Annotated in this window: 50 protein-coding genes (1 of these 50 running past the window's edge); 17 read left to right on the top strand and 33 right to left on the bottom strand. The window is 61.2% G+C overall.

Annotation, left to right across the window (positions count from 1 at the left end; translation table 11 throughout):
• The 3 genes from KBY85_RS06615 to KBY85_RS06605 all read right to left on the bottom strand — a co-directional run.
• On the bottom strand, positions 1-1,645 hold the 5' portion of the coding sequence (locus KBY85_RS06615) for a DUF4114 domain-containing protein (RefSeq protein ID WP_254960736.1). It extends 1,040 nt beyond the left edge of the window; only the first 1,645 of its 2,685 coding nucleotides appear in the window; it begins with the start codon at positions 1,643-1,645; its stop codon lies beyond the left edge, outside the window.
• Positions 1,646-1,752: 107 nt separating this feature from the next.
• Entirely contained in the window at positions 1,753-9,978 is an 8,226-nt protein-coding gene (locus tag KBY85_RS06610) for a choice-of-anchor I domain-containing protein (RefSeq protein ID WP_396121819.1), read from the bottom strand.
• A 213-nt stretch (positions 9,979-10,191) separates the two neighbouring features.
• Positions 10,192-10,350 carry a hypothetical protein gene (locus KBY85_RS06605; protein WP_254960732.1) on the bottom strand — a complete coding sequence of 53 codons (159 nt, stop codon included), beginning with the start codon at positions 10,348-10,350 and terminating at the stop codon, positions 10,192-10,194.
• An 80-nt stretch (positions 10,351-10,430) separates the two neighbouring features.
• Here KBY85_RS06605 and KBY85_RS06600 point away from each other — a divergent pair, with 80 nt between their 5' ends.
• A complete protein-coding gene (locus KBY85_RS06600) occupies positions 10,431-10,808 on the top strand; it encodes a hypothetical protein (protein ID WP_254960731.1) in 378 nt (125 codons plus the stop codon).
• Between the two features lie 179 nt (positions 10,809-10,987).
• Positions 10,988-11,581, top strand: a complete 594-nt coding sequence (locus tag KBY85_RS06595; protein ID WP_254960729.1) for a TerB family tellurite resistance protein — start codon at positions 10,988-10,990, stop codon at positions 11,579-11,581.
• Here the strand turns inward: KBY85_RS06595 and ligA are convergent.
• Together ligA and KBY85_RS06585 are read right to left on the bottom strand one after the other, a co-directional pair.
• On the bottom strand, positions 11,578-13,620 hold the full coding sequence (gene ligA, locus KBY85_RS06590) for an NAD-dependent DNA ligase LigA (RefSeq protein WP_254960728.1): 2,043 nt from the start codon (positions 13,618-13,620) through the stop codon (positions 11,578-11,580). The two genes, KBY85_RS06595 and ligA, sit on opposite strands and share 4 nt — an antisense overlap.
• A 10-nt stretch (positions 13,621-13,630) precedes the next feature.
• Positions 13,631-14,053, bottom strand: a complete 423-nt coding sequence (locus KBY85_RS06585) for a hypothetical protein (protein ID WP_254942972.1) — start codon at positions 14,051-14,053, stop codon at positions 13,631-13,633.
• A 111-nt stretch (positions 14,054-14,164) separates the two neighbouring features.
• On the opposite strand from KBY85_RS06585, the gene KBY85_RS06580 reads away from it, so the two are divergent.
• From KBY85_RS06580 to KBY85_RS06570, 3 genes are all read left to right on the top strand, one after another.
• On the top strand, positions 14,165-14,710 hold the full coding sequence (locus KBY85_RS06580; protein ID WP_254960726.1) for a SprT family zinc-dependent metalloprotease: 546 nt from the start codon (positions 14,165-14,167) through the stop codon (positions 14,708-14,710).
• Between the two features lie 140 nt (positions 14,711-14,850).
• Positions 14,851-15,345, top strand: a complete 495-nt coding sequence (locus KBY85_RS06575; RefSeq protein ID WP_254960724.1) for a hypothetical protein — start codon at positions 14,851-14,853, stop codon at positions 15,343-15,345.
• A gap of 49 nt (positions 15,346-15,394) precedes the next feature.
• Positions 15,395-15,916 (top strand): DUF1269 domain-containing protein, encoded by a 522-nt coding sequence (locus KBY85_RS06570; RefSeq protein WP_254960723.1) that lies wholly within the window; start codon positions 15,395-15,397, stop codon positions 15,914-15,916.
• Here KBY85_RS06570 and KBY85_RS06565 read toward each other — a convergent pair.
• Positions 15,856-16,332, bottom strand: coding sequence for a hypothetical protein (locus KBY85_RS06565; protein WP_254960722.1), 477 nt, complete (start codon positions 16,330-16,332; stop codon positions 15,856-15,858). The genes KBY85_RS06570 and KBY85_RS06565 overlap by 61 nt on opposite strands.
• 84 nt (positions 16,333-16,416) lie before the next feature.
• The gene (locus KBY85_RS06560) at positions 16,417-17,007 is read right to left on the bottom strand and encodes a chorismate lyase (protein WP_396121820.1); all 591 of its coding nucleotides are present in this window, start codon (positions 17,005-17,007) and stop codon (positions 16,417-16,419) included.
• A 99-nt stretch (positions 17,008-17,106) separates the two neighbouring features.
• Between KBY85_RS06560 and KBY85_RS06555 the strand changes: the two genes are divergently transcribed.
• A complete protein-coding gene (locus tag KBY85_RS06555) occupies positions 17,107-18,174 on the top strand; it encodes a glycosyltransferase family 4 protein (RefSeq protein WP_254960721.1) in 1,068 nt (355 codons plus the stop codon).
• On the opposite strand, the gene KBY85_RS06550 is transcribed toward KBY85_RS06555, so the two are convergent.
• The 7 genes from KBY85_RS06550 to KBY85_RS06520 form a co-directional block, all read right to left on the bottom strand.
• On the bottom strand, positions 18,153-19,031 hold the full coding sequence (locus KBY85_RS06550; RefSeq protein WP_254960719.1) for a glycosyltransferase family 2 protein: 879 nt from the start codon (positions 19,029-19,031) through the stop codon (positions 18,153-18,155). The two genes, KBY85_RS06555 and KBY85_RS06550, sit on opposite strands and share 22 nt — an antisense overlap.
• Before the next feature lie 17 nt (positions 19,032-19,048).
• A complete protein-coding gene (locus KBY85_RS06545) occupies positions 19,049-19,915 on the bottom strand; it encodes a hypothetical protein (RefSeq protein ID WP_254960717.1) in 867 nt (288 codons plus the stop codon).
• Between the two features lie 10 nt (positions 19,916-19,925).
• Complete coding sequence (gene mnmG, locus KBY85_RS06540) at positions 19,926-21,896, bottom strand: tRNA uridine-5-carboxymethylaminomethyl(34) synthesis enzyme MnmG (RefSeq protein WP_254960716.1); 1,971 nt, start codon at positions 21,894-21,896, stop codon at positions 19,926-19,928.
• A gap of 29 nt (positions 21,897-21,925) precedes the next feature.
• Entirely contained in the window at positions 21,926-22,675 is a 750-nt protein-coding gene (locus KBY85_RS06535) for a hypothetical protein (RefSeq protein ID WP_254960714.1), read from the bottom strand.
• Positions 22,676-22,708: 33 nt separating this feature from the next.
• The gene (gene dnaB, locus KBY85_RS06530) at positions 22,709-24,103 is read right to left on the bottom strand and encodes a replicative DNA helicase (protein ID WP_254960712.1); all 1,395 of its coding nucleotides are present in this window, start codon (positions 24,101-24,103) and stop codon (positions 22,709-22,711) included.
• A gap of 132 nt (positions 24,104-24,235) precedes the next feature.
• On the bottom strand, positions 24,236-24,694 hold the full coding sequence (gene rplI / locus KBY85_RS06525) for a 50S ribosomal protein L9 (protein WP_254960710.1): 459 nt from the start codon (positions 24,692-24,694) through the stop codon (positions 24,236-24,238).
• Between the two features lie 64 nt (positions 24,695-24,758).
• A complete protein-coding gene (locus KBY85_RS06520) occupies positions 24,759-25,730 on the bottom strand; it encodes a fatty acid desaturase (protein WP_254960708.1) in 972 nt (323 codons plus the stop codon).
• 55 nt (positions 25,731-25,785) lie between these two features.
• Between KBY85_RS06520 and KBY85_RS06515 the strand changes: the two genes are divergently transcribed.
• Positions 25,786-26,595 carry a hypothetical protein gene (locus KBY85_RS06515; protein WP_254960706.1) on the top strand — a complete coding sequence of 270 codons (810 nt, stop codon included), beginning with the start codon at positions 25,786-25,788 and terminating at the stop codon, positions 26,593-26,595.
• Here KBY85_RS06515 and KBY85_RS06510 read toward each other — a convergent pair.
• The gene (locus KBY85_RS06510; protein ID WP_254960741.1) at positions 26,580-27,485 is read right to left on the bottom strand and encodes a fatty acid desaturase; all 906 of its coding nucleotides are present in this window, start codon (positions 27,483-27,485) and stop codon (positions 26,580-26,582) included. The genes KBY85_RS06515 and KBY85_RS06510 overlap by 16 nt on opposite strands.
• Positions 27,486-27,615: 130 nt before the next feature.
• Here KBY85_RS06510 and KBY85_RS06505 point away from each other — a divergent pair, with 130 nt between their 5' ends.
• The 4 genes from KBY85_RS06505 (at position 27,616) to KBY85_RS06490 (ending at position 32,540) form a co-directional block, all read left to right on the top strand.
• Positions 27,616-28,884 carry an aminotransferase class I/II-fold pyridoxal phosphate-dependent enzyme gene (locus KBY85_RS06505; protein WP_254960704.1) on the top strand — a complete coding sequence of 423 codons (1,269 nt, stop codon included), beginning with the start codon at positions 27,616-27,618 and terminating at the stop codon, positions 28,882-28,884.
• Positions 28,885-28,951: 67 nt separating this feature from the next.
• Positions 28,952-29,341 carry a glycine cleavage system protein GcvH gene (gene gcvH, locus KBY85_RS06500; protein WP_254960702.1) on the top strand — a complete coding sequence of 130 codons (390 nt, stop codon included), beginning with the start codon at positions 28,952-28,954 and terminating at the stop codon, positions 29,339-29,341.
• Positions 29,341-32,265 (top strand): aminomethyl-transferring glycine dehydrogenase, encoded by a 2,925-nt coding sequence (gene gcvP, locus KBY85_RS06495; RefSeq protein WP_254960701.1) that lies wholly within the window; start codon positions 29,341-29,343, stop codon positions 32,263-32,265. The genes gcvH and gcvP overlap by 1 nt, the downstream gene beginning before the upstream one ends.
• Before the next feature lie 80 nt (positions 32,266-32,345).
• Positions 32,346-32,540, top strand: a complete 195-nt coding sequence (locus KBY85_RS06490; RefSeq protein WP_254960700.1) for a hypothetical protein — start codon at positions 32,346-32,348, stop codon at positions 32,538-32,540.
• A gap of 26 nt (positions 32,541-32,566) precedes the next feature.
• Here KBY85_RS06490 and KBY85_RS06485 read toward each other — a convergent pair whose 3' ends face one another.
• From KBY85_RS06485 to KBY85_RS06395, 18 genes are all read right to left on the bottom strand, one after another.
• The gene (locus KBY85_RS06485) at positions 32,567-32,782 is read right to left on the bottom strand and encodes a hypothetical protein (RefSeq protein WP_254960699.1); all 216 of its coding nucleotides are present in this window, start codon (positions 32,780-32,782) and stop codon (positions 32,567-32,569) included.
• Positions 32,783-33,006: 224 nt separating this feature from the next.
• Positions 33,007-33,720 (bottom strand): rubrerythrin family protein, encoded by a 714-nt coding sequence (locus tag KBY85_RS15855; protein WP_261359527.1) that lies wholly within the window; start codon positions 33,718-33,720, stop codon positions 33,007-33,009.
• A gap of 129 nt (positions 33,721-33,849) precedes the next feature.
• Complete coding sequence (locus tag KBY85_RS06470) at positions 33,850-35,655, bottom strand: diflavin flavoprotein (RefSeq protein ID WP_254960696.1); 1,806 nt, start codon at positions 35,653-35,655, stop codon at positions 33,850-33,852.
• A gap of 341 nt (positions 35,656-35,996) precedes the next feature.
• A complete protein-coding gene (locus KBY85_RS06465) occupies positions 35,997-36,197 on the bottom strand; it encodes a hypothetical protein (protein ID WP_254960694.1) in 201 nt (66 codons plus the stop codon).
• Positions 36,194-36,394: a hypothetical protein gene (locus KBY85_RS06460; protein WP_254960692.1), complete on the bottom strand. Its 201-nt coding sequence runs from the start codon at positions 36,392-36,394 to the stop codon at positions 36,194-36,196. The genes KBY85_RS06465 and KBY85_RS06460 overlap by 4 nt, the downstream gene beginning before the upstream one ends.
• Before the next feature lie 286 nt (positions 36,395-36,680).
• A complete protein-coding gene (locus KBY85_RS06455) occupies positions 36,681-37,400 on the bottom strand; it encodes a hypothetical protein (RefSeq protein WP_254960691.1) in 720 nt (239 codons plus the stop codon).
• Positions 37,401-37,989: 589 nt separating this feature from the next.
• Complete coding sequence (locus KBY85_RS06450) at positions 37,990-38,451, bottom strand: hypothetical protein (protein WP_254960690.1); 462 nt, start codon at positions 38,449-38,451, stop codon at positions 37,990-37,992.
• Positions 38,452-39,033 (bottom strand): hypothetical protein, encoded by a 582-nt coding sequence (locus tag KBY85_RS06445; RefSeq protein WP_254960688.1) that lies wholly within the window; start codon positions 39,031-39,033, stop codon positions 38,452-38,454.
• A 556-nt stretch (positions 39,034-39,589) separates the two neighbouring features.
• Positions 39,590-41,062 carry a site-specific integrase gene (locus tag KBY85_RS06440; protein WP_254960687.1) on the bottom strand — a complete coding sequence of 491 codons (1,473 nt, stop codon included), beginning with the start codon at positions 41,060-41,062 and terminating at the stop codon, positions 39,590-39,592.
• Positions 41,063-41,212: 150 nt separating this feature from the next.
• Complete coding sequence (locus tag KBY85_RS06435) at positions 41,213-42,964, bottom strand: diflavin flavoprotein (protein ID WP_254960686.1); 1,752 nt, start codon at positions 42,962-42,964, stop codon at positions 41,213-41,215.
• A gap of 110 nt (positions 42,965-43,074) precedes the next feature.
• On the bottom strand, positions 43,075-43,488 hold the full coding sequence (locus KBY85_RS06430; RefSeq protein WP_254932530.1) for an Hsp20/alpha crystallin family protein: 414 nt from the start codon (positions 43,486-43,488) through the stop codon (positions 43,075-43,077).
• Positions 43,489-43,570: 82 nt separating this feature from the next.
• Entirely contained in the window at positions 43,571-44,035 is a 465-nt protein-coding gene (locus KBY85_RS06425; RefSeq protein ID WP_254960685.1) for a hypothetical protein, read from the bottom strand.
• A 31-nt stretch (positions 44,036-44,066) separates the two neighbouring features.
• Positions 44,067-44,573, bottom strand: coding sequence for an MEKHLA domain-containing protein (locus KBY85_RS06420; protein ID WP_254932532.1), 507 nt, complete (start codon positions 44,571-44,573; stop codon positions 44,067-44,069).
• Positions 44,563-45,468: an SWIM zinc finger family protein gene (locus KBY85_RS06415; RefSeq protein WP_254960684.1), complete on the bottom strand. Its 906-nt coding sequence runs from the start codon at positions 45,466-45,468 to the stop codon at positions 44,563-44,565. Before KBY85_RS06415 ends, KBY85_RS06420 begins: the two co-directional genes overlap by 11 nt.
• Positions 45,465-45,788, bottom strand: coding sequence for a nucleotidyltransferase family protein (locus KBY85_RS06410; protein ID WP_254929308.1), 324 nt, complete (start codon positions 45,786-45,788; stop codon positions 45,465-45,467). The genes KBY85_RS06415 and KBY85_RS06410 overlap by 4 nt, the downstream gene beginning before the upstream one ends.
• Entirely contained in the window at positions 45,785-46,210 is a 426-nt protein-coding gene (locus KBY85_RS06405; protein ID WP_254960683.1) for a nucleotidyltransferase substrate binding protein, read from the bottom strand. The genes KBY85_RS06410 and KBY85_RS06405 overlap by 4 nt, the downstream gene beginning before the upstream one ends.
• Positions 46,211-46,214: 4 nt before the next feature.
• Entirely contained in the window at positions 46,215-49,334 is a 3,120-nt protein-coding gene (locus KBY85_RS06400) for a DEAD/DEAH box helicase (RefSeq protein ID WP_254960682.1), read from the bottom strand.
• 10 nt (positions 49,335-49,344) lie between these two features.
• Entirely contained in the window at positions 49,345-49,749 is a 405-nt protein-coding gene (locus KBY85_RS06395; protein WP_254960681.1) for a hypothetical protein, read from the bottom strand.
• A gap of 580 nt (positions 49,750-50,329) precedes the next feature.
• Between KBY85_RS06395 and KBY85_RS06390 the strand changes: the two genes are divergently transcribed.
• From KBY85_RS06390 to KBY85_RS06365, 6 genes are all read left to right on the top strand, one after another.
• Entirely contained in the window at positions 50,330-51,466 is a 1,137-nt protein-coding gene (locus KBY85_RS06390) for a hypothetical protein (protein WP_254960680.1), read from the top strand.
• Between the two features lie 187 nt (positions 51,467-51,653).
• Positions 51,654-53,000: a hypothetical protein gene (locus KBY85_RS06385; RefSeq protein ID WP_254960678.1), complete on the top strand. Its 1,347-nt coding sequence runs from the start codon at positions 51,654-51,656 to the stop codon at positions 52,998-53,000.
• Positions 53,001-53,079: 79 nt separating this feature from the next.
• Positions 53,080-55,764, top strand: coding sequence for an alanine--tRNA ligase (gene alaS / locus KBY85_RS06380; protein ID WP_254960676.1), 2,685 nt, complete (start codon positions 53,080-53,082; stop codon positions 55,762-55,764).
• Positions 55,765-55,843: 79 nt separating this feature from the next.
• Positions 55,844-56,506, top strand: a complete 663-nt coding sequence (locus tag KBY85_RS06375) for an SIMPL domain-containing protein (RefSeq protein WP_254960675.1) — start codon at positions 55,844-55,846, stop codon at positions 56,504-56,506.
• Between the two features lie 81 nt (positions 56,507-56,587).
• The gene (locus KBY85_RS06370; RefSeq protein ID WP_254960674.1) at positions 56,588-56,944 is read left to right on the top strand and encodes a DUF3307 domain-containing protein; all 357 of its coding nucleotides are present in this window, start codon (positions 56,588-56,590) and stop codon (positions 56,942-56,944) included.
• Positions 56,945-56,984: 40 nt separating this feature from the next.
• On the top strand, positions 56,985-57,671 hold a 687-nt coding region (locus tag KBY85_RS06365; RefSeq protein ID WP_254960672.1), incomplete at its 3' end, for a GAF domain-containing protein.

The raw sequence follows: 57,671 nt of genomic DNA, 5'->3' as shown, positions 1-57,671 counted from the left end.
CGCCGTCAATGAGGCTGAGTGCCAAGGAATCAGCGGTGCCGTCGTTGTTGAAGTCGAGGAAACGTGCGCCGGCGCCGGTGATCGGGTCGTAGGTGAGGGGCGAGATGGCTCCAGCGCTGTTGACGGCGTAAAAGAGGAGCTTGCGATCCGCTCGCCGGGCACCGGAGGGATTGGTGAGCTGGGGCAGGAGGTCTGCCGCCGCCAGTTCGAGAAGGGCATTGACGGAGGCACTGGTGCCTCGATCGACCCTTAGCTGGAAATCAAGCCCTGTTCCATTGCGAGTGATCCCGAGCTCAGCCAGCGAGGTGAGGCCAGAAGCGTTGATGCCGAGGTTGCTGATGACCGAGAGGTTGGTGCCTGCAACGAGATCGGCGTTGTTGATGCTGACCGTGATCGGTCTGACATCGCCGTTGGGAAGGGTGACCGAAACGATGGTGCTGACGGTATTGATTCCGGGCACCTCATTGATATCGGTGATGGCCAGCGAGTAATTAGCACTGAGGGGAGTGCTACCAGCCAGTGCCGGATCGACGACACGGACCGTGAGGGCGTATGAGGTTTTGGCCTCGAAGTTCAGAGCAATGCCGGCCTTGAGGAACAGGGCGGCGCCGACCACCTCGAAGCTGGCGGCATCGGGGCCGGAGAGGCTGATCACATTGGTGCCGAGGTTGTCATCGGCGATGACGATGTCAGCGACCTTGATGCGGCTGGCGGTGCTGGTGTTTTCGGCCAGGGATGGGGTGATGTTGGCCAGACTCAGCGCGGTGGGCGCAACGTTGATCAGGATCAGCTGGGGAGAGAACACCGCGGCGGCTTTGCCGTCACTGAAGGCCAGTTGCAGGTCGATGCTGGCCAGCTGCTCTGCGGTGAGATCAAGCGGAGCGGTGGCCCTGAGGGTGGTACCCGAGGTGGTGATCCATTCGGGGCCCTTTACTTTCAGCAGCTGCAGAGTCTCGCCATCAAGATCGGTGCCATAGATACTGAGATCACTGGTGATCTCAGTCCCACTCCCGAGCTCGAGGATGACGGGTCCGGCTTTCAGCTCCGGTGCGGAGTTGATTGACACATTGAGACCTCGCAGCAGCGCTTTCACTTCGGCCCACTCGCCTGAGGGGGCCACCCCGTCGATCAGCAGTTCGTCGATACCTGGCTCGTAGTCAAGAATCTGTAGGGAGCCGGTACTGCCTGGATTAGACGAATCGATCAGGAAGTTGTCGCGCTCACGGTCCACCAAGGCCGTGAAGGGGGAGAGGCCGAAGGTCCCGGCGCCGGATAAGAGTTGACCGCCGATGATCCGATCATTAACCGGGCGCAGGAACAGCAGGTCGGCGCCGATCCCTCCTACCAGCCCGTTCTCGCCTTGGCTGTCGGTGTTGAAGAGCGTGTCGTCGCCGCCAGAGCCATCGATCAGTGAACCGACCCCGGCGAAGATACGGTCGCCAGCGTCCGAACCCAGAACCGCTACATCGGCCAGCTGAACGCCGGCCCGAGGCAGGGTTCCGAAATCGGCAGGGTCGAGCAGGGTCTGGTCGCCGGCGGTGTCGACCGCCAGGCCGAACACCAGATCCAGTTCGCTCCAGTCAGGCTGCCAGGTGATCTTCGGCGTTGATGCGGGCTCGTTGTTGCCGCTCGAAGAGACTGCCATGGTCCTGAGTATTCAACGGTCGGATGGGCAAATAAATGCTTCGTTATCTCCTGAGTGGAGACAAAAAAGCCGGTCCCCTCAGCTGAGGGGACCAATTGCGGGTGCGATCAGGCCAGACCAGCGAAGTTGGTCTGGTTGTTGAGGCTGGCGGCGCTCACGTTGGTGAAGTGGCCAACGGCTGTGCCAGTAACACTCAAGAGAGTGTCGGTACCCACCTGGGTGAAGCTGAGGTCAGCGAAGGCAACTCCCCGCAAGCCCACCAAGTCTTCACCGGCCTTGAAGTCCATCACGAACTGCTTAGCACCAGGCTTATCACCAGGTGCGCTAATCAGCCAGAACTGGTCGGAGCCAGCACCACCGTTGAGGTAGTTGGTGCCGGCACCATCAAGGATGTCGAACTTGTCGTTGCCTTCGCCGCCAAGGGCGCGGTTGCCCATGGTGCCGATGACGAAGTCGTCGTCGCCGCCATTGCCGCTGAGGCGGTTGCCATTGCCGCCGGTGGCCCAGATCTGATCAGCGTCGCCGCCGCCGGTGATCACATCGCGGCTACCGGCGTAGATGATGTCGGCGCCGGAGCCAGTGAAGATTGTGTTTGCAGAACCAGCAAGGATTTCAATGTCCACGCTGTCTGCGCCGGCGCCGGTGAACAGCACATCTCCTTTGCCGTCGAAGCCCTGAAGCTTGATGGCATCGGAACTGAATGTGTCATCGGCTCCGGTTGTACCGAGCTTCACATCAATCACCTCATCCGTGCGCACCGCCAGGTTCTGCAGCCGCAGATCCTGAGCCGCGGCTGTTTCGGGTTGGTTGTAAGCCTTGCTGGCCGTGGCGTGATTTGCCTTCAGATACTCAGCCAGGGCATCCTGTTCGGTGCCATCGCCACTGAATTTCGCTGCACCGGTGAGGGCTGCGGTGGGATTGAAGAGGTCAACGCGGTTGGCAGCAGCATCGGTGGGGAATGGATAGCTGTCGCCACCGCTAGCAAGGAAGTTGAGCGTCACCATCCGGAACGTGCGGGTTGCATCACCCACTAGGGCGCCGGCTCGAACCACCACATCCAGGTCATTGCCCTGGCTGTCCTGAACGGCCAGGTTGAGGATGCGGCTGCCGGCCGGCTTGGTGAGATCGAAGCTGAAGGCCAGGCCGCCCACCTGGGGGAAGCGTCCCTGGTTGGGGTACAGGGCAATGCCGTGCTCGAGCAATTCCTTGAGCTTGCTGGCGCTCACGGTCACCAGGGAGAGGCTGTTGTTGAACCGCAGCGAGTTCTCGATATCGAGGGTGGACACACCGCCCTCAGGCTTATTGGCTGAGGGATTGGGGAGGGTGGGTTCCTTGGCCCCGCTCACCACATCGACCGAGCCGATCTGGGAGCGGATGCCGCCACCGTTCTTGAGGGAGATCACAACCGATCGGTCGATGCTCTGCGCGTAGGAGAGGTTGGCGTCAGCGGTGAGATCACCGAGGTTGGTTTCCTCTGAGCGCACGAAGGCCCGCTCACCTTCGAGGTAGACATCGGAATAGCCCCACACCTCGCCATCTTTACTGGCGATCACGGCCTGTACGGCATCGGTGAGATCTTGCACGTTCTCGGCCTTGGTGCCGTCCGCAAAGGCGGTGGTGGCAAGCTCGGCTTCGGTCACGTTCCAGGCCTTTGCCACATTGGCGGCGGTGGCGGCATACGCACCGCTCACCAGAGGATCAATGCTGGAAGGGATGATGCGGCCCTGAGCATCGAAATCCACCACCAATCGGCCGAGATAGGTGTACTCGTTATCGGTATTCACGATCAGCGTCTTGCCGCCATCAGCACCGGTTGCAACTAGCGGATAGGTGTCGGCGAAGTTGCCAGCATGGCCAGGGAAGGCGACAGCCTGATCGTTGCTGTCTCCTAGGCGCGTGTTGGAGCCCCCAGCCAGGATGATGTCCACACCGCGCAGCAGCGGAGCCAGGGCCTTCTCGTTGCCGAGCTGCTGTAGGTGGGCCATCAGGATCACCTTGTTGACCCCTTGGGAGATCAGGTCGTCGATCACCGGCTGCAGCTGGCTGGCCAGCAGGGCCATGTCGTCGATCTCTGAGCCATCGCCGTTGAAACCCTTCACTTCCACCCCACCGGTGGAGCTGATCTTTTCGAGGATCTGGGTGGTGGCAGCCACCAGGCCGATCTTCTCGCCGTTTTTGGTAACCACGGCCGAGGGCACGATCTTGCCCTTCTGGGCAGAGGCTTCCTCAAGACCCGCCGTGGCGGTGGTGTTGGTGAACCGCGGGTTCAGATCCGCATCGCCGCTGAAATCGAGGTTGGCTGACATGTAGGGGAATTGGGCCCCCACCCAGCCTGAGCCTGGTGTGAAGCTGTCCCGGAATACCCGCGAGCCCAGGTCAAACTCATGGTTGCCGATCGTGGAAGCTTCCACACCGATCAGGTTGTGGATGGCGATGTCCACCGCAGCGATTGGAAGGTTGCCGGTGATGGTGGAGCCGGTTACGGCATTGAGCTCATCGCGCACGCTGATGTCTGTGCCGCCGTTCAGGAAGGGGCCTGGGATGAAGTTGTCGCCACCGGCCAGGATCAGGGTGTTGGCATAGGTGTTGTCAAATCCATCAACAAGGCCTGCGAGGTAAGGCGCCGTCTGGGACGCCAGCAGGCCGGCTTCCCCATCGGCGAGGTGCAGAAGTTGCAGGCGATAGGGGATCGGGAAGTCCACCACCGACACCACATCGTTGCCCTCACTGGAGGCAATCACGCTGCGGGCGGCGTTGGTGGCGGTGGTGAGGAAGGTGATCCCCTCAATCCGCTGGGCACCGGGGAAGATCATCGGATCCACGGCCACTGCGGCATAGGGATTCGAAACATCAAAGATCGCCGCCATGCTGGTCGTGGTGCGCTCCAGGGCCACGAAGGCGTAGGTGCTGCCGTTGATGGTGAACACCTCCACCATTTCGGGCTCGACACCCTTGGCATCTTCACGATCGTTGACCGGATAGAGACCACGAGCATTGGCGAGATCCTCGAGGGCAACTCCCGAATCCCAGGCAACATTTCCTTTGGAATCGAAGATTCTCAGGGAGCGGGAACCGGTCACATAGGCCTGGTCGATGATGCCGTCGCGATCGAGATCGCCGGTGTTGGTGAGGATGTTGAGCCTTTGGGCATTGGCAGCAACCAGACCCGCTTTCTGTTCGGTGGTTGCGCTAGCTGCCGCGGTAAGAAGGGCTGAAACGCGGCTGGTTTCGTCGGGATTGAGAAAATCGTTCCTGTCGTCGCCTTCGCCAGCGGCGAGAATGAAATTTTCACCGTTGTAGACGATGGTGGCTAGGCCATCGGGCATTACAAGGCCGTAGACATCGCGGTTCGTGGCAGGGGTATATCCTCCATTCGCATTGTCTTCGGTATCCACTGCTGGATTGCTGAAGCTCACCACAGTGAAGGCGTTGCCGTTAGCTCCTTCGGTGCCGAAGTCGTTGTCGTAGTTGATGACGACCGAGCCGTCGTCGCGCAGGGTGAGGCCTTCGGGTTTGTCGTAGGCCAGGCTTCCACCCACCGAAGGCAGGTTGAACAACTCCACTTTGTTCACCAGCGTTATGCCGGCGGCTGCCAGGCGGTCAGCGCTGGAGGCGGAATAGACGCCATTCACCAAGGTAAGGCTGTTGTCGAGCAGCTCTGGGCTGGCTACGCCAATGGCGTCAGCCCATGTGGCTGTGCCGGCGGGTGAAGCCTTAGCGGTCACCATGACGCTGAGCTCGCCGATTTCCACCTGGCTGGTGGGAGTGGTGACTGCTTTGTGGATCTGATCAGCGATCAGGAAGTAGCTGTACTTGGTGGTGTCGTAACCGCTGACGCCAGTGAGGAAGGAGGAGATATCAACGATGCCGGAAGACTCTTCGTCCTGGGTGATCGCTCCAGCGCCTGTGAACAGAGCCGGATTGTGCTGGGCCAGCTCGACCAGGGTGTCGGTGGAAGGGTTGTAACGCCAGATCTTGGCGAGGCGTGCATTATTGCCGGGGTCTTCCTGCAGCAGGATCGAGCCGTCATCGGCCACGGTCATGTTGTCGAGCATGACCTGGCCTTCGCTGCCGTTGAGCAGCATCTTCACGGTGCCGCCCAGCTCAGGATTGGCGGGATTGGTGAACTCCAGGGCCCAGAGGCGGCTGGCGCTTGTGCTGGTGGCGGTGGTGACGAAGTAGAAGGATTTGCCGTCTTTGCTCCAGGCGCCATCTTCTGGCCGCAGCCAGTTGGTGACACCAGCAGCAATGCTTTCGGTGTTGAGCTCGGCGCCGGTCTTGGCCTTCACATCGCCGAGGTTGACGAGTTCAAAGGTGCCGACGCCGCTGCCATTCAGGCCGAGACCGGTGGCATTGGGGCTGGCCAGGTCGCCCACCTCGGTGTTGGTGGTGCCAGTGGAGTTGACGCGGACGCCGTAGGTAATGCCACCGGCGAGGCCGGCCTGCTGGACGGCGTTGCCAGTGGTGGCCTTGTTGCCGACGTAGACGTAGACCTGGCCGTTGGTGCTGGTGTCATCGAGGCTGACGACGACGGTTTTGTCCTGGGCAATGGGGTTGGCAACAACGTTCTCGAACGAGAGGTTGCCGAGGCTTGCCACCTCATACACCTTGCCAGCATCAGTGCCGTCGAGCACGTGGGCAAAAGCACGGCCTTCAGCTCCGGCCTCTTCGCCGGAGAGGAAGATGCGACCGGCGTAGCCGTTGGTGCCGTTGCGGAAGGCGGTGGCTGCGGCTAGGTCTGCTGAGCAGAAGCGGTTAAACGCGGTGGTGGTGCCACTGGTCCAGGTGGTGCCGTCGGCGCTGGCGAGGAAGAGATCGTTTGCAGAGGCGAGGAAGTCCTTGCCGCTGATCACGGCAAGGGTGGCTTTGTCGATCGTGAGATCCGACACATAGGCGCCCTTGGAGCCATGGGCCCGCACATCGCCGGCGGTTTCGCGAAGTTCATGGGTCACCAGCACCCGCAGGGTGCCATCACCGTTGTCGGTAACGCCAATGCCATCGGGGATGCCGTTGAAGCGATAGCCGTTGTTGCCCTGTTCGCCGGCATCAATGACTTCGCGGAATACGGCGCGACCTTCTGTACCAACCAGGAACGTTTGCGTTGGCAGGGCCGTTTCTGGAACGATCTGCTGCTTGGCATCGGCCTTGGCAGTGGCCATGACGCTGAGCTCGCCGATTTCCACCTGGCTGGTGGGAGTGGTGACTGCTTTGTGGATCTGATCAGCGATCAGGAAGTAGCTGTACTTGGTGGTGTCGTAACCGCTGACGCCAGTGAGGAAGGAGGAGATATCAACGATGCCGGAAGACTCTTCGTCCTGGGTGATCGCTCCAGCGCCTGTGAACAGAGCCGGATTGTGCTGGGCCAGCTCGACCAGGGTGTCGGTGGAAGGGTTGTAACGCCAGATCTTGGCGAGGCGTGCATTATTGCCGGGGTCTTCCTGCAGCAGGATCGAGCCGTCATCGGCCACGGTCATGTTGTCGAGCATGACCTGGCCTTCGCTGCCGTTGAGCAGCATCTTCACGGTGCCGCCCAGCTCAGGATTGGCGGGATTGGTGAACTCCAGGGCCCAGAGGCGGCTGGCGCTTGTGCTGGTGGCGGTGGTGACGAAGTAGAAGGATTTGCCGTCTTTGCTCCAGGCGCCATCTTCTGGCCGCAGCCAGTTGGTGACACCAGCAGCAATGCTTTCGGTGTTGAGCTCGGCGCCGGTCTTGGCCTTCACATCGCCGAGGTTGACGAGTTCAAAGGTGCCGACGCCGCTGCCATTCAGGCCGAGACCGGTGGCATTGGGGCTGGCCAGGTCGCCCACCTCGGTGTTGGTGGTGCCAGTGGAGTTGACGCGGACGCCGTAGGTAATGCCACCGGCGAGGCCGGCCTGCTGGACGGCGTTGCCAGTGGTGGCCTTGTTGCCGACGTAGACGTAGACCTGGCCGTTGGTGCTGGTGTCATCGAGGCTGACGACGACGGTTTTGTCCTGGGCAATGGGGTTGGCAACAACGTTCTCGAACGAGAGGTTGCCGAGGCTTGCCACCTCATACACCTTGCCAGCATCAGTGCCGTCGAGCACGTGGGCAAAAGCACGGCCTTCAGCTCCGGCCTCTTCGCCGGAGAGGAAGATGCGACCGGCGTAGCCGTTGGTGCCGTTGCGGAAGGCGGTGGCTGCGGCTAGGTCTGCTGAGCAGAAGCGGTTAAACGCGGTGGTGGTGCCACTGGTCCAGGTGGTGCCGTCGGCGCTGGCGAGGAAGAGATCGTTTGCAGAGGCGAGGAAGTCCTTGCCGCTGATCACGGCAAGGGTGGCTTTGTCGATCGTGAGATCCGACACATAGGCGCCCTTGGAGCCATGGGCCCGCACATCGCCGGCGGTTTCGCGAAGTTCATGGGTCACCAGCACCCGCAGGGTGCCATCACCGTTGTCGGTAACGCCAATGCCATCGGGGATGCCGTTGAAGCGATAGCCGTTGTTGCCCTGTTCGCCGGCATCAATGACTTCGCGGAATACGGCGCGGCCTTCCGTTCCGACCATGAACGTCTGGGAGGGAAGGGCGGCCTCGCTCACCTGGCTGCCGAGGGTGAGGGGCAGGGTATTGGTGGCACCGCGCAGATCCACCTCGTACACGCTCTTGAAGCCGTTCAGGGCGCGGCTGCTGTCGCGCTCCATCACCAGGAACACGTTGCGGACAGCGTCGTAGGTAACGTCGCCAATCTTGTCCTGACCGGGGCGGCCGCTCAGCAGGTAGAGATGCTCCTTGACCGGGGTGCCGGTGGCGGGATCGATCGCCAGGATGCGGGTGAGTTGCGAAGGACTGCGCTCGGCTGCAACACCATCGTTATTGCTGTCGATATCGAAGGGGCTCTGCATGAACGCATACAGCAGGCCGTCCTTGCTGTTGAAGGCCATGCCTTCGATGCCGCGGTTGCTCCAGCGGTTGCCATAGATGGCGGGCAGGCTGTCGATTGTTTCAGCGCCGATCACACTGCCGTGCTGAGCCTGAAGCAGAGCTTTCTGGCCGGAGGGGATATAGCGCTGGATCAGATTGCCCGTACTGAAATCAAAGATGCCAATTTGGCCGCGGTATTCATCGCCGACGGCGAAAACCTTCCGCGATACCCCACCGAAGCTGGCGGTGAAGATTGAGACGGTTTCCGAATCGATGCCGAAGGCGTCGTAGGCGAGGTTCTGGTTGGCCGTATCGATGGGGATATCGTCCTTGCCCTGCAGCTGCGGCAGGCCGGTCAGCGGAGTGCCGTCGGCACGTTTGAGGCCGATCTTGCCCAGCTCGCTCACGGCGCCAGTGGCGCGATCCATGCCCAGCTTGTAGATGGTGGGCTGGAAGTCGGGATCGAGAAACTGTCGTTTGCCGGCAACCAGCGCCCCGTTTGGGCCACGGTCCGTCACCGAGTAATAGATGTCGAGCGTTGCGGTGCCGACCGTTTCGGTGCCAGCAAAGAACAGGCCGGAGAGCCCGCCAGCCTGAGCGCCGCTGGGGAGGTTTTCGTTCCCCGGTGCGTAGGAGAGGGTATAGGAGTAATTCTTGGCGCTAGCAGTGCCGCGATCCCAATCTTGGATGCCTGCCGAGAAGATCGAAGTGATCTTTGGCGTTGCCGTGCTGATGTCTAGGACGGCGATCCCATTGTTTTCCTGCAGCGACACATATGCCGTTTTGCCATCGGCCGCGATCGCGATCGCTTCGGGCTCGATGTCTTGGGCCAGCGTGGTGGTGACCCCCGCTTTCCCCGTGATGCGGATGCCGCGGTTGATCAGTTCAGCCTTGCGGTTGTTCCAGGCACTGAAGTCGATCGTCTGTACATTCACCTGGGCCGGAGCCGCAGGAACTGCCAGCAGATAGGCCGCGGTATCGATCACGGAGATCGAACCGACCGGATCGATGGTGTATGCGGTATTGGGCTCACCCTCATTGGTGACCAGCAGCTTGCGGCCGTCGGCACTGAACTTCACTTGGTCGGGCAGGGCGCCCACGGTGAGGGTGCTGAGCAGGGTCGGAAGCGAGGGATTGGTCAGGTCGTAGAACTGAACAAAGCCAGGATCTGTCTTGACTACGTTCTGGACAGCAACGGCGAGCAGATTGCCGAAAACCGCCACACTCTGGAAGGTTTCACCAACGACGTCGGAGGTGCCGCGAGCCACAGCTACAGGGCTGGCCGGATTGCGCAGATCGCTGACTACAAGGGCACCAGATCCGCCACCCACTGTGTATAGGTAGCCAGACTTAGAGCTGTAAGCGGAGATTTCCGCATTCGCTCCAAAGCTTGCGAGAGAGAGAACACCCTCAACTGCAACTGCCGCCGGGTCAAGAAGATTGAAGACTAGTGCCACGCTGAGTTGAATCAGATTCCACAACCTTGCCAACCTTTGACCCCGCAGGGAGTTAAGGGGTGGTTATCAGTTTGTTTATTAGGGGCCTGAAGTTTGGCGCCATACCTCATCTCGTATTGGGCAATACATGCGCTGAGTCTTTGCATCCGCTTTAGGCGTAGGGCTTTAAGCAAGCCTTTACCTTCTTGGCTATCTCTTAACTCCGGGGCGAGTTCACGTTGTTAGCCGCCAATCCCGCACCGCTGCGATCAACACAAACCAAGCCAGCCGCAGCTTTGCCAGCGTCCCTTGACGTGCAGCCAGCTCGGCGTATTTGGCGCGGCCGCACTCCGTTTTGATCCAGCGGTAGGCCTGCGGCTGGGGATGTTCCATGGGTCCATCTTGCCGGGCGTGCCCCTTACGGGAGCTGTGGATCGCTTGGTCGCCTTAAGTGGGTAGAGCACTCACAGTTGATGGAACCCCCGCAACCCAGCGCCTGGGATTGGCTGGCTATCGATCGAGCCCCCCAGCCCCCGGATCTAAGTCAGAGCGGCTCGCCGGAGGTCCTCACTGCCTATCTAGTGGGGGTGGAGGAGCGCATGCAGCGCCTTGCCCTGATCGTTGAGGCGATGAGGCAATGCTTGGCGGCTGGAGGACTGCTGAGCGAAGCCCAGCTGCTGGAGAAGGTGACCGAGCTTGATTTGCGCGATGGGGTTGCCGACGGGCGCAATGTGGCGCCTGTGCAGCAGGTATGCGGCAAGTGCGGTTGCCGCCAAACGGGCCAGCACCGCTTTTGCGTTCGCTGTGGCGGCGATGCGTTGCGGCCCGCCGAAGCGATTTCTGATCCCTAATCTTTGCCGATAACCTTTTCCTGCTTGGGGCTAGGGCCATCGACTTGCTTTTGTGGCTACAGGGTGCTCGGAGTTCACTCCGCCGGCCCCGAGGCGGGCAACCCCCAGCTGAGAAAACTTTTGCTGCGCCAACTTCATTCGATTTAGGGCAATGGCAGCCGGATCGACCGATCAACCTTTTGCTGGAGGTTGATCACCTGCAGGTGGATGGCACAACTTTGAGGGGCGAGATCCGCGTTAAGCGCTATCGCCTCAGCAAGCAGGGAGATCAGGCAATTCTCGGCGCCCACTGTCAGCTACTGAAGCGATTCCTGGAGTTCAATAGCCAGTCTCTGCAGGGCTGTCTGGATTTGGAGAGTGGCCAGCGGATCGATGATCTGCCCGCCTTTCTTGAGGCCAGCCATGCTGCTAGTCAGCAGGGACAGCTTGAGCGCCTCTATCAAAGCCACCAAGATGAATTGGCTGTTCTTTTATATGTGGGGCGTGCCGATGGGGTTTTGCAGCGGCGCGAAAAGGAATTAATTGCCCACTACCTGGCGGGCCGATTTACAGGTGGAGCCTTGCAAGTTGATGAGATCGCCCATGATCTGGCCTGGAAGCCTGTGCCAAATCGCGATGATTTCAGGCTGGCAATACAACGGCTTGCGTTGCTGGAAGCTTCGCTAAAAAGTCAGATCGTGCAGTTATGCAGGCAGCTCATTGAGGTGAAGGAAACCCTCGATGGCGATGAGGAGGGATCCATGGCTGAGGTGATCGCTTTGCTCCAGCCTTAACCAGATCCAGCCTTAAGCAGCTCCAGCAGTCCAGCTTCATCCAGCACCGCCACCCCCAAGCTCTCGGCCTTGCTTAGTTTGCTACCCGCTTCCTCGCCGGCCACTACGAAGCTGGTTTTCTTGCTCACCGAGCCGCTCACCTTGCCGCCGGCCGCCTCGATCAGGGCCTGGGCGGCGCTGCGGCTCATAGTTGGCAGGCTGCCTGTGAGCACAAAAGTCTGCCCGGTTAGGGACGTTTCGGAAATAGCTCCAGGCTCCTCGGGCCCGGCTGCCAGCGGGAAGCCCAGCTGCTCCAGCGCCCGCAGCAGCAGCTGGTTTGCAGGAGTGGCAAACCACTGCTGCAGCGATTGGGCTATTTCACCGCCAATGCCGAACACGGCGGTGATCGACTCGGGTGTGCTGGCCGTGGCGGTTGCCAGATCAGCAGCACTAGGGAAGGCCTTGGCCAGGGCTTTGGCGTTGACCTCGCCCACGTGGTGGATGCCCAGGCCGTAGAGCTGGCGGTGCCACGCTTGCTGTTTGGATGCCGCCAGGGCAGCCACCAGGTTGTCGGCGCTCTTGGTTCCCATCCGCTCCAGGCTGGCCAGCAGGGCCGCATCGAGGCCATAGAGGTCGGCGATTGAGCCCACCAGACCCCGATCCACCAGCTGCTCGATCAGCTTGGCTCCCAGGCCATCCACATCCAGGGCCCCCTTGCTCACCCAGTGGCGCAGGGCGCCGCGCAGGATCGCCGGGCAGCTGGAATTGACGCAGTGGGTGGCCGCTTCGCCTTGCTCCCGCACCAGCTCCGAGCCGCACTCGGGGCATACCTGGGGCAGCTCCAGCCTCACGGCTCCCGCTGGGCGCAGCTCGCTCAGAACCCGCACCACCTCGGGGATGATCTCGCCGGCCTTGCGCACCACGATCGTGTCGCCGGCGTGCAGATCCAGCTCGGCCAGGCGATCGGCGTTGTGCAGGGTGGCTCGGCTCACGGTGGTGCCGGCCAGGGGCACCGGCTCAAATTCGGCCACGGGAGTTACCACCCCGGTGCGCCCCACCTGGCAGGCCAGCCGCAGCAAGATGCTCGGCGCCTCCTCGGCGGCGTATTTCAGGGCGATCGCCCAGCGAGGCGCCTTTTGGGTGAAGCCGGCGGCGTCCTGGAGGCGCAGGTCGTTGAGCTTCACCACCACGCCGTCGGTGGCGTAAGGCAGGGCGCGGCGGCCCGTGTCCCAGGCGCTGAAGAAGGCTTGCACCGCCGCCAGATTCGGCAGCAGCTCGGCATTGGGGTTCACCTTGAAGCCTGCGGCCTGCAGCCATTGCAGGCTTTGCCACTGGCTGCTGGGACCCTGGGGCGTGTCTTTAGGCAGGTGCAGGGTGTAGGCGAAGAAATCCAGCCGCCGCGCCGCCACCACTTTTGGATCCAGCTGGCGCAGGGTGCCGGCGCAGGCGTTGCGGGGGTTGGCAAACAGGGTCTCGCCGCGGGCAGCCCGCTCGGCGTTGATGGCAGCAAAGGTTTCATCGGGGATTAGGGCTTCGCCGCGCACCTCCACCCAGGCAGGTGGGTTCTCGAGCTGCAGCCGTAGCGGCACCGAGGCGATGGTGCGCACGTTGCCGGTGATCTGTTCGCCCCGCTCGCCTTCGCCCCGGGTCGCGGCCTGCACCAACAGCCCCTGCTCGTAGCTGAGGGCCAGGGCGTTGCCGTCGATCTTCAGCTCCCCCACCATGGCGAGATCGCCCGTGCGGTCGAGCACCTTGAGCAGCCGGCTATACCAGGCGTCTAAATCGCTTGGGGTGAAGGCGTTGTCGAGGCTGAGCAGGCCGATGCGGTGCTCCACGCTGCTGAACCCCTCAGCCGGAGCGCCCCCCACCCGCTGGCTAGGGCTGTCTGGGGTGATCAGCTCCGGGTGGGCTGCTTCCAGCTCCAGCAGCTCTCTGTAGAGCCGGTCGTAGACCGAATCCTCCATTTCTGGAGCATCCAGCACGTAGTAGGCGTGGGCGGCTCTTTGCAGCAGCTGCCTCAGTTCGCCGGCGCGGGCCTGGTTGGGGGGAGCGGAGCTCACGGCTACTGAATCAGGCCGCTGCGAGCTTGGTGATCCGATCTACCCGCCACTGCTCTTCGATTTTGACGAAGGTGAAGTCGAGGGGCAGCTCGTCTTTGCCCTCGCTTTTGAGCTTCACCGTGAGGATCAGCTGGCCTTCATCAAGCCGGGGCCGGCCGGATTTCAGGTTGCGGTATTTGTTGAGCTGCAGTCCTGCCAGAAAGCGGATGAACTGCTGCCGGTTGACGTGGGAGCGGTAGTTCTTGGTGGTGAGCATGTAGGCGCCGTCCACCTGGCCGCTGGCCACCTGGGTGAAAAACTGCTTGATCAGTGGGTTGATGCCGCGGGCGCTGAGCACCAGCTTCACGGCGTTCACGGTCCAGAAGAGCAGCAGGGAGCCTGCGCCGGCCGCTAGGGCCTTGGTGCCGATCTCGCGGGCGATACCCCAATCCATCTCGATTCCAGCTGCGCTTGAGAGGTGCAGAGTCTGACCGACGGCCTTGCATCTTGAGACCTGGCGCCTGGGCTCGGCACAATGCGCCCAGCCCCTGCGTTCCTTGGCGGCATGCCCCTTGAGCCTCTGCTGCCGCTGTTTCACCGGCTCGACCGGGAATGGTTTGAAGGCAGCCTGGCGCCGGCTGGTCAGCGGTTAGTGGATCTGCGCTGGAGCGACGGCCGCATGCGCCGCACCGCCGGGCTCTACCGGCGCGGACGCCATCCCGATGGGCGCCCCCTGTGCGAAATCGTGCTGTCGCGGCCCCTGCTCGATCCCCTGCCGCAGGAAGCCACCCTCAGCACTCTCTGCCACGAAATGATCCACGCCTGGGTTGATCGGGTGGTGGGTGTCGAGGAGGCCCATGGCCCCCACTTCCGAGCCCGTATGGCCGCCATCAACGCCGCCCAGGCTGGCTTCAAGGTGAGCATCCGCCACCGCTACCCCTTGCCCTCCAGCACCAGGGCGCCCCGCTGGCTGGCCTCTTGCCCCAATTGCGGTGTCAGCGCCCCCTACCGCCGCCGGGTGCAGGGTTTGGCCTGCCGCTTCTGTTGCGACCGGCTCCACGGCGGCCGCTGGCACGCCAGTTGTCTGTTGAGATTTGAGCAGGCGGCCTAAGGTCCCGGCAGCACGGCACTGCCATGGGCGTTTTCCTCTGGACCCTGGAATTCGGAGGTCTCACCATTGCCTTGGTGGGGATGGGCAGGGAGCGCTGGCTGGCGGGTCGTCGTCGCTAGCTGGATCCTTAGCCTGGGGCCATGCCTGAATCTTGGAAAGACCTAGAGCGCCTGGTGAGTGCGGGCCGCCAGCTGGTAGATGGGGTGTCCGGTGCCCGTCCCGGCTCCCGCAGCGGCAACCGGGGCGAAGGCCGCCGGCCCGCCGGCCCCGCCGGAATGCCCCGGCTCGATGGCCTGGGTCGTTGGGTGGAAAACAAGCTCGATTGGATCCTGGAAGACGAGGACGACTGGCGCGAGCCCTGGCAGGAGGCTCGCCCTGAGCCCAGCTCCCAGGCCCGGCCGCGCCGCCGCCTTGATGCCATTTCTCGCCGCAGCGCCGAGCCGCCCCAGGGCCAGCCCAGCCAAGAAAGGGAGCCGCAACAAAGGGAGCCGGAAGAATGGCCCGAAGATGATTCTTTCGCCCTGCCCCGTTGGCAGCGGCAGCCGTCTACTGCGCCCCAATCCCAACCCCCATCTCAATCCCAGCTCATGGGCCGGGCCATGCCCCGCTCCACCAGGCGCCGAGCTGGTGGCTGAGGGCCCGCTCCGCCAAGCTGGTTAGGTTGGACTCAAATGCACTTAAAAGATGGGCAGCCTTGTGGTGGTTGGCTTTCCGAAGGCGGAAGAAGCCGAGCAGGTGCGGCGCGAGCTGGTGGACATTCAGCGTGAGCAGCTGATTGCCCTAGAGGATGCGGTGGTTGTGGAGCTCGACAGCGAGGGCCAGGTGCACCTGCGTCAGGCGATCAATCTCACCGCTGCTGGCGCCCTAGGCGGTGGCTTTTGGGGCACCTTGGTGGGCCTGCTGTTTCTCAATCCCCTGCTGGGTGCTGCCGTGGGAGCGGGCGTGGGCGCAGCCTCGGGCTCCCTTTCCGATATCGGCATCAACGATGGCTTCATGCGCGAGCTGGGCGAGACCCTGCCCCGCGGTAGCGCGGCCCTGTGCCTGCTGGTGCGGGAAGCCACGCCAGATCGGGTGATTGAGCGCCTGCGCGCCCATGCTCCCCACGCCAAGCTGCTACGCAGCAACCTCAGCCATACCGACGAGGATCAGTTGCGGGAGCTGCTGGAGCGGGCGCGCCTGCAAGCAGAAGCCCTGCGTTTGGGTTGATCCTGCGGGCTGACCTGAAAGTTGCAGCCCCGCTGGCGCAGCTCCTGATTCACCTGAGTCACCAGGTTTGCAGGTAGGTCGCTGGCTATTTCCTCGGCGGAGGTGTTGATCGAGGGGGACCCCTGCTCCAGGGCGCTGAGCAGGTCTGCCCACTGCTCGATCAGGTTGCGCTCGGCCATGGGCCGCAGACCTTGCTCCTGCAGCAGGGTTGCGCAGCCTTCCCCGTTCCAAACGGCGTTGGGGCAGGTGGCATGGGGATGGTGTTGATAGGCCAGGCCCTGTTGCAGGGCCGTACTGGTGGGGGCACCGTTCTGATGGCGCAGGCCGGCATCGCTGAGTAGCCGGCCGCAATGCACGGCGGATATGCCGTAGATGCGGCCGAGGTCGGTGAGGCTCAACCAGAGGCTTGTAGTCATGGCCAGGCTCCCCGGCGCAAGTGGCCCCATGCTGGACACAGCACTAGGCGCGTCAATCCGTCAACCTCGAATTGCTGTAAGCCGTTACTGAGTTTGTAAATCGTGACAAAGCTTGGCTGGGCCCAGCCAGTGCTCAAGGGCTGGCGAGAACACCTCCCGAATCACGGTGAGCTCCTTTCCCCCGCGGAAGAAGCGGTAGTGGCGACTCCAGAAGGGGCCTGCCAGGCCAAAGCGCTGCTCCAGCCAGGGAGCAGCAACTAGGGCCAGGCCATCCACCTCGCGGAACAGTTCAGCCCGTTTGGCCGTCAGGCTGCGCCAGATCGGCAGCTCCCGCTGCTGCAGGTAGGCGTCGGCCTGGCTTTGATTCCACCAGCTCTCTGCCCAGGCCAGGGTTTTGTCGCCGCAGCGCAGCCACACCTGGCGACGCAGCAGGGGACCATCGAGCTCCACGATTTCCGGGGGCGGAGGCGCGCCGGCACCGGGGCCGGCTGGCTCTGGCGCCATGGCGATCAGCTCGATCTCCACCGGCTTGCCGGTGAGCGACTCCAGGTGCCGGGTGGGGCTGCCGTCACCCAGTAGCAGCAGGCGCCAGGGGCCGCTCAGTAGACCATCGCCAGCGGCGGTGCTGCCATCGCTGAGGTTGAGCTGCCAAATCGGCTCCGGCGAGGTTTGCAGGTGATTCGCTGTTATGAGAATGACTCATGACCTGTGTTGATTAGGCTAGGTACTCATGTCTTGGTAGTGGGATTGGGCTCGACCGAGCGACCGGTTGCATTGCCGGATGTAGTCGTTACCAACCTGCACCGCCGTTACACAGGGGTGTCGGCGACGGTGCGTGCACTGGTGCCCCTGCAGCGCCAGGATTTATCTATTGGCTTGCTTGATTGGGGCGGGCTGGGTTTGCCTGCTCAAGTGCGGTGGGGACAGCTGTTGAGACAGGGATGGTCGCGACCATCTCGGGGCCGCTGCCGGGTTTGGCATGCCCGGCGAGATATTGAAATAGCTTGCGGAATTGTACTAAAAAAACTATTAAAACAGCCTTGGAAAATCCTTTTTACTTCCGCAGCCCCAAAGCCGCCTGGCAGGTTCCTAGCTACGTTGCTGCGGAATTGTGATGCCGTTATTGCCACTTCTGAACGTTCGGCAGCTTACCTTGATTATCCGGCTGAAGTCATTTATCATGGAGTAGATGTTGACCACTACTCCCCTCTCGATGGTGACTGCCTGGCGACCCTTCGTCAGCCTGTTGATTTGTCAGGGGTTGTGGTCCCTTCTAAATTGCAGGGTTTGTATTGGGTTGGCGCTTTTGGTCGGCTCAGGCCAAGTAAGGGTACGGATCTATTGGTAGAAGCTTTAATTAAGGTGCTTCCAGAGTTTCCTGATTTTGGGGCTGTATTTACGGGTTTATGTCAAGCCAAGGATATGGCCTTCTTTGAGATTATGCAGAAAAAAATTAGTGCGGCCGGTCTAAGCGAGCGCATTGTTTTTTTGGGTGACCTCAATCGCGAACAAGTATTGGCCTGCTATCGCCGCATTCTTCTGTGTGTGGCGGCATCTCGCACTGAGGGTTTTGGTCTTACCCCCTTAGAGGCTATGGCCTGTGGTCGTGCAGTATTGGTTTCCGGTGCAGGAATCTGGCCACAGGTTGTGGATGACGAGGTGGGCTCATCCTTCGAGACTGGATCAACTGATTCACTGATAATAGTATTGAGAAGACTACTTGCTGACCCTGATTTGTTGTGGCGCATGGGAAAGCACGGACGCCAGCGCATGGTTGAGCAGTATTCGCTAGAGCGTGAGGCCCACAAGATTAATGCTCTTTATGGACGCTTGATGTCATAGGGGCATGGCAGACTTGAGGTGCCTTGGTCTTTGCGAGCGCTGAGAACTCCCTGCAGAAATGCTCGATGTTTCCAGAATTTCCGCTTGCTTAAGATTGTTACGGGCGATAAAAACTGCTTCAAGGCTGAAAAAAGCGCTTTGCGATAAGCGTGGTTGATATGGTGCTTGGTAGTCGTATAAACAAGTGATCGTCCCATGTGCCAAGCCTTTAGGGCTGTCGTTGCGGCTGAGCGGCCGCTTGAATGACCGCTTAGGTGCACAACTCGTGCTTCGGGGATAATCCAAGCTTGGCCCGTTTGCTTGCGAAATCTTATGCTAATGTCGTCGTCTTCGTGATACAAAAAAATATTATTATCAAATCCGCCAATGCGATCAAAAGCTTCTTTTCTAGCAAAGAGTGCAGCGCCGGAGAGTATGGGAACCTCGCTTGCTTCTAGAGGCGTGCCACGGGGCATAATTTGCTCCGCTTTTAGAAGGCAGCTGCGCCGTTTAAATGAATCTTTGCCGTGGCCATTAAGGATGCGAGGGTTAAAGCAGGAGGCTTTTGGGTGGGTGTCTGCCGCCGATTCCAGCAGTGCGATTGTTGAGGGCTCCAGTATGCTGTCTGGATTAATAAAGAAGACAAATTCGCTATTGCAGAGACTTGCTCCCTGATTGCAGGCGCTGCCGAAGCCTGAGTTGCCTGTATTGCTAATTAATTGAGCATTATATGTCTTTGCCAAGTCTTGGATAATTTCTACATCTCCAGATCCATTGTCTACTAAGATAATGGTTGTATTTGTCGGTATTGTGCGAAGCAGTGATTCAATTACTGCCGAACTGTTGAAGCAAACGCTGATAACGCTTGTTCGATTCAAGGCAGATTGAGTTGGGCTCAAAAGCCGCTGCTGATGCTGATGCGGCGCTGCTCGCCGCCCTTCTCAATGACCGCCGTATCACCACTGGCTGAGCGCAATCGCCAGCCGCTGCTGCCGATGCTCTCGCCCACGGCGGCGCTGGTAGAGCTACTGCCCAATTGAAAGATTGCTGAGCCGCTTTGCCCGGGCACCTGCACCACGCCCACGAGCTGGGGAGCGTTGCCACCACCGCCACTATTGCCACCCCCACTATTACCAGCACCACTCGAGGCGCTGCCTCCAGGGGTGCTGGCAGAGCCGGTGGCAGCGGGAGCCGGACTGGTGAGGCGGCTGTTGATGGGCACTTTGAGTACGTCGGCTGCTGGGGCGCTGCTGGCTGGCAGGGTTGCTAGCTCTTCCATCCAGGGTTCGCCTGGAGGCGGTGGGGGCAGCTCTCCGTCTCCCCCTGCCCCAACGGCGCTGGCTGCCTGGGCGGGCTCGTTTGCTTGGGCTGGGGTTGTGCCGGGCCCCATGGTGCGCAGCCGCTCGATCAGCAGCATATTGCGCTCCTGGCGGATGGCCTGCTGGCTCTGGTTCCAGAGGCCGAACACGGCCAGGGCCATTCCTGCCACCACCATCACCGTCACACTGGCTCCTGCCAGTAGCAGGCTGGGCTGGCGGTGATTTGCGGAGGCCTGCTTTGGTTTGGAAGTTGGTTGTTTGGCTGGGGCTGGCTGCAGATCATGCAGCTCTACGGGGATGCTGCCGGCATTTGAAAATGCTGCGGGTGTGACGCAAACCTCCACCTCAATTGGCTTTTCTGGCTCGAACACCCGATTGAGCACCTGCTCTGCCTTGAGCTCCCAGTAGGCCCGGGAGGTAGGTATGCCTCGTACCGGACTCACCTGCTGTGCCTTATCTAGTGGGCTCAAGATTAACGGCCCTTTTCTGACTTGACGAGTATTGGCGTTTGCGTAGCTCAAGCCAAAGCAGCAGGGCCGTGACGTCGGCAGGACTAACCCCGGGGATGCGCGCGGCCTGGCCCAGGCTGAGGGGTTGGATTGAGTTGAGTTTTTCGCGGGCTTCCTTTGAAAGGGTGGTAATGGTGGCGTAATCCACGTCTGCTGGTAAGGCTCGGTGCTCCTGCTTTTTCACCTGGTCGATCTGCTGCTGCTGGCGGGCCAGGTAGCCGCTGTATTTGATGTCGATCTCAGCGCCCTCACGCACGTCGCTTGGCAACTCCACCGGCGCCAGGCCTAGGCGCACCAGATCGCTGCTGTGGAAGCCGGAGCGGCGCAGCAGGTCGGCCAAGGTTATTGATCCCTTGATGGGGGCTTGGGTCTGGGCCTCCACGGCGGCGGCAGCCGGGTCGCTGCCCTTGAGGCGCACCGATTCCAGGCGCTGTTTTTCGGCGCTGATGGCTTGTTGTTTGGCGTTGTAGATGGCCCAGCGCCGCTCGTCGATCAGGCCCAGCTCCCGCCCTAGGGGGGTGAGGCGTCGGTCGGCGTTGTCGCCTCGCAGCACCAGCCGGTATTCACTGCGGCTGGTAAGTACGCGGTAGGGCTCGCGCAGATCCTTGCTGATCAGGTCATCGATCATGGTGCCGATGTAGCTGCCCTCTCTGGGGAAGTGCACAGGCTCTTGGTCCCGCACCAGGCGGGCGGCGTTGAGGCCAGCCACCAGGCCCTGGGCCGCGGCTTCCTCGTAGCCGGTGGTGCCGTTGAGCTGGCCGGCGCAAAACAGCCCGGCTACCCGCTTGGTTTCCAGCGACGGCTTGAGCTGGGTAGCGGGCAGGTAGTCGTAGTCCACGGCGTAGGCGGGCCGCAGCATCACGCATTGCTCCAGGCCCGGCAGGGTGCGCAGCAGTTCGAGCTGCAGCCGCTCCGGCAGGCCGGTGGAGAAGCCCTGCACGTAGATCTCAGGCGTGTCGCGGCCCTCGGGTTCGAGAAAGATCTGGTGGCTTTCCTTCTCGGCGAAGCGCACGATTTTGTCTTCTATTGAGGGGCAGTAGCGGGGCCCCTTGCTGTCGATGAAGCCGCCGTAGATCGGCGTCAGGTGCAGGTTGTCGCGGATCAGCTGGTGGGTGGCGGCCGTGGTGCGGGTCATGTGGCAGCTCATCTGCTCGCCGCTCACCCAGGAGGCAGGATCAAAGGAGAAGAAGCGATCTACGGCATCGCTTGGCTGCTCTTCGAGTTGGTCGAGGGCGATGCTGCGCCGGTCTACCCGGGCTGGGGTGCCGGTTTTGAGCCGGCCCATCTGGAAGCCCAGCGCCTCGAGGGCTTCGCTGAGGCCAACGGCCGCCTGCTCTCCTGCCCGGCCGGCGCTCATCGACTGGTTGCCCACCCAGATCTGCCCGCCCAGGAAGGTGCCGGTGGTGAGGATTACGGCGGCGGCGCCGTAGCTGCTGCCGAAGTAGGTGCTGATGCCGCTGATGCGGGCGTCCTCGCCGGGGGTGCCCACCACCACCAGCCCGGTCACCATCGCTTCGCGCAGGGCCAGGTTTGGTGTGTGCTGCAGCAGCTGCAGCATCTGGCGGGCGTACTGGCGCTTGTCGGTTTGGGCGCGCAGGGCCCACACAGCGGGGCCGCGGCTGGAATTGAGCACCCGCTTCTGCAGGGCTGTGGCATCGGCCAGCCGGCCGATCACCCCTCCGAGGGCATCCACCTCATGCACCAGCTGGCTCTTGGCCGGACCGCCCACCGCCGGGTTGCAGGGCTGCCAGGCGATGCGATCGAGGTTGAGTGAAAACAGGGCCGTGTTTAGCCCTAGCCGAGCGGCGGTGATGGCGGCCTCACAGCCGGCGTGGCCGCCGCCCACCACGATCAAGTCGAAGTGCTCGGTGGGGGGCTCGACGCACGTCTGGGTGGCTGGGGTGCTGAACGGCATTTGTTTATTTAAGAGGCAAGCCTGCCTTTTCAGTACCAGTGGTTGCGGATCTCGCCGGCGAGATAGCCCCAGAGATTGGGCTGGAGTGGATGGCGCAGGATCGTGCGCCGGGGATGGCGCCAGGGGTGCAGCACTTCCTCGGGCTTGGGCCGGCCGTGGAATTTGAGGATGGTGCAGGCTTCCAGCTGGCTTTGGGCAGCGGCGGCATCGCGGCTGGCGAGCTTGCGCAGGGCCCTGTAGGAGCGCACCAGCTCCGCAGGCCAGTAGGCAAGAGCTGCCGGCGCCAGCTCCTGGAAGACACGGAAGATGAAGTTCTGGTCTCCAGCAAAATGTGCTCCGGCGTAGCGACCCTCCTGCCAGCACTGCCACACCGCCTGGATGTGGGCGTCGGGACGGCACCAGAGCACCGAGGAATTGAGGATCGGGTAGTTCCAGTCGCGCACGCCCATCAAGCTGGCGCTTGCGTTGCGGCCGAGCTCCACCAGGGGGGCGAGGTCGGCCCTGATCACCAGTGTGGAGTCGAGAAACAGGAAAGGATCGCTACCCGTGAGGGCCTGATCAAACAGGCGCAGCTTGCTGAAGTAGCCCCGCAGGCTGCCTTCATGTAGGTCTTGTTGCTCTAGTTGCTGATGGCTTGCGAGCGGCGGGCCAAACCGACCCGGTTCGGGCCTGTCGGTGTAGACGATGAAGCGATGGGGTTCGCCCAGCTGCCGGGCCACCATTGCCGCCAGCCGGCTCACCCAGAGATCGGGGTAGCGATCGCCGGTTTGCACCGTCACTACTTTTAGGAGGCCTTGCGTAGGTGGCACCGCTTATGCAGCCAGATTCCTGAAACGGGTGAACTGAGGCTCAAATAACAATTTGACCGTGCCCACCGGCCCGTTGCGGTGCTTGGTGACGATCACTTCGGTGATGCCCCGGTCTGCGGTTTCCGGGTTGTAGTACTCTTCGCGGTAGATCATCAGCACCAAGTCAGCGTCCTGCTCGATTGAGCCCGATTCGCGCAGGTCACTGAGCATCGGCCGCTTGTTGGTGCGCGATTCGACGCCGCGGCTCAGCTGGGATAGGGCGATCACCGGCACGTTGAGCTCTCGGGCCATGCCCTTGAGGCCCCGGGTGATGCGGCTTAGCTCCTGCACCCGGTTGTCGGGGGTGGAGCCCTCCATCAGCTGCAGGTAGTCGATCACGATCAGGCCCAGCTCCTTGCCGGTTTCGGCCATGAGCCGGCGGCAGAGGGAGCGCATCTCCAGCACGCCTGAATTGGGTTTGTCGTCGAGGAAAAGGGGCAGCTGGCCCAGGCTATTGATGCCCTGGCCCAGCAGAGGCCACTCCTCCTGCTGCAGCCGGCCGGTGCGCAGCCGGCCGCTTTCGATGCCCACCTCCATCGACAGCAGGCGGTAGGTGAGCTGCTCCTTGCTCATCTCCAGGGAGAACACACACACCGGCAGCTGGTGCAGCTGGGCGACGTTTTTGGCGATGTTGAGCACGATGGAGGTTTTGCCCATCGCCGGCCGGCCGGCCACGATGATCAGGTCGCTGCGCTGCAGGCCCTGGGTGATGGCATCGAGGTCGTAGAAGTTGCAGGGGATGCCGGCCACGGCGGTGCCCAGCGAGCGGCTCTCGATCTCGTTGAAGGTGCTGGTGAGGATCTCGGCGGTGGGGGTGAGGCCTGTGCTGGGCTTCTCCTGGCTGATCGCGAAGATCTTTTGCTCGGCCTCATCGAGCACCTGCTCCATCGGCTTGCTCTGATCAAAGCCCAGGGCAATCACCTCATTGCCGGAGCGGATTAACTGGCGCCGCAGAAACTTGTCCATCACCAGGCGAGCCACCTGGTCGATCGAGGCCGTTGAGGTGATGCGCTCCACCAGCTCCACCAGCCGGCCCTGACCGCCCACCTTCTCCAGGGCACCGGTGTCCGCCAACCAGGCGCACATCGCCGTGAGGTCGGTGGGTTTGCCCTGGCTGTGCAACATCACAGCGGTGCGGTAGATCTCGCGGTGGGCGCCGAGATAAAAGGCCTCTGCCTGCAGCACGTCGGCGATGCGGCCGATGGCGTCTGGGTCGAGCAGGATGCCGCCTAACACGGCCTCTTCTGCCTCCAGGTTCTGGGGCGGCACCGAATCGGGCAGGGCCTCAAAACGGGCTTCCGAGCGCCCGTCTGAACGGGATTCGCGGCTGCTGGATTGGTTGAGGGGAACGCTCACCATGATCTTGGGGGCGCTTAGCCAGGAGGGCAATCTTGAGCGCGGCGGCGCAATTTGGCCACCCCACGGGCCCTACCGGTGGGGGTTCAACACACAAGCTGCCCTATCCCTGGGGTTTCAACCGGGGGCTGGGCTTCAGAAGCTGGCGACTTCCAGGTTGAGCTCGGCGGTGACTTCGGGGTGGAGCTTCACCTGCACCTTGTAGGAGCCGGTGCGGTGGATTTCGGGCACCGTGATGTTGCGGCGATCCACTTCTTTCTTGGTGGCAGCTTCGATCGCTTCGGCCACGTCACCGTTGGTGACGGTGCCAAACAGCACGTCGTCGCCGCCGGTTTGCTTCTTGACCGTGAAGCGGCCGATCGTGTCGAGGGCGGTGCGGAAGGCGATCGCCTCAGCCTTGAGGGCGGCCTGGCGCTCCGCCTCCTTAGCGCGGCGCGCTTCCACCTGGCGCAGCACAGCTGCAGTCACGGGCTGGGCCTTGCCGGTGGGAACCAGGAAGTTGCGGGCGTAGCCGGGGGCTACCTCCACCAGATCACCGTTCTTGCCCAGGCTGAGAACGTCTGCGTTGAGGACGACTTGAACGCGCTTAGCCATGGCAAATAAGTAGGAGATTGATCAAGACCTGATCCAACACCCTAAATCAGGGGGTGATCAGGCCTCAGGTCCGCTGAGGCTCAGCAGCTGCGGGCAGGCGTACGTGCTTGGCCAGCCCCAGGAAGCGCATCAGGCGGATGTGCTGCCAGGTGAGATCGATTTGGGGGCCAAAGCCGTGGCGCGCTGAGTGGGGGAAGGCGTGGTGGTTGTTGTGCCAGCCCTCGCCGAAGGTGAGCGCCGCGACCCACCAGTTGTTCTTGGAGCCATCACCGCTGTCGTGGGCAACGCTGCCCCAAAGGTGGGTGGCCGAATTCACCAGCCAGGTGCAGTGGTACACAACGACAAGGCGCAGGGGGATGCCCCAGAGCACCAGGGCCCAGCCACCAGCGCCCGTGGCGGTGCCGATCCAAAACAGCAGGGCGGCTAGGGGCGCCTGCAGCAACAGGAAATTGGTGTTCAACCAGCGGTAATAGGGATCTTTGGCGATATCGCCGGTGAGCCGGGGCACGGCAGCCATGGCGGGGATGGCCTGGAGCATCCAGGCCATGTGGCTCCACCAGAAGCCCTTGAGGCTGGTGTGGTGATCCACTTCCGTATCGGAAAACTTGTGGTGGTGGCGGTGCAGGCCCACCCAATCGATGGGGCCGTGCTGGCAGCTGAGGGCGCCGCAGGTGGCGAAGAAACGCTCCAGCCACTGGGGCACCCGGAAGGCGCGGTGGCTGAGCATGCGGTGGTAGCCAATCGTCACGCCCAGGCAGGCTGTGACCCAATAGAGCACCAGGAAGCTGGCCACGGCGGGCACGCTCCAGAACTGGGGCAGCAGGGCAACCAGCGCCAGCACATGGATGACGGCCATGAAGCCGATGGTGACCCAGGGGGTGGTTTTCGACCCCTTGGCGCTAGCGGCCTTGCCATGGCGCGGCCGGTGCAGGGCCTCGGCGCGGCGCTCGCCGCTGACGCCTTGGTTGATGAAGGCGGGCTTGCGGGTGGCAAGGCGCTGGGTGGCTGGTGCGCTGGGACTAACTGGTGCGGCCATAACGGACCGACTCCGTACTGATCGGTAGAATGGTAGCAATACGGATCCATATCGCGTGGGGTACCGGGAAGATCTCCTATCGGGCCGGGTCGCTTTTGCCCATCTGATCAAGGTGTGGCATGAGCGCAACGGCTGGTCGCACCGGGTGTTGCCGGCCCTGGCTGAGGCCCTCGATCTGGGCCGGGTCCACAACTCCCAGCTCTCGATGCTGCGCAACGGCAAGCTGGCCTCCCCCGGCCCGGAGGTGTTCCTGGCCCTTGGTCGTATCAATCAGCTGCTGGCCCGCGAGGTGCGTGGCGGCAGCCTGGGCGACGGCCTGCGCCAGCGCCTGGCCGACAGCCCCGAGCTGGTAGCGGCCCTGGAAACCTCTGCCCTGCCCGTGCAGGACGAGGGCGCTCCGGTGCTGGGACCCGGCGAACTGCTCGAGGTGTTTGTGGGTCTGCGCCAGCCGCCGGTGGCCTTTGATCTGCGTATCGATGCGGCCGAGGCGGTGCCCTTGAGTGCGGCCCTGGCCCAGTTGTTCACGGCGGGGCGGCCCTGGCGTTTGTGCCGCGAGCCGGTGCTGGCTGCCTATCCGGTCGAGAAGCGGCAGCGGCGGGAGCGGTTTGCCGAGGTGATGGCGGGTCAGCGCGATTTTTCGGCAGCTGAGCTCGACAGCGAACTCCCTGATCTGCGCCGCACCCTGGCTCGGCTGGGGGCGACGGGCGAGGCGGAGCTGGAGCCGGATCAGTTTCTTGAGCTGCTGCGCCAGCAGGCCAAAGCCATGGGCTTAACGGCCACCGGCGCCATGGCAAAACTGGATTTAGCAGCTGCAATTAGGCAGCAGCTCCAGGCTCCTCCAGCCAGCCCTCAGGAGGGGTTGTAGCTCGCTTCCCTCACTCGCTTGGCCCAGCCAAGCTTGCGCAGCAGCTTGATGTGCTGCCAGGTGATGTCGAACTCAAACCAGCGCAGGCCGTGGCGCGCTGAGTGGGGGAAGGCGTGGTGGTTGTTGTGCCAGCCCTCGCCGAAGCTCAAGATTGCCACCCACCAGCAATTGCGCGAAAGGTCGGGGGAATTGAAGTTGCGGTAGCCGCAGAAGTGGGTGGCGGAATTCACCAGCCAGGTGACGTGATAGACGATCACCAGGCGCAGGGGGATCGCCCAGAGCACCAGGCCTAAGCCGCCGCCATGGGCGCCGGCCAGCTCGCCATACCAATAGAGAGCGGCGCCGAGCGGCAGCTGCAGCAGCAGAAACCAGCGATCCAGCCAGCGGTAGAAGGGGTCGCGCTGCAGGTCGCCGGTGAGCCGGCCCACGTGTTGCAGGGCCGGGATTTCGTGCAGCATCCAGTCGCTGTGGGCCCACCACAGGCCCCGGGCCGCGTCGTGGTGGTCGTTGGGTTGGTCGGAATACTTGTGGTGGTGGCGGTGCAGTCCCACCCATTCGATCGGGCCGCTCTGGCAGGCCAGGGCTCCCATCAGCACTAGGAGATGCTCCAGCCACAGCGGGGCACTGAAGCTGCGGTGGGTCAGCATCCGGTGCAGCCCCAGGGTCACCCCCAGCACGGTGGTCCAATAGAGCACCGCCAGCACCACCACTGCCTGCCAGCTCCAGAAGCGCGGCAGCAGGGCAAACACCGCCCCCACGTGCATCGCCAACATGAAGCTGGTGGTGCCCCCCTTGAACTTGCGCTGGCGGCCCGGCAGGGGTTGGCGCCTTTCGGATACGGCAGCGCGGATGCGCTGATCCTCAAGCGCGCTGGGTGTGGCCGCAGCCAAAACTTGGGCCGAATCGGTGCTGACTACCAAGGAACTCTCCGGGTGGTGCTCGCCCGATTCACGCCTGGGCAGCGGCGCAAATCTAGCTAGGCGTCGCCCGGCAACATGGGACTCCCTGAGGGCTAGGCAGATGGCGGATGCAGCGGAGGCCTTGGCCCGTCGGGCCGCCGAGCGGGTGGCCGCTGCAGTGGCCTCAACCGCCGCTGCCGCCGCCCACCACACCAGCCAGGTGCAGCCGCGGCTGGCCAGGGTGCTCGAGGCTTTCGCCGCCGAGCGACTCGGCAGCCAGCACTTCGCTTCGGTGAGCGGCTACGGCCATGGCGATCAGGGCCGGGAGCTGCTGGATCGGGTGTTTGCCCGGGTGCTGCAGGCCGAGGCGGCGGCCGTGCGCCTGCAATTTGTCAGTGGTACCCACGCCATAGCAGCGGCGTTATTTGGTGTGCTGCGCCCCGGCGACCGCCTGCTCGCCCTCACTGGTCGCCCCTACGACACCCTCGAAGAGGTGATTGGCATCCGCGGCAGCGGCCAGGGCTCCCTGGCGGAATTCGGCATCGCCTACGCCGAGCTGGCGCTCACCGCCGCCGGCAGTGTCGATTTCGACGGCCTGGAGGACGCCCTGGCTATGCCTACCCGCATGGTGCTGATCCAGCGCAGTTGCGGCTACAGCTGGCGGCCGTCCCTGTCGGTGGCCCAGATTGGCCTGCTCTGCGAGCGGGTGAAAGCGCTCCAGCCCGGCTGCGTGGTGTTTGTCGACAACTGCTACGGCGAGCTGGTGGAGGCCCAGGAGCCCACGGCGGTGGGGGCCGATCTGATTGCCGGCTCCTTGATCAAAAATCTCGGCGGCACCATCGCCCCCACCGGCGGCTACGTGGCCGGCCGGGCTGAGTTGGTGGAGCAGGCCTGCTGCCGGCTAACGGCGCCGGGCATCGGCGGCGAGGGGGGCACCAGCTTCGACCTCAACCGCCTGTTGGCCCAGGGACTTTTCCTGGCTCCCCAGATGGTGGCTGAGGCCCTGATCTGCAGCGAGCTGGTGGCGGCGGTCTTCTCGGATCTGGGCTACGCGGTGCAGCCCCTGCCCGGTGCCCCCCGCAGCGACGTAATCCAGGCGGTGCGGCTCGGCGATCCCGAGCGGCTCAAAACCGTTTGCCGCGCCTTCCAGGCCGCATCACCGGTGGGCGCTTACCTCGATCCGGTGCCGGCGCCGATGCCCGGCTACGCCAGTGCCCTGGTGATGGCGGGCGGCACCTTCATCGACGGCAGCACCAGCGAGTTTTCCGCCGATGCGCCGCTGCGGGAGCCCTACGTGCTGTTTGCCCAGGGCGGCACCCACCGCGCCCATGCCCAGATCGCCCTGGAGCGGGCTCTGGTGGCACTGGCGCAAGCAGGTCACCAGGTCTGATTACGCAGATCTCGCCGCTGCTTATCACTCCAGGGCCGACAGAATGGCGCCACCTTGCTGCTGCGTGATGGCGCTCCCCATCCCAGGTGATTGCCGCTACGCCGATAGCCACGAATACGTACGCCCTGAGGGCGAGAGGCTGCGGCTGGGCCTGAGTGCCTTCGCCGTCGACCAGCTCGGCGACATCGTGTTTGTGGAGCTGCCCGCAGTGGGCGCCAGCCTTGTTCAGGGCGCCAGTTTTGGCAGCGTTGAATCGGTGAAGGCGGTGGAAGATCTGCTGGCGCCGGTGAGCGGTGTGGTGCTGGCCCGCAATGAGGCGGTGCTCGCCAGCCCGGAGGAGCTGCAGAACGATCCCTACGGCGAGGGTTGGCTGCTGGTGCTCCAGCCAGCTGATCCGGCCCAGCTCGCTGGACTGCTGGATGCGGCCACCTACTCCGCCAAGGTGCAGGGCGCCTGATGGGCACTGCGGACTCACCAGTCCTTTCCTTTATTGGGCGCCATATCGGTCCGAGCGCCGCTGAGCAGCAGCGGATGTTGGCGGAACTCGGAGCGTCCAGCCTCGAGGCCCTGGCCGCCCAGGTGGTGCCCGCCGATTTGCTGCTAGATCCGGCGGCCTCGGCTGCGGGTTTGCCCGAGCCCTGCAGTGAGTCCCAGGCCCTGGCTGAACTTGCCGAGATCGCTGCGGCCAACCAGCTGCAACGCAGCTTGATCGGCCAGGGCTACTACGGCACCGCCACGCCGGCGCTGATCCAGCGCCAGGTGTTTGAAAACCCCGCCTGGTACACCGCCTACACCCCCTATCAGGCCGAAATTTCCCAGGGCCGGCTTGAGGCCCTGCTGAATTTTCAGACCCTGATCAGCGAGCTCACCGGCCTGCCGATCGCCAATGCCTCCTTATTAGATGAGGCCACCGCCGCCGCTGAGGCCATGGCCATGGCTAGCGCTGTCTGCAAGCGCCCCGGGGCCGGCCGCTTTCTGGTGGATCGGGCCGTGTTCCCCCAGACCCTGGCGGTGCTGCAAACCCGGGCCGAGCCCCTGGGTATCCAGCTCGAGCTGGTGGCAGCCGAGTCGCTGGCTGGGGCCACCCTGCCAGCGGATGCTTTTGGTTTGCTGATCCAGCTGCCTGGCCGCCAGGGCCGGCTCTGGGATCCCAGCGAGCTGCTGTCTAGCGCCCGCCAGGCCGGGGTGATCACGGCTGTGGCGATCGATCCCCTGGCCCAGGTGCTGCTGGAGCCGGTGGGCCACCTCGGCGCTGATATCGCCGTCGGTAGCGCCCAGCGCCTGGGGGTGCCGCTGGGTTTTGGTGGTCCCCATGCCGCTTTTTTTGCCACGGGCGAGCAGTTCAAGCGCCAGATCCCCGGCCGCCTGGTGGGGCGCTCGCTGGATGCGGCAGGCCAGCCCGCCCTGCGCCTGGCCCTGCAGACCCGCGAACAACACATCCGCCGCGACAAGGCCACCAGCAACATCTGCACCGCTCAGGTGCTGCTGGCAGTGATGGCTGGCTTTTATGCGGTGCACCATGGCCCCGATGGCCTGGAGGCGATCGCCCGGCGCTTGCTCAGCCTGCGCGCGGCCCTTGTGGCTGGCTTGGAGGCCCTCGCTCTGCCGGTGTTGCCGGGCCAGGGTTTTGACACGGTGTGGTTGCCCCTGCCGCCGGATCAGGCCAAGGTGCTGGTGGCGGCTGCCCTGGCGGCTGGCTTCAACCTGCACCAGGCAGAAGATGGCGTTGGCATCAGCCTTGATGAGCTGAGCAGCGCCGAGGAGCTGGAGCGGCTGCTGCGGGCGCTGGCTGGGTGCGCTGAGCCCTGGCGGGAGCTGGGCAAAAGCCCGCCTGCTGGCCCGGCCATGCCCCTGCGCCAGCAGCCTTGGTTGCGGCAGAGCGTCTTCCATCGCTACCGCAGTGAAACCGAGCTTTTGCGCTACATCCAGCGCCTTTCAGCTAAGGATTTATCGCTGGTGCACGGGATGATCCCGCTGGGTAGCTGCACCATGAAGCTCAATGCCGCCGCCGAGCTGGCGCCGGTGAGCTGGCCGGCCTTCAGCCAGCTGCACCCCTTCGCCCCGGCTGAGCAGGCCGCCGGATACCAGCTTCTGGCGGCGGATCTGGAGCGCTGGCTGGCGCTGATCACCGGTTTTGCCGGTGTGTCGCTGCAGCCCAATGCCGGCTCCCAGGGGGAATATGCCGGCTTGCTGGCGATCCGGGCCTGGCACCGCAGCCAAGGGGACGCCCATCGCACCGTTTGCTTGATTCCCACTAGTGCCCACGGCACAAACCCAGCCAGCGCCGTGATGGCCGGCCTGCAGGTGGTGGCGGTGGCCTGCGATGAGGCTGGCAACATTGATCTCACCGACCTGGAGGCCAAGGCCGCTGCCCACGCCGAGCAGCTGGCGGCGCTGATGGTCACCTATCCCTCCACCCACGGCGTGTTTGAGCCGGCTATTCGCCGTATCTGCGAGCTGGTGCACGCCCGCGGCGGCCAGGTGTACCTCGATGGCGCCAACCTCAACGCCCAGGTGGGCCTGTGCAAGCCGGGTCTCTATGGCGCCGATGTCTGCCACCTCAACCTGCACAAGACCTTCTGCATTCCCCACGGCGGCGGCGGCCCCGGCGTGGGCCCGATTGCGGTGGCATCCCACCTACTGCCCTTCTTGCCGGGTGCCGTAGGGGTTGGGTGCGGAGGGGTGGGGCCCGTGGCTGCGGCACCCCTGGGCAGTGCTTCGATTCTGGCAATCAGCTGGATGTATATCCGCATGATGGGCGGTGCGGGCCTGCGCCAGGCCAGCCAGGTGGCCCTGCTGGCCGCCAACCTGCTGGCCGAGCGCCTGGAGCCCCATTTTCCCGTGCTCTACCGGGGCGCTGGCGGGCGCGTGGCCCATGAGTGCATCCTCGATCTGCGGCCGCTCAAGCGCAGCTGCGGCCTGGAGGTCGATGACCTGGCCAAGCGCCTGATGGACTACGGCTTCCATGCCCCCACGGTGAGCTGGCCAGTGGCGGGCACGGTGATGGTGGAACCCACGGAAAGCGAGTCGCTCGCTGAGCTCGACCGCTTCTGCGCGGCCATGGTGGCGATCCGCCAGGAGGCCACGGCGCTGGAGGCCGGCAGCGCCGATCCCCTCAACAACCCCCTCAAGCGAGCTCCCCACACCCTGGCTGCGGTAACTGCTGATCACTGGGATCGGCCCTATACCCGCCAGCAGGCTGCATTTCCGGCTGGTGAGGATCAGCGCCTAGCGAAGTTTTGGCCGGCGGTGGCCCGGATCGACAACGCCTACGGCGATCGCAACCTGGTGTGCACCTGCCCGAGCATGGAGGAGCTGGCAGGGCCGGAGCTGGCAGAGCAGGAACTGGCCCAAGTGGTGCCAGCTGCCACTGTTCATTAGTGCCGTCATGGCGCACACTGTGCGGGCTTGACGCCTGTTAGCAGGCACAATCAGCGCTTAAGCCATTCATTCTCGGGACCATGAAGGGCAGCAACGACGGAACTGGTACAGGAACGGGCCAGGTGCTGCGGGTCGAGGGCACCAACGTGGTGCGTGTTCCTTTTGGTGTGCGTCGCTCCCGCCGTCCCCGTCCCGAGCGCCCCGATCACTGGGCCACCCTGGTGCTGCCTTTTCACATCCACCACGATCCAACGCCGCCTCCCCAGGCAGCTTGAAGTCGGGTTGGGCTAAATCAAGCAGCTTAAATTGCTTCGACCAAGCGCCAATCAACTAGGGCTTTGACGTCAGCTAGGGAGCTGGCCGGTGCCCGAAATGGCAGCAGGTGCATGGGACTTCGCTCGGGGCGCACCAGCCAGGTGAAATCCGCCTGGGGGATCAGCACGAACCCCCGATAACGCACCGTTGCCCGCACCCCGAGGGGATAGTTGCCAGTTGAGGCGATAGCGGTGCTGGCCATTCCTGGTGTCAGAACTGCAGCTATTGCAGCGGGCTGGCGGCAAATTCGCGGCCGTTTACTGAATTACTTTGGGATTGCCTTTACACCCTTAAAAAGGTCTGCGCGGATCTAGGCCTAGACCCTGAAACCCCTTTGCTTAACTGGGTTTTTATTCTGGACCTTTCGGGGCAGCAATTGGTTGAAATAGTGTTCTGGGCTACATAAATTGCAGCCCAGTTGGGGAATCAAACGCCAAGAAGTTGGGGCTCCCGGTAGGGCACGAAGCTAGCCTTGCGCGCGTCGCAGATCGGGCAACGCCAGTCGTCGGGGATCGCTTCAAAGGGGGTGCCCGGAGCGATGCCGGAATCGGGATCGCCTGCTGTGGGGTCGTAAATCATCGAGCACAGTTTGCAGATCCACTTGCCGGCTACGGGCTCATCTGCCTCTCCGGCCACCCCCTTGCCCTGCAGGGCTTCGAGGGCGATGCCGTAGCGCTCGGCGTGGTGCTGCTCGATCGGTTCCAGCAGGCCGAAGTTTTTGGCGGCGGTGCGAAAGATGCCGGCGTGCTGCTGTGATTCGTCGATCTGCTCCTGGAATTCAGCTGCAGCTTCGCCATCGCGATCGGTGCGGGCCTGTTCGGCAAACTCCGGATACATGGTCTTGTATTCGTAGGTTTCGCCCTCGATCGCCAGCTCCAGGCAGCGGCTGAGCAGGGCCTGCTTCTGCTCGCCGGAGAGGTTGGCGGGATCGTCGATGACGAGTTCGGGATGGAGCAGCCGGAAGTGGGCGAAGGCGTGCTCGGTTTCCTGGGCGGCGGTGTCGCGAAACAGCTTGGCCAGCTCGGGGTTGCCGACCTGCTTGGCCACCTCCGCGAAAAATAGGTATTTGCGATTGGCCATGCTCTCGCCGCCAAAAGCGGCTTCAAGATTGGCCTTGGTGCTGGGCTTGGCGATATCCATGGCTTGGCAGGTGTTGCGACTGGCGGAGAGCTTAGCTTACCCGAAGTCGGAACGACTATGAGTTAGTCGTGCTTGCGTGGCTTTGTGGCTCCGTGACTCCGTGCCCCGTGACCCCGGGCTTTGCGGCTCTCAGTAGTTGGCGCCGCTGCGGCGCTGGTGCACGGCCGTGGTGGCGCTGGCGTCGAGCACGCCGCCCTGGCTCACCTGGGCATACAGCAGCCAGTGGTCGCCGCATTCCATGCGCTGCTGCACCGTGGCTTCCAGCCAGGCCAGGGCCTCCGGTAGAAGCGGTTGGCCGCTGGGGCTGTGCTCCAGCTCCAGGCCGGCGAAGCGGTCGGCGCCTGGGGCAAACGGCTGCAAAAACTGCTTCATCGGACCGTTTTCACGCCCTGCGGCCAGCACGTTGAGAGCAAAGCGATCGCCGACGTGCAGCAGGGCCTCCACCGCCCGGTCTTTCGCTACGGCCACAGTGAAGCCAGGCGGCGAGAAGCTGGCCTGGCTCACCCAGCTGGCCACCATGGCGCTGCTGAGGCGGTTGCCGCCCTCCCCTTTGCTGGTGGTGAGTACGCAAAGGGAGCCCACCACCCTGCCCAGGGCCTGCACTGCTGGATTGCTGCGGCTCTGGCTGAGTCCGCCACTGGCGGTTCGGCGCTGCGCCTTGCGCTGTTCGCTCTGCAGTTGGCGGCCAAGGGCGGTGCCGGTTTCCTCGATAGCTTTGATGCTGGCCGCATCGGGGCTGAACTTCACCTTGATCGGTTCAAAGGCGAAGTGGAAGCCGCCATCGCGCAGCTTGCTCTCCAGCAGATCCAGGGCTTCACCGCTCCAGCCAAAGCTGCCAAAGACCCCAACCGGCTTGCTGCGGTCGCCCTCAGCTAGCACCGTGCCCAGGGCTGACACGATCGGTGTGGGGGCATGGCCGCCGAGGGTGGGAGAGCCGATCAAGATCGCATCGCAGCTGCGGATCGCCGCCAGCAGCTGTTCAGGTGGCGTGAACTCGCAGTTGATGCTCTCCACCCGCACGCTGGTGCGGGCGACCCCCTGGGCGAGGGCATCGGCGATGGCGGCCGTGTTGCCGTAGGCGCTGGCAAACAGCAGTGCCACCGATAGGCGCGCCCGCTCCTGGGTTGCGCCCCAGCGGTGGTAGCCATTGAGGAGGCTGCGCCAGCTCTCGCTGATCGCCGGCCCGTGGCCGGGCGCAATGGTGCGGATGTCGAGGGCTTCGAGCCGCTCCACCACCGACTCCACCTGGCGCGCCATCGGTGCCATCAGGCAGTCGTAGAAGTAGCGGCGGTCTTCCTCACTGCTGCTGCGGTTGGCCTCAGCGAAGCTCTCGCTGCAGAGGTGGGCCGCGAAAAATTTGCCACTCATCAGCAGGCCGCTGGTCTCCTCGAAGGCCATCAGCGCCCCGGGCCAGCGGGGGGTGGGGGTGGGAATCAGGCGCAGCACGTGGCCATCGACGAGGTTGCGGCTGGCATCCTGCTTCACCACATCGATCCGAGGCAGAGCTGGGATCGGCTCGGGGGTTGTCTCGCTGCCGGGGGCGACCGGTTTCTGCAGGTTCCAAAGCTCTTCGAGCAGCTTGGCGCCGGTGTTGGAGCTCACCAGCAGCAGGTTGGGCCAGCGGGCCGCCAGTTGGTGCAACAGGGCTACCCGATTGGGGTTGACGTGACCCACCACCACCTTCAAGGGGGCCTCGGCCGGCACCAGCTTCGCCAGCTCTGCCAGGAAGGGCTCGGCAAAGGAGCCGCCGGGGGGATGGACCAGCAGGGGCACCTCCTGGAACAGGAAGCTGTTGGCGGTGGTGCCGCGCTCCAGGCCGTATTCCACCTCGAAGCGCAGCCGGTTGGGGCTCAGCCCCTTGAGGCAGATCAGCCCCGGCTCGATGGGGAGCTGGATGACGCGTCGGCTGGGGCCGGGCTCGGCAGGGCTGCCCATCAGTAGTGGTTGCCTGCTTTGCTGAACCACTCCCGACTTGTCTTGGTATGACTGGGTTTTGGGTGAGGCATCAAGTCCCTCCAAGCACTTTGAACTCTTTTTGAACTGAGACCTTGACTTCCTGTTGGTTGCGGGAGGTCTCACTCAGCATCAATTCTCTCAGGTTTCAAGGTGTCCTGACTGGTCTTGCGTTGGTGAGTTGTGCGAAATCCTGTGAACCGAATTTATCTCGCAGAATTTTTTTATAAAAAGAACAGAATATCACTCTTGCGAAGAGGGGAGTATATAGATTGGAATATAAGGATTGTTATTGATAGTATCTACTGCTTTTGCTGGTAGTATCATTCGGTAATTGTATAATTGTTGTTAATATAATCCCATAAATCCTCTTCACCATTAAACCCAAGTTTGATTATTTCTTTTTCGGTCATACCATCAGCAATTTCAAATGATTTATCATAAGTATATGGAGCAAGTGGATTTATTTTGGTTTCTCCGAAATCATATTCATCCCACATAGAATATTGATTATTAGTAGTCATCTCAAACCAGACCAGGAAATCTTTCCACCACCACCTTTACCACCACTTCTGTTCTCTAAATCTTGGATTTTATCTTGTCTTGCTTGACTATCTGTTGTATCCGTATTTGATTTTAATTGATTTTTCTGGTGTGCCTTCTTCATTCTATCCACCATATCTTTGTATTTTATCTTTTTATTTGAATTATCTTCTTCCATTATAGAGTTTAGTGATTAAGTTTGCTATAAACTGGTCTGGGGGTTTTCTGTCTTTCTTTGCTAATTCTATAAGCATTTCATACTCAACATTAGGCAGTTTTATTGGTTTGGAATTCATATTATATTGATAGTGGTGTTTTTTGCTTAGTCTTAATCCCACTTTTTATATAATTTCTGATTAGAACACTTGCGGGAACATAGGATAAACAACTTTCTCTCATAAGTTCGTTGTATAAATCCATATCGTCTTTCGTAAATGAAATGTTGATTGTTCTTTGTTTCATCTTTATGTGTTTTGAGGAATAATAGGGTTTGAGTTATATGGGTCAAATGAAATATGATTGGAGTTGGTTTCTTTGTTTAAGTACCCAATAACATCATATTTCGTTTTAACTGGTTCTATGTGTATTTTCTTCCACTTGGAGAAACACTTTCGTGATTTTCTGATTGTTGTATTAAACATATCCTCTAATTCAGAATATTCATCAATTTTAAGATTTTCACTTGGTAAGAGAAGGTGAGTATGGTATTGAAGTTTAGTTTTCCCTTTTTCGTGAAAGAAGAATAAGTTAGGGTATTCATTCCTATCCGTTCTATTCAATCTTTTAATACCGTAAAGGCAGTTTAGTATAACATTCTTGATTTGGGAAGCATCCTCTATTACTCTTTCTTCGGTGTTTCGTTGTTTGTCCCAGTAGTTATACATCGGAACTTCATTCCATAAGTTTCGGTAGGTCTTGAAACCATATCTATCACCAAAACCCAAAGTTTTATTGGTTTCTTTGATTGATTTTCCGTGTTCTACTGGGTGTTGATAGTGAAAAGAAACCATCCATTTAGGATTAAATCCCAATTCAAGTTGATTATGTAGATAAAGAAGGGTATTAATGTAATAATCGTAATCCACTTGATTTTTAATACATAGATATGGATTGAGTGGAATATGATTTTTATGAAGTTTAATTTGAAAATAATTCATAGCACAGCAAAGCAAAGGGGATTTCATACCCCAAACAATCCATAAGTATGTGGTATTACTTACTTTTCTCCCCAACTATGTTTCCACTTCATTCGTTATGAATTAATGGGGGTGGAGTTGAACCACTTGGATTTCTTTTGGAAATCCCATAGTTGTTTATACTATCCAAGAGGGAATGAATTGTTCGGCAATATGTTTGATATTTTTAGAATGAATAAAAGGTGGTTGTTGAACTACCTTTTTATTTATGTAAATCATAGCATAAATTTCATAATAAGTCAAGTCATCTGGTGTTCGTTCCATAACAAACAACGTTGCATCGCATAGAGAGTGCGATAAACAATTCACATATACTAATTAAAATCAGTATTTTTAAATTAGTTGATTTCCGTAAAATGAAATATATTTTATAGGATTTAACAAGAAATCAATACGACAAGGTTTTATCTTAAAACAAGAGAAATTGAGGCATCCCCCTTTGTGCCAACCCGTTTGAACGGGAAAGAGTGGGTGGTGTTGGGATTGTCCGTTCGTTTGGGTTGAAGGGTGTTGTAGGTCGTCCTGCGAAGGTCTGAAGTGTTTTCTAACCTGACGCACTTGCATAAGGTTACAAGGTTTAAGGTGAATGCTTATAAATGCTTGTGTCTTTTTTGCTTAAAATTTGCCTTTTCTTAAAATAAGGTAATAGTGCAGGAATGTAAATGCTTAAACCAACGCAACTATACGCAATTATCAGTATTGGGAAAATCATAATGACTACTGATATGATAGGCATAAGCACAAACCTTGCAAATAAACCACGACGCATATTGAAATTCATTCCACTATAGTCAAATATGCTTTCCCATTTGAAATCTGCATAATACCCATCTTTTATTATTTCATATACCTGAAGAAGAAGCAATAAGGCAAGAATAAGACCACCAACCTCTAATAACTTTAAGAAAACTAATAGTATTTTACCAATTAACTCGTCACCATCTTCAAGTTTGTTTTTGGTAATAATATCCAATCCAAACCATAGAAAAAAATAGATTGGAGAAATGAAAAAGATATACCAAGCAATATCTGAATTCATTTAACCAACCTCCAGTTCATCAACCCAGTAGGGATAATCTGTTTTCTTTGAAGGAAGTATATAACCTATTTCTTCAAAACTTTGCTTTTTCCCATATGCTTCTCTAATCTCATTCATAGCACTATCAACCGTCATTTCACCAGAAGAAATCTTCTTATCATAAAAACTCATTTGTGTTCTTTCAAGAAGTTCATTCTTCTGGTCTCTGGTAAGAAGTCGTTTTTTACCAGCAATTTTCTTTGCATCTTTTGATATTCCACGCATCTTCAAGGATTTTGGTGGGTTTTCAAATTCATAATCAAAATCTTCTTTAATTCCTTTGATTACATAGTGAATAATCACACCAGTAATAGAATTTGGAAGGTGTGAGAATTCTTCTGGGTCTGTATCAATACCCCATCCAATTTCTTCTTTGTCCGAAAGTTTTTTAAGAAGAGTTTTGATATTCTCCTCAACGTTTAAGAGAATAGTTGTTTTAACCTCATTATCAATAGGAAGTTGTTTTACTACTTCTGCGGTAGTGCTCTTGTCTTCTTCCGTTTCTACTACTACTGGTGAAGTTGCTGTGATTTCGGTATTCATCGGGAGAACTGCCCCTATGGATGCCCGCATTATATGCTAAAATCTTGTTCCGTCAAGAAGTGCAGGTTGTTTGGGGAGGTGGTAGATGTTTGGTTACTTGTATCTGCAATTTCCAGTTTCATATAGAGGTCCTCTAGACCACCCAGCACCTGATGGTAAAGCATATTTCGCACTCGTTATTTCGCAAATTTTAGTTCCCATAGGATTGCTTATGGTTGCATATCCTCTGCAAGTAAAAAGCATACCATCATAATTGCTGCAATTACTTATATTCTGGAATTTTACTTTGCTTCCGTCATTCCATCTGACTGAATTCATATAATTCTGGAAGGATTGCGGGTCTGGTTTGAAGGGATAAGCATAAGAACAGGTGGTTGCCCCAATCACGCAAGTCGCAAGCAAAACCTTCTTAATAATTCCCTTCACGAATGGTGGGTGCGAAACCTCCCGAAAAGAATACCATTAAATTGCTCGTATCGTATGGTTGCAATACTCCTTTAGGTTTTATCGTTTTAATGTCTTTGGTTGGTCTTGCTTTTCTATGTTTTTTAACCTTTTACAAGTCTTGTAGTTTTTTAAGCAAAGACATCCCTTGAGAGATTTTGTCTGTGTTCTGCTCTATTCTTATATGAGAGTAGGTTTGGTCTATGTAAGTTGTAGATGTTCCCAATTGCCTTGCAAGAAGATGGATATTCAATCCATTTTGAAGTCTTAATGTTGTATAAAAATGCCTGCTGGAATACAAAGTGATTTTCCTACCCGTTTTTTCAAGTTGCTCTTGAAGACCTGCTTCTATTAATGCTTTATCTAATCTTTTAGTGAATGCAGGTTGCCCGTAGGGGATGTTTTTTTCTTGCCGTTCGTAAGTTGGATTTCTAAAAATAAAATGGTTAGGTTGCTTATCCATCCCCATTTCTTTATAAATCTTTTCTAGTCTTTCTAATCTTCTTGCTACGGGAGCATTTACTGTTCTTTTCCTGCCTGTCTTTGAGTTGCTTGCCCTTACTTCTAGCAGTTTATAAATTAATTGGTTTTCTTTGCTGTCTGTGTTATTGGTTCTTTCGTCGTTCCAACTAAGACCCAGTAATTCTTTGGGTCTCATTCCAGTATTATAGGCAATTCCCATATACTCCCTAAAAATTGCTCGTTTTGCTTGTTCTAGTTTGGATGAACCTTCTGGTTTTAGGTATTTACGAGTTCTTAGGTATGTTGCTAGTTTTACCCATTCCTCTATTTCCAATATGTGCCTCTTGGGGTCTGTATTGTTTTGCCCTTTTGCTTTGTCTATTTGGGGGACTAGGGCAGAAGACAAAAACCTGTCTCTAACTGCGACCTCTTTATACATTCTTCTTGTTTCACAAATGATTGAGTTGATATAGTCTGCACTAAAACCCTTTCTTTCTTTGTAATACATTTTTTCTTGTCTTCCCAACCAGTATTGAAACTCTCTCGTTCTATCAGGTGGTATATTCTCAATTTTTGTTTCTCCCATTTTTAGTTCATCGGTAATATATTTCTCCCATACACTCAAATATTGCTTCTTCGTTTCATATGTTTCTTTTGTTATTCCTGCTTTGGGGAGTGGAGATATTCTCTTTTTCTCTCTTTCTAGATAAAGTGATATTAGTTCTTTTGTAGTAAGGGATTTGGTTTTCTCACCTCGTGCTAGTTTTCCATAGGTATCTGAATAAATCCCTCTTGCCTTGACTATTGCCTCTTCTTTACTTGATGTTCTTAAACTTCTCTTGAAGAGTTGTTTTGTCTCCTTGCAGTATATTCTAAGATAAAAGTTCTTGCTTTTTGTCGTTCCATATCTAAAAATAAATGCGTCTTCACTTTCTGGGTATAGAAGGAGTTTGTCTTGGAAAACCTTGTTTTCCCCTTTGCCCCCGTTTTCTTCGGTTTCTTGCTGTTTGACCGCAGCAAGAGCAGTTATTGCCCGCAGTAGGTCAGCAGCACCTAGTCCTTGTGCTTCCAGCAGGGTGCTGAGTGCTTCTAAATGCTTCTGCTCGTCAGGTGATGGGGGCATTTCCTTGAACTGCCTTTGAACTCGGTTCGCAGGTCATCCCTTGCCGTATCAGGGGATTGAACTGATTTTGAACTGAGTTTTGAGGGGCAAAATTTCTTTGCAACTCAATTGTAGCAAGGGTTTTTGGGAATGCTTGGGTCGTTTTGTCTTCTAGTAGTGGTTCCCGACTTTGCGGTGGTGCACGGCGGTGCTGGCTTCGGTGTCGGCCACGTTCCCCTGCTCCACCTCGGCGTAAATGATCCAGTGGTCGGGGCCCTCGAGGCGTTGCACCACGCGGCAGCCCAGGTAGGCCAGGGCATCACCGAGCACCGGGCCGCCCGTGGCGGCGCCCTCGAGGGTGCTTACCCCGGCGAAGCGGTCGGCTCCGGGCGGGAAGCGCTTGAGGAAATGGCGCAGCAGCTCCTGGTGGTTGTCCTCCCGCAGGATGTTGAGCACGAAGCGATCGTCCACCTGCAGCAGCGCCTCGATGGCCCGGTCTTTGGCTACCGCCACCGTGAGGCCGGGGGGCTCGAAACTTGCCTGGCTCACCCAGCTGGCCACCATCGCTGAGCTGCGCGTGCCCTCCGGTGTCTCCTGCCGCGCCGTCACCACATACAACCCCCCGGAGAGGCGCCCCAGGGCCTTGTCGAGATCGGCATCTAGAGACTTCATCGCGGCGATTGTCTTCTCCTTGGTTAGCAGCTGGCCTAGGTCGGTGCCGGCTTCCTCGCAGCGCTGATAGTCGTTGCCGCCAGGCACCTGGCGCACCCGCAGCGGTTCAAAGGCGGTCTTCTGGCCGAGGCTGCGCAACTGGCTGGCCACGGTGTCGATCGGCTCGTCGTTGCCGCCGAAGGCGTCGTAGCTGCCCACCCACTGCTTCGGTTTGAGGGCCGCTAACAAGGTTCCGATCGAAGCTTGCAGCTCGGCATCGGGCCGGGCTGGCCAGGTGGGTACCACCACGGCACTGGCTTCACCGATCAGGGCACTGAGCTCCTGGGCGTCGGTGGCGCGCAGATCCACCAGCTGCACTGCGGCGCCGGCCTTGCCGATGCCGCGGGCAATCGCCTGGCTGAGGCGGTCGCAGAAGCCGTATTGGCTCAGATAGCAAACTGCCGCATAGTTTTCGCCCGTGCTGCGCTCACTGCTCCAGGTTCGGTAGTCATCCAGCCAGAGGCCGAGGTGATGGCGCAGCAAGGGCCCATGACCCACCGCCACCGTGGTGATCTCGGGCAACCCATCCATGCGCTTCATCGCCTGCAGCACGCTGCGAGCGTTGGGGCCCATCAGGCAGTCGTAATAGAAGCGAAAATCTGGGGCTATGGCGCCGGGATCGGTGTCGAACAGCTCCTTGGAGCAGTAGTGCAGGCCAAAGGCATCGCAGGTGTAGAGGATGCCGGTGCCGTGGTCGAAGGAAAAGATCGTGTCGGGCCAGTGCAGGTTTGGAGCGCTGAGAAACTCGAAGCGGTGGGCCACGCCACTGGTGGGGTTGGTGCCCAGATCGAGCTCTTCGCCGCTTTTTACCGCCCGGCTTTTGAAGGGCCGGTGCACCTGATTCTCAAGAAACTGGATCGCAACCTTGGAGCCCACGATCTCGATCTCGGGGTTGAGCTCGAGCAGGTGGCCTATCAGTCCCGAGTGGTCGGGCTCGGTGTGGCTCACGATCAGGTGATCGATTGCTTTGGGGTCGATCAGCTCCTGCAGCAGCGGCAGCCAGCTGCCTTCAAATTTGAGGTGGCTGGTATCGATCAGGGCGGTGCGCTCGCCCCGCACCAGGAAGCTGTTGTAGGTGGTGCCGTTGCGCAGGCCAAACTCAATATCAAAGCGGCTGCGGTCCCAGTCGAGCGAGCGGATCGTGGTGGTGTCCGGTGCGATCGGCTCGCATTGCAGGCTGAGGCGGGCTGCGGTTGCGACGGCACCAACCATGGATCGATCCGCAATTTGTCCAACTTTAGGAAGCCCGCCGACAAAAAAGGCCCGGCGGGTGGGCCGGGCCTGGGAGGTTTCTCTTCTCTCTCGTGTCCGCTCGGCCCTGATCAGCCCTCCACCTGCACCTGCACGGTGGTGAGGTTCTGGGCCTTAGGTGCCGTCACAGTGAGCAGGCCGTCGCGGTAGTGGGCTTGCAGGCTTTCGCGGTTGATGCCGCCGGGGAAGCGGAAGCTGCGGCTCCAGGTGCCGTAGCGGAATTCGCTGATCAAGGAGGTCTGTTTGGCGACCGGGGAAGAGGCATCGGGGCTTGGCTGGCGGCGCTCGGCGTTGATCACCAGGCTGCGGTCGGTGGCCTTGACGTCGATCGAGGTCTTATCGACACCGGGAAGCTCAAGGGCGATTACATAGGCGTCGTCGGTTTCGTGCACCTCGGCGGCCGGCACTCGCTCGGCGGCGGGACGCTCGGCAGCGCGCAGTTGTTGCTCGAGTAACTCGAAGGGATGTTGGTGCAGGGTGAGCATCGGATGTTCTCCGGGACACAGCCAATGTGCTGCGGCCAGCCGGGCGACGGCAGGGGGTAGACCGCCCGTTTTGGTTCGGCCCTTACGGCCCCGTTCGGTTGGCACCACTGGCAGGTAGGGGCAACCGGCAGCGCTGCTTTAAGGCGGCGATCACCCGGCCGATGGCGTCGGGATGGCCCTGCACGCTGAAGGCTTCCCGCTCCAGTTGCCGGTTGCCGTGGTGGTAGCGGGTGGTGAGGATGCCGCTGATCTCCTGCTCCACCACCGGGTTGAGCCGCACGTTCCAGCCCAAGGGCTGCAGCACGCCGGTGGGACAGCTCTGGGCTGCGTGAATGGCCTCATGCAGGAACACCTGTCGGCCGATGCCCAGCTCGAAGGCCACCGGCGCGATCCAGAGGGTGCGCGTTTTGGCTTGGAACAGCCCGTAGGCGCCGCGTACTGGCGGCGGGGCCAGCCGCACCTGAAAACCGCGTTGCTGCAGGGTTGTGAGCAGGGGCCGCAGCTCGGCGGGTAGTTGGGGCGGCGGCGCTGGGATGGCGGCGATCACAACAGGTTTGCCTTCACAACAGCTGGGTGCATCACAACAGCCACCAGCGGCTGAAGCGGGCGGCCTGGCCGCAGGGCTGGCCTGAGCTATCGCGCAGGGTCCAGAGGCGGGCGGCTTCGATGGCAAAGCGGCGGCCGCGGCTGTCGATGCGGATGCCCCGGTAGCCCGAGATCGCTTCTTTGGCTTGGGCTGCCACCAACGCCTGGCGGCGGCTGGCCCGCTCGGCGGGCTCGGCGGTGAGCCGCGACGGCATACCCACCAGCTCGGGCCAGGGGCGCAGCCATAGGCGCAGGGCCGCCCGGTTGGCATAGATCAGTCTTGGCCCTGGCTCGCTGCTGGGATCGGCGCCGTCATGGGCCAGCAGCACCAGCTCGGCGGCAAACAGCTCCTGGGCCACCAGCTGGGGCGAGGCGTCGGCGGCTAGGCCGGCGATCAGAGGGGTGCCGAAGGCGCGCTGGTAATTGCTGAGCAGGCACAGGGCCAGGCTTTGGGCCGCCGGCGTCAGCCAGGGGGGCGGGCTGGGGAGCTCAGCTGTCATCACCGTTGGCCGGGCCCATGGCCTTGGCCATGGCCAGGGCCGCCAGCTGCTGGCCGTGGGCCTTGAGGTGCTCCAGGAAGTGGAGATTGGCCTCGGGGAAGCGGGGTTCTTCTGCCAGGGGCAGGGGACCGGCGGCATCGAGGCCGGTGTCGCCCTCCAGGGCTGGTGTGATCACCACCAGATCCGAATCGAGGGCTGCGCCGTAGCGCCACCAGCGGTTTGGGTCCTTGATGGCTGGATGCACCGGCTGCAGCGCCACTGCGGCGCCCGGCTGGGAGCCCTGTTTGGCGGCAGCCTGTCTGGCCTGTTTTGCCAGCGCCTTGCGCCGCCGCTTGGCCAGGTCGGCCAGCAGCTGGGCCCGGGTGCGGCCGCGCAGCTGGAACAGCACGAAGGGGTCTTCGCTGAAGCGATCGCCCATCAGGTAGTAGACGGCGCTGACGTGCTTGCAGGGGTTGGCCTTATCGGGGCAGCTGCACTCGCTGCGCACCTCCTGCAACTTGAACGGAAACAGGCGCTTGCCGCTGGCCGCGAAGGCGCGCTCTATGTCCTGGGGCATGACGCCGGCCAGCAGCTGGGCCGACCAGCGCGCCTTCTGGGTGAGGGCGTCGAGCACGTAGTTCCAGTCGTCGTCGTGGAGCACGTCGAGCCAGAGCTTCACCTTGTAAGGCTCTTCGTCGGTGCCCTGCACTCGGGCATGCACTCGCCGCCCCTCAAAGCGGATCGAGGTGACATTGCCGCTGCGGGCATACTCCCAGGCGCGCTCCAGGCGCTTTTTGAAGCGGTAGGAGTTGATCAGCTCCATCCACTGCTCCACCCACCAGGGCTGCTGGGCCAGGCCCTGGTCGCCGAGCTGGGTGTTGATGGCGCTGGCGTAGGTGGTGGGGGTGAGGGTCATGGGAAGGTGATGCCTACGCGTTCGATGTGTTCGCGCAGGGGGGCGTAGCGGAGCGATTCCCAGTGCGTCACATCAAAGAGATAGGGGGTGGGCAGTTGGTCGAGGGCTTCGTGCAGAGCAGCGCTGCAATCATCGTTGGCGCTGTAGGCCAGATCGATGTCGGAGCCACTCCAGTGGCGGCCCATCGCCCGAGAGCCATAGAGCTTCAGCCAGTGGATCTGGGGGAAGCGCTTCAGGCAGCAGCGGATCTCGGCCACGGTGCGATCGGGGATGCCGTGGTTGATATCGGCAGGGGCTGAGCTGGTGGTTGGCGCACTCATGGGGCCTCCTGCCGTTTGGTTGCCAGTAGGTCGTGCAGTTGCTGCAGGCCACTGAGGTAGCGCTCCTGGATCTGATCTACGGCTTTGCGGGCTCTGGTGTCGTCATAGGTGTGGGCCATCAGGTTGCGCTCCTCCAGCATGTCGATCCACAGCTGGCCGTTGTTGAGCAGGCCGGTGGCAAAGGCCTGTTTGAGCACTTCGCGTGGCAGCTTGGCATCGATACCGTTGTAAACGAGAAAATCCTTGAGGGTTTTCCAGCTCAGCTCAAAGGTGAATTCATAGGCCTTGATCACGGCCATGCGGATTAGCTCGTTGCCAGGATCCTGCTGGTGGATTTCTAAGGCCCAGCGCAGGCGCTGGTAGGCGCGCTGGAGGTTGTCGAAGCGCTGTTTCCAGCGAACATCAGAACCCTGGGCATCCATGGCGTTAATCCTCTTCGCTCAGGGCCACTAGATCTTTGAGTTGGCCCACATCAAAGCCGCCGAGCCAGTCTTCACCGGAGCCGACGATTTCTGCAGCCATTTTTGACTTCTCTTTGATCATGCGGTCGATTTTTTCTTCCACCGAGCCGCTGGTGATGAACTTGTGCACCAAAACCCGGTTTTGTTGGCCGATCCGGTAGGCCCGGTCGGTGGCCTGGTTTTCCACGGCCGGGTTCCACCAGCGGTCGATGTGGAAGACGTGGCTGGCCCGGGTGAGGTTGAGGCCCACACCACCGGCCTTGAGCGACAGCAAAAACAGCTGGGGGCCGCGGGGGTCGTCCTGGAAGCGATCGACCATCGCCTGGCGCTCGGTTTTGCTGGTGCTGCCGTAGAGGAACGGCACCTCCTGGCGCCATTTGCGCTCCAGGTGGGCCTTGAGCATTAGCCCCCATTCGGCGAACTGGGTGAATAGCAACGCCCGGTCGCCCGCTTCGATTACCTCCTCGAGGATCTCCTCGAGCCGCTGCAGCTTGCCGCTGCGGCTGCTGAAGCTGCCGTTGCCGCTGGCCAGCACGGTCTCGGCGTTTTCCTTCAGGGCCAGGGCCGGGTGGTTGCAGATCTGCTTGAGCTTGGTGAGCAGGGCCAGCACCTGGCCGTGCTTCTGGCCCAGCGGTGCCCGGGCGATGGCATCGAGGCTTTCGTCGACTGTCTTGTTGTAGAGCTTCTTCTGCTCGGGAGCCAGGCCCACCCATTCATTGAGCTCCACCTTCTCCGGCAGGTCGGAAATGATCGACTTGTCGGTTTTGAGGCGCCGCAGGATGAACGGCCCCACCCGGCTTTTGAGATCCCGCAGCGACGACATGTCGCCGTACCGCTCGATCGGCAGCCGGTAGCGCTGGCGGAAGAAGGGCTCATCGCCGAGCACCTTGGGGTTGAGGAAATCCATCAGCGCCCACAGCTCGCTGACGCGGTTTTCCACCGGCGTGCCGGTGAGGGCAATCCGGAAGCGGCTGCCCCCTTTGCCGCCGCGGCTGGGGCGGGCCAGGTCCCGGGCCGCTTGGCTTTGTTTGGCGGTGTGGTTTTTGATCGCCTGGGCTTCGTCGATCACCACCCCCTGCCAGTCGATGCTTTCGAGCAGCTCGCTGTCGCGTTGCAGCAGGCCGTAGCTGGTGAGCACCAGATCCACGCCCTTAAGAGCTTTTTTGAGGGCCTCGGGGCTGGAGGGCCGGCGCGGGCCGTAGTGCTCCCTCACGCCCAGCTCGGGGGTGAAGCCGTGGGCTTCGCGCTTCCAGTTGGTGAGCACCGAGGTGGGCGCCACCAGCAGCACCGGTCGTTTGAGTTCGTCTTCGGCCTTGAGGTGCTGCAGGAAGGCCAGCAGCTGGATCGTTTTGCCCAGGCCCATGTCGTCGGCTAGGCAGGCGCCTTGGTCGAAACGGTGCAGGAAGGCCAGCCAGCCCAGACCCCGCTCCTGATAGGGCCGCAGCTGGCCGGAGAAGCCAGGTGGGGCGGGCAGGGGGTCGGGTGCTTTCTGCTGGTGGTACTGCTCCAGTACGGCCTGCAGCCGGGGGCCGGCATCGAAGCGGTGCACCGGCAGCCGATGGAAGGTGTCGCCGTCGCTGGCGGTGAGCCGCAGGGCGTCGTCGAGGCTCAGGCCTGGATCGGCAACGCTGAAACGCTCGGCGTTGCGCAGGTCGGCGGGACGCAGCTCGATCCAGGCCCCCTTGTGCTGCACAAGGGGGCTGCGCTTGGCCTGCAGGCGTTCCAGGTCCCGCAGGGTCAGGGTGACGCCGCCGATCATGAATTCCCATTCCCAGGTGAGCGTTTCGCCCAAGGTGAAGCCGCGCGATTTCTCAGGCAGCTCGGCCTTGATGGACAGGCCCAACCGGCTGGCCAGGCCCCCTGCGAGGCTGGCCGGCAGCACTACACCCACGCCCACATCGCGCAGCTGGTGGGCGCCGGTGCGCACCAGCACAAACGCCTCGGCTGGCGTGAGCTGCATCGTTTCCGGGGTGGCCGAATCCAGCCCCCGCACGATCGGTTCAAACACCGTCAGGGCCCGGCCCATGCCTTCAAGCAGCAGCTCGCTCGGTTGGGGCACGGCCACTTCGCCCATCTGCAGGCCCCGATCGCCGGCGGCCCAGACGGCGGCGGCGGGCACCCGCAGGCTCGGGTCGGCTTCCGCCTGCAGCCCGAAGCGCAGCTCCCAGAGCTCCTCGCCCTCGGCGGGGGTGAACAGCTCCAGGCAGGTGCGGGCTGGCTCCACCTTGCCCGCCACCCCTTCACGCCAGTGGTGGGTGGCGATGCTGAGACGCTCCAGCTCCTCATCGCCCAGGCTGAGGCTGCCATCGCCTTTGCCCAGGGCCTTCTGCCAGGCCGCCAGCAAGGGATCGAGCCCGCCTGCGCTGGCACTGAAGCCCACCCGCAGCTGGCCATCGAGCAAGGCTTCCAGCAGGCTGGCCACTCGCAGGCGCCCGCTGCCGGGGCGGCGGCAGGCCAGGGAGGGGTCACCGCTGGGGCCGGCGGCCAGGGCGCAGGTGGCCACCTGGGGCAGGCCGCTGGCCAGGTCTTCGAGGCGGCGGCGGTCGTCTTCGCGGTTGAGGAGGGGCAGCCAGCGGGCCTTGCCCTCGGCGATCTGGGGCAGCCAGCGGCCGCGGGCGATCAGGCTTAGGGCCCAGCGCTGTAGGTGACTCCACCAGCGCAGCTCATCGGCCATCTCCGGGTGCTCACCAGCCAGGGGTATCTGGCTGAGCCATTCGCCCGCGTTGGCAGCATCGAGGGCCCAGCCCTCCACCTGCCAGGGCCACCATTCGAGCTGTTTGGGAATCGGTTCGCCGGCCTGCAGGGGCAGGCCGCTCCAGGTGCTGGCACTGGTGCGGCGGCCCTTGGCGGCCTGGTTGCGGCCGGGCAGGGTCAGGGTGGCCCGGGCTGGGCGCAGGGCCTCCGACCACAGCCCGTTGTCGTCGAGCCAGGTGGCCAGGTCGTCTTCGTTGAGGGCCAGTGGGTGCTCTGGGGCCTCCAGCTTTGGCACGGCAGGGGTCGCCACCCGCCAGGTGTCGGCCCACAGGAATAGGCGGCCGCCCGAACCCTCGGGGGGAAACAGCCAGGTGGCGTGCAGCAGGCTCATGAACCCGGCCTTACGGCCGTCGGGCGGGCAGGAGGCGTGGGGCCAAGCGCTGCGCTGAATGCAGCACCAAGGCACTGCCGATCAGCGGCAGCCAGAGCGGCAGCCACCCGCGGATCAGCGCCATCATCACAGCTGGTAGGCCCGATGTCAGCTCTAGGGGACTGCCGAGGCTGCGAATTCCACACACCGCACCCACCAACCCCGCCTGTAGGTGGCTGTCGTCGGGGTCGACTCGCTGCAGGTGAAAGGCCAGCAGGCCATAGAAAAGGCCGCAGCCCGCCGAGCGCAGGGCCGGATCCAGACCTGCTGCCACCAGCTCTGGCAGGCCCGCGACGGCGCCGGCGGCCAGGGCCCAGCCGATCGAGCGGAGCCTTAGATCCGCTCGACTGATCGCAGTTGTCTGGAGGTTGCTCAAGCCCGGTGCTTTGGTATCAGCCAGAAATCATGCCTGCTTTGCTGGGCAGGTGGCAGTGGGTTTGATATGTGGTCAAGCTATGTACAACTTCCACCTAGCCCTGCAAAAGGTCTAGCTAAGCAGGACTATTTGGAAGGCCAAGTCATTTCCCGCGAAGGGTTAGTAAGTTTGCCGTGGCGTATACCCTGCTGTATGACTTCAAGTCTCGCTGCGGCGACCAGACGCTTGCCAGACGCGGCTTGTGCTTTGCGGCAGCGGTAAAGGCAGCTGTGATTTGCTTGAGACCTTTGACGTGGCTGCACCCTCCTTTCGGCACGGCAGGGAGCCCTTAACCCCATGGCCTTCACCAGATGCTGGCCCAGTCGGAAGCAATAAATCCCAATCTAAATCTGATCGTTAATTTTTGTTAAATAGATTGCACGGCATCCATGGCTGTTTCGGGGATTCGTCTTGAAATGAGTTTATTATTGTTGCCAGGGAAGATTGTGTTTCCTTTCGGCTCTGATTATTCGGCGCAAGGACTATGAATATCTTTAATTCTGTGTCTGAGCGGCAGGTTCGGCTTCTTCGCTGGGGCTTGGTGGCTGGATGGCTTTTGCTGATTCTTTCCCTGCTGATCTCGCCCTGGTATTCCCTAGAGCTCCATCGCTGGGCCGGAGGCATGGTTCCTTGTGCCCCAGGGCTTTCCTGCGAGCTTCATCGACATGACGGCAACCGGATCTTCTGGGGTCTGGTTGTGCCCGCTGGTCTGCTGGTGATTGTGGCGTTGAGCCATGAGGTCTGGCGGCGCACCTGTCCCCTTGCCTTTGTTTCCCAGTTGTTCAGGGCCCTGGGCTGGCAGCGCACGCAACTGGGCAAGACGGGTCGTCGTGAAGTTGTGAAGGTGTCGCCGGACTCGTGGTTGGGCCGCCATCACATCGAGCTGCAATGGTCGCTGCTGATAGCAGGACTGGTGCTTCGGCTGCTGGTTGTGAACAGCAGTCCGCTCGGACTTGGCCTGCTGCTGTTGCTCACGATTGGCGCTTCCTTGGTGGTGGGCTGGGCCTATGGAGGTAAGGCCTGGTGTCAGTACGTCTGCCCCATGGCGCCCGTGCAGGCCATTCTGATCGGACCTCGCAGTCTTCTGGGCAGCTCAGCCCATCTGGGCGGCAAGTCAAAGATGACCCAGTCAATGTGCCGAAGCGTTGGCGAGCTTGGGAAAGAGACCAGCGCCTGTGTGGCCTGTCAGAGCCCTTGCATCGATATTGATTCTGAACGGCTCTATTGGCAGACCCTGCGCGGGAAGCGTGGTTTGGACTGGGCCTGGTATTCCTATCCTGGGTTGATTTTAGCATTCTTCTTGCTCATCCAGTGGCAGGGCGATGGTGATATCAATTACCTGAGAAGTGGCCGCTGGGCCTATGACAATGGTCTTGCCGAACGGGTGCTCACACCGCTGGGCGGGTTCAGTCGCACAGTGACAGAGCCGATCCTTCAGCCGCTCCAGGTGTTGCTGCCGAAGGCTCCCGTGTTGCCGCCTCCAAAGCAGAAGTCTTCATTCCCATCCCAATTGCCTAGGTCGGGCAATTGGAAGCCTCGCCCTGTTCCTCCTGAGAAGGATCCTCCAGTCGAGCAAAGTGATTCTTCTAAGGATGTAATGGACGATAAGGGTCAGTTGCTGGATTACATGCCGCCAGATTTCATTGGAGGTAGTCGCAAGCCAGGAAGCGCATTCTAGGTCTAGTTATTGTCTTTTCTAGGATAAATAGCTTATGTCCGCTGCTATTGGGTCTATTGTCCCCTGGGGTCTTCCCCGACTGGTTTCTGTTCCAGCTTTACTGGTATTTGCCGGTCTTCTCTCCTTTCTCCTGTTTAGGGAGATTGAGCGGCTGCAGCGGCGCTGGCTTTCAGCTCAGGGTTATTCCTTGGCTGCGGATATGGCCATCCAGCGCACGCGTCTGCTTGCTTCTTTCCTGGCGATTAACAGCTTTTTTTGGTTCGCTGATCCAACCCTTGGGCTCGCTGGTGGTGTCGGCGGACAGCTGGTGCGCTCCCTGATGCTTGTGGTCACCGCTGCTTGGCTGGCTAGGGGGTGGCGACGCAGTTCTGACGACTATCGCCGGGAAAGTCTCAGTGTGAGCCTGCGTCGTCAGCTGGAGCCCCTCGAGCCTCAGTTGCAGGCTGCATTGGATGGCCGATCCCTGGCCCAGTTATCGGCGGCGGAAGTGTTTACCCTTGCCAAGGCGCTTCCCGCGCACCTGCGCACGAACACCCTCACGATCTATCGCAATGTGCTCGAGGACATGTTCAGTTCCGGGCGCCTCGATCGGGCTTCGGCCTTTCTGCAGCTGGAGGAACTTCGGGGTGTCCTCGGCCTGCAGGAAGCCGATCACCATGAGGCCCTGCGGGAACTGGCGCTCCGCGATCCCGGCCTGCTGGAACTCGATGCCCGACAGCGCCAGGCCAGAGATCTGCGCCAGGCTGCTGCCACCGACGCGGTTGCCGATCTGCTCGATCTGGGGACTGGATCGCCGGCCCAGTTCGATGCCCTGACGCCGAGGCAACGCCAGCGACTGGAGCGCCTGCGTCAGGAGAGCGGCCTTGATGACGCGGCCTGGGCAACGGTGCTGGCAGCTTTCGATCCCTTGGCCTCCCTGCGCTCTCCCCTGATCGCCAGGAATCTGGAGCTCCTGGCGCTGCTGATCGAATCCCGCCGGAGCGTCGCTCAGGCCTGCGAGCATGAATTGCTGATGCAGCCACTGTTGGTTGCTCTCGATCTCCAGATTGTGAGTGTGTTGGTCAACCTCGCGCCGGCGATGGCGAAGGGTCTGGAGGACGAGCTGCAGCTGCCGGAGCGCCTGCTCCGGCAGCTGCCGGGTTCGGTGGAGATACGACTTGACCTCAGGGGGATTCGCCTGCCGGCTGCGGATCCTGGGTCGGAGTCCAGTGAGGCCGAGACGGCGTTAGCCCCGCCCCCCCTGGATGGGGTGCTCCAGGAGCTGTGGCAGGACCCCGATCCGCTTACGGCCGCCTGGGCGCTCTGGATGTTGCGTCGGCGCAACCCGGAGTTGGCGTCGTCCGTATTCCGTCAGCCCCGCCTCGGACTGCCCAGCTCGAAACAGTCCGCCTTGCTTCTGAGCCAGATCGACCAGCCGGGCATTTCGGTGACAGCTCTGGAAACGCGGCTGCTGGAGATCCTGAGCCTGGATGCATCTGCCTCCCAATGCAGTCCTGCCGCGTTGCTTGACCGGGCCAGTACCAGTGCAGTCTGATTGACTGATCTGGCGCTGGATAGCGCCGCTGACGCTGGGCGATCATGACTTCTCAGTCTTGCTTCGCTTCCGATCTGCCATGGCTGCCGCTCCTTGCGCCCCGTTCTCCGCCGGTGATGATCTCCCCCGCAGCGGAGCCGAGATCCGCGAGGCTTTTCTCAATTTCTATGGGCAGCGCCAGCACCGGCGCATGCCTAGCGCCTCGCTGATCCCGGACGACCCGACGGTGCTGCTCACCATTGCCGGCATGCTCCCGTTCAAGCCGGTGTTCCTTGGTCAGGCGCCGCGGCCGGCGCCGAGGGCCACCAGCTCCCAGAAGTGCATCCGCACCAACGACATCGAAAACGTGGGCCGCACAGCGCGGCATCACACGTTTTTTGAGATGCTCGGCAACTTCTCCTTCGGCGACTATTTCAAGGAGCAGGCGATCCAGTGGGCTTGGGAGCTGAGCACCGGGGTATTCGGCCTCTCGCCCAACAACCTCGTGGTGAGTGTTTTCCGCGAAGACGATGAGGCAGGCGCTATCTGGCGCGACGTGGTGGGGGTGAACCCCAAGCGGATCATCCGCATGGATGAGGCCGACAACTTCTGGGCCTCAGGCCCCACCGGCCCCTGCGGCCCCTGCTCGGAGATCTACTACGACTTCAAGCCCGAACTCGGCGACGACGGCATCGACCTGGAAGACGACTCGCGCTTCATCGAGTTCTACAACCTGGTGTTTATGCAGTACAACCGCGATGCGGAGGGCACCCTCACGCCGCTGGCCAACCGCAACATCGATACGGGCTTGGGCCTCGAGCGCATGGCCCAGATCCTGCAGGCGGTGCCGAACAACTACGAAACCGATCTGATCTACCCGCTGATTGAAACGGCGGCGGGTCTGGCGGGCGTTGATTACCGCGCCCTCGATGAGAAGGGCAAAACCAGCCTCAAGGTGATCGGCGACCACAGCCGCGCCATCACCCAGCTGATCTGCGATGGCGTCACCGCCAGCAACCTCGGCCGCGGCTACATCCTGCGCCGCCTGCTCCGTCGAGTTGTGCGTCATGGACGTCTCCTCGGCATCGATAAGTCGTTCCTGACGGTGATGGGGGAGGCGTCGATCGCGCTGATGCAGGCCGCCTACCCCCAGCTGCTGGAGCGCCGTGAGGTGATCTTGGCCGAGCTCGCCCGCGAGGAGGCCCGCTTCCTGGAAACCCTGGAGCGGGGGGAGAAGCTGCTGGCTGAGGTGCTGGCGGCCAAGCCTTCCCAGATCAGCGGCGAGCAGGCCTTCGAGCTCTACGACACCTACGGCTTCCCGCTGGAGCTCACCGAGGAGATCGCTGAGGAGCAGGGGCTCACGGTGGACCTGGCCGGTTTTGAGGCGGCGATGGAGACCCAGCGCCAGCGGGCCAAGGCCGCGGCGGTGAGCATCGACCTCACCCTGCAGGGCGCTATTGATCAGGTGACAGCCGCTGCGGCCGCCACCGCCTTCAAGGGCTACGAGGCCCTGGAACACCCCAGCTGCGTGTTGGCCCTGGTGGTGAACGGTGAGCCGGCCGAGCGCGCTGTGGCGGGCGACGCAGTGCAACTGGTGCTCGATTCCACCCCCTTCTATGGCGAAGGCGGCGGCCAGGTGGGCGATCGGGGCGTGCTCTGCGGCCAGGGTGACGATGGAGCCGGCGTGATCGTGGCGATTGATGGCGTTAGCCGCAACCGCTCAGTGTTTGTGCACAGCGGCCGCATCGAGCGCGGCAGCCTGGCCATTGGCGAGCTGGTGAATGCCCAGGTGGACCGGGCCTGCCGCCGCCGCGCCCAGGCCAACCACACGGCCACCCACCTGCTGCAGGCGGCGCTTAAGCAGGTGGTGGATCCCGGTATCGGCCAGGCCGGCTCGCTGGTGACCTTTGATCGGCTGCGCTTTGATTTCCACTGCCCCCGGGCCGTGGCGCCGGCTGAGCTGGAGCAGATCGAGGCCCTGATCAACGGCTGGATCAGCGACGCCCACCGCCTGGAAGTTCAAGAGATGGCGATCGAGGCCGCCAAGGCCGCTGGCGCTGTGGCGATGTTTGGCGAGAAGTATGCCGATGTGGTGCGGGTGGTGGACGTCCCCGGCGTGTCGATGGAGCTCTGCGGCGGCACCCATGTGGCCAATACCGCCGAGATCGGCCTATTCAAGATCGTGAGCGAGGGCGGCGTGGCTGCCGGCATCCGCCGCATCGAGGCGGTGGCAGGCCCGGCGGTGCTGGCCTATCTCAATGAGCGCGATGCGGTGGTGAAGCAGCTGGGCGACCGCTTCAAGGCCCAGCCCGGCGAGATCGTGGAGCGGGTTGCCGCCCTGCAGGAGGAGCTCAAGGCCACCGGTAAGGCGCTGGCGGCGGCCCGAGGCGAGTTGGCGCTGGCCAAGGCTGCAGCGCTGGCGGGCCAGGCCCAGGCTCTCGGGGAGTTCCAGCTGCTGGTTGCCCGCCTTGATGGCGTCGAGGGCGCCGGCCTGCAGAGCGCGGCCCAGGGCCTGGCTGATCAGCTCGGCGCTGGTGCTGCCGTGGTGCTTGGTGGTCTGCCCGATCCGGCCGATCTGGCCAAGGTGATCCTGGTGGCGGCCTTTGGCCAGGCGGTGATCGCGGCCGGGCCAAAGGCTGGTGCCTTCATCGGCGCGGTGGCCAAGGCCTGTGGCGGCGGCGGTGGCGGCCGACCCAACCTGGCCCAGGCGGGCGGGCGTGATGGCGCCGCCCTTGATGGGGCGCTGGAGCAGGCCAAGGCGCAGCTGCGGGCTGCGCTCGCTTGAGGCCTGCCTCAGCCAAGCTGTTGCCAGAAAGTACTGAGGCCCGATGACTTGGAATCTCCTCCGGTTGTTACCTCTGCTGTTGCCCTTGCTTCCAGCTGCTGGGTTGGCCCAGTCCCAGGTGCAGCTCGCTTGCACGGGCACCCTGGTTGAGGCTCGCGGCAGCGCCGAGCTCAAGCGACCCACCCAGCGCCTGCGTTTTTCCCTGACCCTGGAAGCGGAGGAGCCCAGCACCGATGCGGCCCTGGCCAGCTTGCAGCGACGCTTGGCCGAGGTGCGCACCACGCTCAAAAGCCTGCAGGTGGTTGATCTTGAGGTCACCTCCCCTTCCACATGGCAGCGGCCCGCTAGCCGTGACAAAGCTGGGGCGGTCCAGGCCACCCTGCAGGTGTCTGGCCAGCTGGCGCCTGCCCAGCTGCAGCCACTGGTGCGTCAGGTGGGGGGGCTGCCTGGGGTTCGCCTGTCGCCGGTGGCCACCGAGGCGGATGCGGCGGGTGATCGGGCTGCCAGGCGGCAGTTGTTGACAGCCGCTTACCAGGAAGCCATGCAGCAGGCCAAAGACGTGGCCGCTGCGATCGGCTTGCGGGGACTGCATCCCCTGGAGGTGCTGCTTGAAGGTGGGGGCAGGCCGGTGGCCATGCGGGCGCTGGCCATGTCTGATGCGGCCGTTCCACCCTTTGATCCCGCTGAGCTGCCCGGTCCGATGGAGCGCCTCAGCTTGCAGGTGCGCTTCTGCGCCCGTTGAGGTGAACTAACGACTCAATTGTGGTCAATCCTTGATACTGGCTCCATTGTGGAGCCCTCAGGCCTCCCCCCCCATTAAGTCGTGGCGCCATTCGAAGCGTTCAACCTGTTTTTGATGCTGGCGATGGGTCACTTTGTGGCTGATTTCGCCCTGCAGGGTGATCGCATGGCCGTTGAAAAGTGCCCTGGCCAGGGGGTGGTGTTGGGCTGGGGCTGGTGGTTGGTTGCCCATGCCGGCATCCATGCTTTTTTTGTGGCCTGGATTACGGGCGTGCCACTGTTTGGCTTGGCGGAGTGGTTGCTCCATGGCCTTATTGATCTGGGTAAATGCCGTCGCTTTTACGGCATGGGAATAGATCAGGGTCTGCACCTGCTTTGCAAGTTGGTTTGGACCTTGGTGGCTGTGAGTTGTTTCCCCGCCTCTGGGCTGACGCTTTAGCCCATTTCCCATAGGTTTGGTTCTCGACAGCGATCTGGGTATGTCTACGAAAAGTGCTGAGCAGTTGGCTGACCAGACCCTGCTGGAGGTGCTGGATATCGCCACCGCCATGAGCAGCGCTAGCGATCTGCGCACCCTGCTGCACCTGATCCTCGGCAAGTGCCGCCAGCTCACCAATAGCGATGCCGGCAGCATCTTTCTGGTGGAGCCACACGACCCTCGCAAGCAGCCTGAGGGGCAGGATCAGCTGTGGTTTGCGGTGTCCCAGAACGCCACCATCGAGGCCCGCCGCGCTGGCGATGACTCGGACGGCGCCATGGAGGCCCAGGTGCTCAACATCCGCTTCCCGTTGTCGCCGGAGCGGCTGGTGGGCTGGAGTGCCCTGTCGGGGGAGGTGCTCAATATTCCGGATGCCTATCAGCTCGATCCTGCGCTGCCCTACCGCTTCGATAGGGGCATGGACCAGAAGCTCGACTACCGGGCCGTGTCGATGTTGACGGTGCCGATGCGCTCTACCAGCGGTGAGATCGTTGGGGTGGTGCAGCTGATCAACCGCAAGCACGATGCGGCCACCCTGATCACACCGGAGACGGCCCATGTCCAAACCCGACCCTTTGACGCCTTCGACCAGACCCTGATCGAGGCCCTGGCCAGCCAGGCGGCCGTTTGTGTGGAGCGCACCCGACTGCTGCAGAGCCAGGAGCAGCTGATCGATGCAATCATCGCC

This window comes from Cyanobium sp. BA5m-10, from assembly GCF_024346255.1.
GTDB lineage: Bacteria > Cyanobacteriota > Cyanobacteriia > PCC-6307 > Cyanobiaceae > Cyanobium_A > Cyanobium_A usitatum.
Note: the sequence above shows the minus strand (reverse complement) of the source record. Positions and strands in the feature narration are given on the sequence as shown.

Coding starts and splice junctions, on each gene's coding strand:
- KBY85_RS06605 (WP_254960732.1), bottom strand. CDS start 10,350: ATGGAACATCCCCAGCCGCAGGCCTACCGCTGGATCAAAACGGAGTGC.
- KBY85_RS06600 (WP_254960731.1), top strand. CDS start 10,431: ATGGAACCCCCGCAACCCAGCGCCTGGGATTGGCTGGCTATCGATCGA.
- KBY85_RS06585 (WP_254942972.1), bottom strand. CDS start 14,053: ATGGATTGGGGTATCGCCCGCGAGATCGGCACCAAGGCCCTAGCGGCC.
- KBY85_RS06580 (WP_254960726.1), top strand. CDS start 14,165: ATGCCCCTTGAGCCTCTGCTGCCGCTGTTTCACCGGCTCGACCGGGAA.
- KBY85_RS06575 (WP_254960724.1), top strand. CDS start 14,851: ATGCCTGAATCTTGGAAAGACCTAGAGCGCCTGGTGAGTGCGGGCCGC.
- KBY85_RS06570 (WP_254960723.1), top strand. CDS start 15,395: ATGGGCAGCCTTGTGGTGGTTGGCTTTCCGAAGGCGGAAGAAGCCGAG.
- KBY85_RS06565 (WP_254960722.1), bottom strand. CDS start 16,332: ATGACTACAAGCCTCTGGTTGAGCCTCACCGACCTCGGCCGCATCTAC.
- mnmG (WP_254960716.1), bottom strand. CDS start 21,896: ATGCCGTTCAGCACCCCAGCCACCCAGACGTGCGTCGAGCCCCCCACC.
- dnaB (WP_254960712.1), bottom strand. CDS start 24,103: ATGGTGAGCGTTCCCCTCAACCAATCCAGCAGCCGCGAATCCCGTTCA.
- rplI (WP_254960710.1), bottom strand. CDS start 24,694: ATGGCTAAGCGCGTTCAAGTCGTCCTCAACGCAGACGTTCTCAGCCTG.
- KBY85_RS06520 (WP_254960708.1), bottom strand. CDS start 25,730: ATGGCCGCACCAGTTAGTCCCAGCGCACCAGCCACCCAGCGCCTTGCC.
- KBY85_RS06505 (WP_254960704.1), top strand. CDS start 27,616: ATGGCGGATGCAGCGGAGGCCTTGGCCCGTCGGGCCGCCGAGCGGGTG.
- gcvH (WP_254960702.1), top strand. CDS start 28,952: ATGGCGCTCCCCATCCCAGGTGATTGCCGCTACGCCGATAGCCACGAA.
- gcvP (WP_254960701.1), top strand. CDS start 29,341: ATGGGCACTGCGGACTCACCAGTCCTTTCCTTTATTGGGCGCCATATC.
- KBY85_RS06490 (WP_254960700.1), top strand. CDS start 32,346: ATGAAGGGCAGCAACGACGGAACTGGTACAGGAACGGGCCAGGTGCTG.
- KBY85_RS06485 (WP_254960699.1), bottom strand. CDS start 32,782: ATGGCCAGCACCGCTATCGCCTCAACTGGCAACTATCCCCTCGGGGTG.
- KBY85_RS15855 (WP_261359527.1), bottom strand. CDS start 33,720: ATGGATATCGCCAAGCCCAGCACCAAGGCCAATCTTGAAGCCGCTTTT.
- KBY85_RS06470 (WP_254960696.1), bottom strand. CDS start 35,655: ATGGGCAGCCCTGCCGAGCCCGGCCCCAGCCGACGCGTCATCCAGCTC.
- KBY85_RS06465 (WP_254960694.1), bottom strand. CDS start 36,197: ATGACTACTAATAATCAATATTCTATGTGGGATGAATATGATTTCGGA.
- KBY85_RS06460 (WP_254960692.1), bottom strand. CDS start 36,394: ATGGAAGAAGATAATTCAAATAAAAAGATAAAATACAAAGATATGGTG.
- KBY85_RS06455 (WP_254960691.1), bottom strand. CDS start 37,400: ATGAAATCCCCTTTGCTTTGCTGTGCTATGAATTATTTTCAAATTAAA.
- KBY85_RS06450 (WP_254960690.1), bottom strand. CDS start 38,451: ATGAATTCAGATATTGCTTGGTATATCTTTTTCATTTCTCCAATCTAT.
- KBY85_RS06445 (WP_254960688.1), bottom strand. CDS start 39,033: ATGAATACCGAAATCACAGCAACTTCACCAGTAGTAGTAGAAACGGAA.
- KBY85_RS06440 (WP_254960687.1), bottom strand. CDS start 41,062: ATGCCCCCATCACCTGACGAGCAGAAGCATTTAGAAGCACTCAGCACC.
- KBY85_RS06435 (WP_254960686.1), bottom strand. CDS start 42,964: ATGGTTGGTGCCGTCGCAACCGCAGCCCGCCTCAGCCTGCAATGCGAG.
- KBY85_RS06430 (WP_254932530.1), bottom strand. CDS start 43,488: ATGCTCACCCTGCACCAACATCCCTTCGAGTTACTCGAGCAACAACTG.
- KBY85_RS06420 (WP_254932532.1), bottom strand. CDS start 44,573: ATGACAGCTGAGCTCCCCAGCCCGCCCCCCTGGCTGACGCCGGCGGCC.
- KBY85_RS06415 (WP_254960684.1), bottom strand. CDS start 45,468: ATGACCCTCACCCCCACCACCTACGCCAGCGCCATCAACACCCAGCTC.
- KBY85_RS06410 (WP_254929308.1), bottom strand. CDS start 45,788: ATGAGTGCGCCAACCACCAGCTCAGCCCCTGCCGATATCAACCACGGC.
- KBY85_RS06405 (WP_254960683.1), bottom strand. CDS start 46,210: ATGGATGCCCAGGGTTCTGATGTTCGCTGGAAACAGCGCTTCGACAAC.
- KBY85_RS06400 (WP_254960682.1), bottom strand. CDS start 49,334: ATGAGCCTGCTGCACGCCACCTGGCTGTTTCCCCCCGAGGGTTCGGGC.
- alaS (WP_254960676.1), top strand. CDS start 53,080: ATGGCTGCCGCTCCTTGCGCCCCGTTCTCCGCCGGTGATGATCTCCCC.